The 57,243-nt window shown below is 49.5% G+C and carries 56 protein-coding genes, 1 tRNA gene and 1 pseudogene (1 of these 58 only partly in view); 30 read left to right on the top strand and 28 right to left on the bottom strand.

From position 1 onward, the window contains the following. Positions 1-501: the 3' portion of a chitinase ChiD gene (gene chiD / locus GBAG_RS07560; RefSeq protein ID WP_034494724.1), read on the top strand. It extends 771 nt beyond the left edge of the window; the window shows 501 of its 1,272 coding nt (coding positions 772-1,272); the start codon falls outside the window, past its left edge; its stop codon occupies positions 499-501. A gap of 49 nt (positions 502-550) precedes the next feature. Here chiD and GBAG_RS07555 read toward each other — a convergent pair whose 3' ends face one another. Next, positions 551-826 (bottom strand): YeaC family protein, encoded by a 276-nt coding sequence (locus tag GBAG_RS07555; RefSeq protein ID WP_034494924.1) that lies wholly within the window; start codon positions 824-826, stop codon positions 551-553. 42 nt (positions 827-868) lie between these two features. After that, positions 869-1,282: a peptide-methionine (R)-S-oxide reductase MsrB gene (gene msrB / locus GBAG_RS07550; protein WP_034494723.1), complete on the bottom strand. Its 414-nt coding sequence runs from the start codon at positions 1,280-1,282 to the stop codon at positions 869-871. Between the two features lie 346 nt (positions 1,283-1,628). Between msrB and gapA the strand changes: the two genes are divergently transcribed. Further along, on the top strand, positions 1,629-2,624 hold the full coding sequence (gapA, locus tag GBAG_RS07545; RefSeq protein ID WP_034494721.1) for a glyceraldehyde-3-phosphate dehydrogenase: 996 nt from the start codon (positions 1,629-1,631) through the stop codon (positions 2,622-2,624). A gap of 76 nt (positions 2,625-2,700) precedes the next feature. Further along, positions 2,701-3,588, top strand: coding sequence for a D-hexose-6-phosphate mutarotase (locus GBAG_RS07540; RefSeq protein WP_034494719.1), 888 nt, complete (start codon positions 2,701-2,703; stop codon positions 3,586-3,588). Here the strand turns inward: GBAG_RS07540 and GBAG_RS07535 are convergent. Further along, positions 3,585-4,436 (bottom strand): aldo/keto reductase, encoded by an 852-nt coding sequence (locus tag GBAG_RS07535; RefSeq protein ID WP_051873655.1) that lies wholly within the window; start codon positions 4,434-4,436, stop codon positions 3,585-3,587. The genes GBAG_RS07540 and GBAG_RS07535 overlap by 4 nt on opposite strands. A 78-nt stretch (positions 4,437-4,514) precedes the next feature. Then, positions 4,515-5,264 carry a MipA/OmpV family protein gene (locus GBAG_RS07530; RefSeq protein WP_034494717.1) on the bottom strand — a complete coding sequence of 250 codons (750 nt, stop codon included), beginning with the start codon at positions 5,262-5,264 and terminating at the stop codon, positions 4,515-4,517. Between the two features lie 426 nt (positions 5,265-5,690). On the opposite strand from GBAG_RS07530, the gene yeaG reads away from it, so the two are divergent. From yeaG to dgcJ, 3 genes and pseudogenes are all read left to right on the top strand, one after another. Beyond that, the gene (gene yeaG, locus GBAG_RS07525; RefSeq protein ID WP_034494715.1) at positions 5,691-7,625 is read left to right on the top strand and encodes a protein kinase YeaG; all 1,935 of its coding nucleotides are present in this window, start codon (positions 5,691-5,693) and stop codon (positions 7,623-7,625) included. 70 nt (positions 7,626-7,695) lie between these two features. After that, positions 7,696-8,980, top strand: a pseudogene (locus GBAG_RS07520) (YeaH/YhbH family protein). 138 nt (positions 8,981-9,118) lie between these two features. After that, positions 9,119-10,597, top strand: coding sequence for a diguanylate cyclase DgcJ (gene dgcJ, locus GBAG_RS07515; protein WP_034494714.1), 1,479 nt, complete (start codon positions 9,119-9,121; stop codon positions 10,595-10,597). 39 nt (positions 10,598-10,636) lie between these two features. Here dgcJ and GBAG_RS22045 read toward each other — a convergent pair whose 3' ends face one another. Continuing rightward, complete coding sequence (locus tag GBAG_RS22045) at positions 10,637-10,993, bottom strand: D-Ala-D-Ala carboxypeptidase family metallohydrolase (protein ID WP_034494712.1); 357 nt, start codon at positions 10,991-10,993, stop codon at positions 10,637-10,639. A 317-nt stretch (positions 10,994-11,310) separates the two neighbouring features. Between GBAG_RS22045 and GBAG_RS07505 the strand changes: the two genes are divergently transcribed. Beyond that, positions 11,311-11,757, top strand: coding sequence for a DUF441 domain-containing protein (locus GBAG_RS07505; protein ID WP_034494920.1), 447 nt, complete (start codon positions 11,311-11,313; stop codon positions 11,755-11,757). Here the strand turns inward: GBAG_RS07505 and GBAG_RS07500 are convergent. Further along, positions 11,754-12,539 (bottom strand): AraC family transcriptional regulator, encoded by a 786-nt coding sequence (locus GBAG_RS07500; protein ID WP_034494710.1) that lies wholly within the window; start codon positions 12,537-12,539, stop codon positions 11,754-11,756. The genes GBAG_RS07505 and GBAG_RS07500 overlap by 4 nt on opposite strands. A gap of 98 nt (positions 12,540-12,637) precedes the next feature. Between GBAG_RS07500 and GBAG_RS07495 the strand changes: the two genes are divergently transcribed. Next, entirely contained in the window at positions 12,638-13,843 is a 1,206-nt protein-coding gene (locus tag GBAG_RS07495) for a CynX/NimT family MFS transporter (RefSeq protein ID WP_034494708.1), read from the top strand. On the opposite strand, the gene GBAG_RS07490 is transcribed toward GBAG_RS07495, so the two are convergent. After that, positions 13,844-14,551, bottom strand: coding sequence for a CTP synthase C-terminal region-related (seleno)protein (locus GBAG_RS07490; RefSeq protein WP_034494706.1), 708 nt, complete (start codon positions 14,549-14,551; stop codon positions 13,844-13,846). It lies immediately after the preceding gene. A gap of 155 nt (positions 14,552-14,706) precedes the next feature. Here GBAG_RS07490 and GBAG_RS07485 point away from each other — a divergent pair, with 155 nt between their 5' ends. Continuing rightward, entirely contained in the window at positions 14,707-15,201 is a 495-nt protein-coding gene (locus GBAG_RS07485) for a 2-thiouracil desulfurase family protein (protein WP_034494704.1), read from the top strand. Positions 15,202-15,240: 39 nt separating this feature from the next. Here the strand turns inward: GBAG_RS07485 and GBAG_RS07480 are convergent, their stop codons facing one another. The 3 genes from GBAG_RS07480 to cspE form a co-directional block, all read right to left on the bottom strand. Further along, on the bottom strand, positions 15,241-15,546 hold the full coding sequence (locus tag GBAG_RS07480) for a hypothetical protein (protein ID WP_034494702.1): 306 nt from the start codon (positions 15,544-15,546) through the stop codon (positions 15,241-15,243). Between the two features lie 180 nt (positions 15,547-15,726). Continuing rightward, on the bottom strand, positions 15,727-15,885 hold the full coding sequence (locus GBAG_RS22040; RefSeq protein ID WP_006687217.1) for a YqaE/Pmp3 family membrane protein: 159 nt from the start codon (positions 15,883-15,885) through the stop codon (positions 15,727-15,729). A gap of 283 nt (positions 15,886-16,168) precedes the next feature. Then, positions 16,169-16,378 (bottom strand): transcription antiterminator/RNA stability regulator CspE, encoded by a 210-nt coding sequence (gene cspE, locus GBAG_RS07470; protein ID WP_034456078.1) that lies wholly within the window; start codon positions 16,376-16,378, stop codon positions 16,169-16,171. Positions 16,379-16,778: 400 nt separating this feature from the next. Here cspE and GBAG_RS07465 point away from each other — a divergent pair, with 400 nt between their 5' ends. Beyond that, a complete protein-coding gene (locus GBAG_RS07465; RefSeq protein WP_246864862.1) occupies positions 16,779-18,191 on the top strand; it encodes an MltF family protein in 1,413 nt (470 codons plus the stop codon). Between the two features lie 103 nt (positions 18,192-18,294). Continuing rightward, positions 18,295-18,537: a DinI-like family protein gene (locus GBAG_RS07460; protein ID WP_034494697.1), complete on the top strand. Its 243-nt coding sequence runs from the start codon at positions 18,295-18,297 to the stop codon at positions 18,535-18,537. 188 nt (positions 18,538-18,725) lie between these two features. Here GBAG_RS07460 and GBAG_RS07455 read toward each other — a convergent pair. The 3 genes from GBAG_RS07455 to icd all read right to left on the bottom strand — a co-directional run bounded on the left by GBAG_RS07455 (position 18,726) and on the right by icd (position 20,586). Continuing rightward, positions 18,726-18,801 (bottom strand) — tRNA-Thr (locus GBAG_RS07455). Between the two features lie 155 nt (positions 18,802-18,956). Continuing rightward, entirely contained in the window at positions 18,957-19,184 is a 228-nt protein-coding gene (locus tag GBAG_RS07450; protein ID WP_034494696.1) for a hypothetical protein, read from the bottom strand. Between the two features lie 151 nt (positions 19,185-19,335). After that, positions 19,336-20,586, bottom strand: a complete 1,251-nt coding sequence (gene icd / locus GBAG_RS07445) for an NADP-dependent isocitrate dehydrogenase (RefSeq protein WP_034456083.1) — start codon at positions 20,584-20,586, stop codon at positions 19,336-19,338. Positions 20,587-20,720: 134 nt separating this feature from the next. On the opposite strand from icd, the gene rluE reads away from it, so the two are divergent. Further along, positions 20,721-21,353, top strand: a complete 633-nt coding sequence (rluE, locus tag GBAG_RS07440; RefSeq protein WP_034494694.1) for a 23S rRNA pseudouridine(2457) synthase RluE — start codon at positions 20,721-20,723, stop codon at positions 21,351-21,353. Here the strand turns inward: rluE and GBAG_RS07435 are convergent. Further along, positions 21,348-21,845 (bottom strand): methylglyoxal synthase, encoded by a 498-nt coding sequence (locus GBAG_RS07435; protein WP_051873654.1) that lies wholly within the window; start codon positions 21,843-21,845, stop codon positions 21,348-21,350. The genes rluE and GBAG_RS07435 overlap by 6 nt on opposite strands. A gap of 115 nt (positions 21,846-21,960) precedes the next feature. On the opposite strand from GBAG_RS07435, the gene GBAG_RS07430 reads away from it, so the two are divergent. The 7 genes from GBAG_RS07430 (at position 21,961) to GBAG_RS07400 (ending at position 29,096) form a co-directional block, all read left to right on the top strand. Continuing rightward, positions 21,961-22,410, top strand: coding sequence for an NUDIX hydrolase (locus GBAG_RS07430; protein WP_034494692.1), 450 nt, complete (start codon positions 21,961-21,963; stop codon positions 22,408-22,410). Between the two features lie 66 nt (positions 22,411-22,476). Next, positions 22,477-23,589 (top strand): tRNA 2-thiouridine(34) synthase MnmA, encoded by a 1,113-nt coding sequence (gene mnmA, locus GBAG_RS07425; RefSeq protein ID WP_034494691.1) that lies wholly within the window; start codon positions 22,477-22,479, stop codon positions 23,587-23,589. Positions 23,590-23,625: 36 nt separating this feature from the next. Next, the gene (gene hflD / locus GBAG_RS07420) at positions 23,626-24,255 is read left to right on the top strand and encodes a high frequency lysogenization protein HflD (RefSeq protein WP_034494689.1); all 630 of its coding nucleotides are present in this window, start codon (positions 23,626-23,628) and stop codon (positions 24,253-24,255) included. A gap of 20 nt (positions 24,256-24,275) precedes the next feature. Next, the gene (gene purB / locus GBAG_RS07415; RefSeq protein WP_034494687.1) at positions 24,276-25,646 is read left to right on the top strand and encodes an adenylosuccinate lyase; all 1,371 of its coding nucleotides are present in this window, start codon (positions 24,276-24,278) and stop codon (positions 25,644-25,646) included. 123 nt (positions 25,647-25,769) lie between these two features. Continuing rightward, on the top strand, positions 25,770-26,441 hold the full coding sequence (gene phoP, locus GBAG_RS07410) for a two-component system response regulator PhoP (protein ID WP_034494686.1): 672 nt from the start codon (positions 25,770-25,772) through the stop codon (positions 26,439-26,441). A gap of 2 nt (positions 26,442-26,443) precedes the next feature. Then, a complete protein-coding gene (phoQ, locus tag GBAG_RS07405) occupies positions 26,444-27,904 on the top strand; it encodes a two-component system sensor histidine kinase PhoQ (protein ID WP_034494684.1) in 1,461 nt (486 codons plus the stop codon). 70 nt (positions 27,905-27,974) lie between these two features. Further along, positions 27,975-29,096 carry a ribosomal protein uL16 3-hydroxylase gene (locus tag GBAG_RS07400; RefSeq protein ID WP_034494682.1) on the top strand — a complete coding sequence of 374 codons (1,122 nt, stop codon included), beginning with the start codon at positions 27,975-27,977 and terminating at the stop codon, positions 29,094-29,096. A 36-nt stretch (positions 29,097-29,132) separates the two neighbouring features. Here the strand turns inward: GBAG_RS07400 and pepT are convergent, their stop codons facing one another. Continuing rightward, on the bottom strand, positions 29,133-30,359 hold the full coding sequence (gene pepT / locus GBAG_RS07395) for a peptidase T (protein WP_034494680.1): 1,227 nt from the start codon (positions 30,357-30,359) through the stop codon (positions 29,133-29,135). A 266-nt stretch (positions 30,360-30,625) separates the two neighbouring features. On the opposite strand from pepT, the gene potA reads away from it, so the two are divergent. The 4 genes from potA to potD are packed head-to-tail and all read left to right on the top strand — an operon-like array spanning position 30,626 to position 34,427. Next, positions 30,626-31,762: a spermidine/putrescine ABC transporter ATP-binding protein PotA gene (gene potA / locus GBAG_RS07390; protein WP_034494916.1), complete on the top strand. Its 1,137-nt coding sequence runs from the start codon at positions 30,626-30,628 to the stop codon at positions 31,760-31,762. Then, on the top strand, positions 31,746-32,603 hold the full coding sequence (gene potB, locus GBAG_RS07385) for a spermidine/putrescine ABC transporter permease PotB (RefSeq protein WP_034494679.1): 858 nt from the start codon (positions 31,746-31,748) through the stop codon (positions 32,601-32,603). The genes potA and potB overlap by 17 nt, the downstream gene beginning before the upstream one ends. Beyond that, the gene (gene potC / locus GBAG_RS07380; protein WP_034494678.1) at positions 32,600-33,379 is read left to right on the top strand and encodes a spermidine/putrescine ABC transporter permease PotC; all 780 of its coding nucleotides are present in this window, start codon (positions 32,600-32,602) and stop codon (positions 33,377-33,379) included. The genes potB and potC overlap by 4 nt, the downstream gene beginning before the upstream one ends. 1 nt (position 33,380) lies before the next feature. Next, positions 33,381-34,427: a spermidine/putrescine ABC transporter substrate-binding protein PotD gene (gene potD, locus GBAG_RS07375; RefSeq protein WP_034494677.1), complete on the top strand. Its 1,047-nt coding sequence runs from the start codon at positions 33,381-33,383 to the stop codon at positions 34,425-34,427. A gap of 102 nt (positions 34,428-34,529) precedes the next feature. On the opposite strand, the gene cobB is transcribed toward potD, so the two are convergent. Genes cobB through lolC form a run of 5 tightly spaced genes read right to left on the bottom strand, consistent with a single transcriptional unit; the run spans position 34,530 to position 39,440 of the window. Then, positions 34,530-35,354, bottom strand: a complete 825-nt coding sequence (gene cobB, locus GBAG_RS07370) for a Sir2 family NAD+-dependent deacetylase (RefSeq protein WP_034494676.1) — start codon at positions 35,352-35,354, stop codon at positions 34,530-34,532. A gap of 3 nt (positions 35,355-35,357) precedes the next feature. Then, complete coding sequence (nagK, locus tag GBAG_RS07365) at positions 35,358-36,269, bottom strand: N-acetylglucosamine kinase (RefSeq protein ID WP_034494675.1); 912 nt, start codon at positions 36,267-36,269, stop codon at positions 35,358-35,360. 30 nt (positions 36,270-36,299) lie between these two features. After that, the gene (gene lolE / locus GBAG_RS07360; protein ID WP_034494674.1) at positions 36,300-37,544 is read right to left on the bottom strand and encodes a lipoprotein-releasing ABC transporter permease subunit LolE; all 1,245 of its coding nucleotides are present in this window, start codon (positions 37,542-37,544) and stop codon (positions 36,300-36,302) included. Then, entirely contained in the window at positions 37,544-38,248 is a 705-nt protein-coding gene (gene lolD, locus GBAG_RS07355; RefSeq protein WP_034494672.1) for a lipoprotein-releasing ABC transporter ATP-binding protein LolD, read from the bottom strand. The genes lolE and lolD overlap by 1 nt, the downstream gene beginning before the upstream one ends. Further along, on the bottom strand, positions 38,241-39,440 hold the full coding sequence (lolC, locus tag GBAG_RS07350) for a lipoprotein-releasing ABC transporter permease subunit LolC (protein ID WP_034494670.1): 1,200 nt from the start codon (positions 39,438-39,440) through the stop codon (positions 38,241-38,243). The genes lolD and lolC overlap by 8 nt, the downstream gene beginning before the upstream one ends. 301 nt (positions 39,441-39,741) lie before the next feature. On the opposite strand from lolC, the gene GBAG_RS07345 reads away from it, so the two are divergent. The 3 genes from GBAG_RS07345 (at position 39,742) to ldtC (ending at position 45,549) form a co-directional block, all read left to right on the top strand. Next, entirely contained in the window at positions 39,742-40,815 is a 1,074-nt protein-coding gene (locus GBAG_RS07345; protein ID WP_034494669.1) for an acyltransferase family protein, read from the top strand. Positions 40,816-40,966: 151 nt separating this feature from the next. Continuing rightward, positions 40,967-44,413: a transcription-repair coupling factor gene (gene mfd, locus GBAG_RS07340; protein ID WP_034494667.1), complete on the top strand. Its 3,447-nt coding sequence runs from the start codon at positions 40,967-40,969 to the stop codon at positions 44,411-44,413. Between the two features lie 215 nt (positions 44,414-44,628). After that, positions 44,629-45,549, top strand: coding sequence for a L,D-transpeptidase LdtC (ldtC, locus tag GBAG_RS07335; RefSeq protein WP_246864865.1), 921 nt, complete (start codon positions 44,629-44,631; stop codon positions 45,547-45,549). 71 nt (positions 45,550-45,620) lie between these two features. Here ldtC and bhsA (GBAG_RS07330) read toward each other — a convergent pair whose 3' ends face one another. After that, entirely contained in the window at positions 45,621-45,878 is a 258-nt protein-coding gene (bhsA, locus tag GBAG_RS07330) for a multiple stress resistance protein BhsA (protein ID WP_034494661.1), read from the bottom strand. A gap of 250 nt (positions 45,879-46,128) precedes the next feature. Between bhsA (GBAG_RS07330) and GBAG_RS07325 the strand changes: the two genes are divergently transcribed. Beyond that, on the top strand, positions 46,129-46,761 hold the full coding sequence (locus tag GBAG_RS07325) for a TetR/AcrR family transcriptional regulator (RefSeq protein ID WP_034494659.1): 633 nt from the start codon (positions 46,129-46,131) through the stop codon (positions 46,759-46,761). Positions 46,762-46,883: 122 nt separating this feature from the next. On the opposite strand, the gene bhsA (GBAG_RS07320) is transcribed toward GBAG_RS07325, so the two are convergent. Next, positions 46,884-47,141: a multiple stress resistance protein BhsA gene (gene bhsA / locus GBAG_RS07320; RefSeq protein WP_034494657.1), complete on the bottom strand. Its 258-nt coding sequence runs from the start codon at positions 47,139-47,141 to the stop codon at positions 46,884-46,886. 247 nt (positions 47,142-47,388) lie between these two features. Between bhsA (GBAG_RS07320) and GBAG_RS07315 the strand changes: the two genes are divergently transcribed. Then, complete coding sequence (locus GBAG_RS07315) at positions 47,389-48,021, top strand: TetR/AcrR family transcriptional regulator (protein ID WP_034494655.1); 633 nt, start codon at positions 47,389-47,391, stop codon at positions 48,019-48,021. A gap of 29 nt (positions 48,022-48,050) precedes the next feature. On the opposite strand, the gene GBAG_RS07310 is transcribed toward GBAG_RS07315, so the two are convergent. Then, positions 48,051-48,944 (bottom strand): siderophore-interacting protein, encoded by an 894-nt coding sequence (locus tag GBAG_RS07310; protein WP_034494644.1) that lies wholly within the window; start codon positions 48,942-48,944, stop codon positions 48,051-48,053. A 194-nt stretch (positions 48,945-49,138) separates the two neighbouring features. Between GBAG_RS07310 and iutA the strand changes: the two genes are divergently transcribed. Both iutA and GBAG_RS07300 read left to right on the top strand, forming a co-directional pair. After that, positions 49,139-51,328: a ferric aerobactin receptor IutA gene (gene iutA, locus GBAG_RS07305; RefSeq protein ID WP_034494915.1), complete on the top strand. Its 2,190-nt coding sequence runs from the start codon at positions 49,139-49,141 to the stop codon at positions 51,326-51,328. A 140-nt stretch (positions 51,329-51,468) separates the two neighbouring features. Further along, the gene (locus GBAG_RS07300; RefSeq protein ID WP_034494642.1) at positions 51,469-52,497 is read left to right on the top strand and encodes a Gfo/Idh/MocA family oxidoreductase; all 1,029 of its coding nucleotides are present in this window, start codon (positions 51,469-51,471) and stop codon (positions 52,495-52,497) included. 41 nt (positions 52,498-52,538) lie between these two features. Here the strand turns inward: GBAG_RS07300 and GBAG_RS07295 are convergent, their stop codons facing one another. From GBAG_RS07295 to thiK, 5 genes are all read right to left on the bottom strand, one after another. Then, positions 52,539-53,075, bottom strand: coding sequence for a glycine zipper 2TM domain-containing protein (locus GBAG_RS07295; protein WP_034494640.1), 537 nt, complete (start codon positions 53,073-53,075; stop codon positions 52,539-52,541). 218 nt (positions 53,076-53,293) lie between these two features. Continuing rightward, positions 53,294-54,598 carry an NAD(P)/FAD-dependent oxidoreductase gene (locus GBAG_RS07290; RefSeq protein WP_034494638.1) on the bottom strand — a complete coding sequence of 435 codons (1,305 nt, stop codon included), beginning with the start codon at positions 54,596-54,598 and terminating at the stop codon, positions 53,294-53,296. Between the two features lie 225 nt (positions 54,599-54,823). Continuing rightward, on the bottom strand, positions 54,824-55,366 hold the full coding sequence (gene ycfP, locus GBAG_RS07285; RefSeq protein WP_034494636.1) for an alpha/beta hydrolase YcfP: 543 nt from the start codon (positions 55,364-55,366) through the stop codon (positions 54,824-54,826). 41 nt (positions 55,367-55,407) lie between these two features. Continuing rightward, complete coding sequence (nagZ, locus tag GBAG_RS07280) at positions 55,408-56,433, bottom strand: beta-N-acetylhexosaminidase (protein ID WP_034494635.1); 1,026 nt, start codon at positions 56,431-56,433, stop codon at positions 55,408-55,410. Between the two features lie 15 nt (positions 56,434-56,448). Then, positions 56,449-57,240, bottom strand: a complete 792-nt coding sequence (gene thiK / locus GBAG_RS07275) for a thiamine kinase (protein ID WP_051873664.1) — start codon at positions 57,238-57,240, stop codon at positions 56,449-56,451. Between the last annotated feature and the right edge of the window lie 3 nt (positions 57,241-57,243).

Genomic DNA, 57,243 nt, shown 5'->3' with positions numbered 1-57,243 from the left:
TTTGTCGTTGATAACTACATTAAAGCCGGTTTGAAACCTGCGCAGATGAACCTGGGAATTGGCTTCTACGGGCGAATCCCTAAACGTGCAACCGAACCAGGCATTGATTGGGATAAACCAGACGCCGCCAAAAACCCGGTGACACAGCCCTATTTCGGCGATGCCGAGAAAGCCTTGTTTATGTCTATGGGCGTTGACCTGACTAAAGACAGTTATATGAAATACAACGATATTGTCAGCAAACTGCTTAACGATCCCCAAAAGCGCTTTACGGAAAACTGGGATAACGATGCGCATGTTCCGTATCTGACCATTAAGTCTGCTGAAGGCAAAGATCTGTTCGCTATTTCGTATGAGAACCCACGTTCTGTGGCAATCAAGGCGGAGTACATCAAAGCGAAAGGATTAGGCGGTGCAATGTTCTGGGAGTACGGCGCGGATGACAACAATAAACTGGCGAAAGAGTTAGCCAAAGATTTAGGCATTAAAACCGAGCATTAATAAATCAGCGTGTATGGCGGGCAACGCAATGTTACCCGCCTTTTCAAATTCAGAGCTTCACTGTCACAATCGGTGCAGGCTCAATGCCAAACTCTGCTTTAAGTTGCTGCTTACTCTTCATCACGATATTGCCATCGGTGCCAATGGTCATATGTTGCGGGTCAGTGTTGTGGCGCGTCTGCCACATCATCACCAGTTGCAGGCTGTTCTCTTTTTGGTCAGGAGTCAGCGCCACACCGTCAGGCCATTTTCCCAGCTCAACAGCGGTCACCAGACGTTGATAAACTTCCGGTGTCATTGTGTCTAACATTTCGTCCAGGTTCATCATGCGGCAAGTTCCTGTGGAATAATTTGCTGAATCGATTTTTCAACCTTCAGTTTGTTCACCGTTTTTATCATCAGTGAAGTTTAACGAGGCTGAGTTTACGCAGTAGCGCTCACCGGTAGGCTGCGGACCGTCGGGGAATACATGCCCTAAATGCGCCTCACAGTTGCTGCAACGGATCTCAACACGTTCCATACCATGTGAAAAATCTTTGATATAGCGGATAGCGTCGTCGCTCACTGGCTCGTAGAAGCTAGGCCAGCCGCAGCCTGAGTCATATTTGGACTCTGACATAAAGAGCGGTGCATCACAGACCAGGCAATGATAGACACCATCACGTTTGTTATGCAGTAAACGCCCAGAAAACGGTGGCTCAGTGCCATGTTTCTGCGTGACATAGAACTGCATTTCAGACAGGTTTTTTTTAGATGAATCAGGAGGTAATTGATTAGCCATATGCGTACATCTCGTGCCGTGGGTACTGTAACTGATAACAGCATGATTCTAACAAAAAATTAACAACGCCGTGCTCTTTTTTGTTCTAAACTTAGCCCTGAATTTCTAACGCAGCGTCAATTGTGATCGCCGTCACATTCTTGTTGGAATTGATCTTTAAAATTCCTCGCATCGTCCCCATTTGGATAAAGAGCCAAAAGGGAAGCGCGAGGCGGTTCAGTCGTTCAAATGATGTCCATAGGATTGATTTGTCGCAATGATTGACACGATTCCGCTTGACGCTGAGTAAGGTTTTTGTAATTTTACAGGCAACCTTTTATTCACTAACAAATAGCTGGTGGAATATATGACTATCAAAGTAGGTATCAACGGTTTTGGCCGTATCGGCCGTATTGTTTTCCGTGCTGCTCAGGAACGTTCTGACATCGAGATCGTTGCAATCAACGACCTGTTAGACGCTGAATACATGGCTTACATGCTGAAGTACGACTCAACTCACGGTCGTTTCAACGGCACTGTAGAAGTCAAAGACGGCCACCTGGTTGTTAACGGCAAAACTATCCGTGTTACCGCAGAACGTGACCCGGCTAACCTGAAATGGAACGAAGTTAACGTTGACGTAGTTGCTGAAGCAACTGGTCTGTTCCTGACAGATGAGACCGCTCGTAAGCACATCACCGCTGGCGCGAAAAAGGTTGTTCTGACTGGTCCTTCTAAAGACAGCACTCCTATGTTCGTTCGTGGTGCTAACTTCGAAAAATATGCTGGCCAGGATATCGTTTCTAACGCATCTTGCACCACTAACTGCCTGGCTCCACTGGCTAAAGTTATCAACGACAACTTCGGTATCGTTGAAGGCCTGATGACCACTGTTCACGCAACTACCGCTACTCAGAAAACTGTTGATGGCCCGTCTCACAAAGACTGGCGCGGCGGCCGTGGCGCAGCTCAGAACATCATCCCTTCTTCTACCGGTGCTGCTAAAGCTGTAGGCGTTGTACTGCCAGAGCTGAACGGTAAAATCACTGGTATGGCGTTCCGCGTTCCAACTCCAAACGTGTCTGTTGTTGACCTGACCGTTCGTCTGGAAAAAGCTGCGACCTACGAAGAAATCAAGAAAGCAATGAAAGCGGCTTCTGAAGGCGCGATGAAAGGCGTTCTGGGTTACACCGAAGACGACGTTGTTTCTACTGACTTCAACGGCGAAATCTGTACTTCTGTGTTCGATGCTAAAGCGGGTATCGCACTGAACGACAACTTTGTGAAACTGGTTTCCTGGTACGACAACGAAACTGGCTACTCTCACAAAGTACTGGATCTGATTGCTCACATCTCCAAATAAGTTGAGATGAGTCATTAATCCTGAAGGGCGACTGTGGTCGCCCTTTTTTTTCGCCTTTGATCGATAGGTTGAACAAATGATTAATAAAATTTTTGCCCTTCCGGTTATTGAACAAATTACTCCGTCCGTGTCTCTTCGCAAGATTGACGAGCTGGAAGCTATCGTGGTCGACCATCCACAAGCTCGCGGTTCCTTTACTTTACAAGGCGCACACCTTTTGTCGTGGAAGCCTGCTGGTGAAGAAGAAGTACTGTGGTTGAGCGACAATACGCCTTTCCAGAACGGCAAAGCTATTCGCGGTGGCGTGCCAATCTGCTGGCCATGGTTTGGCCCAGGCGCACAAGCCGATCTGCCAGCACACGGTTTTGCGCGTAATCTGCCATGGGCATTGACTGCACATAATGAAGATGAAAGCGGTGTTTCACTGACTTTCGAACTGCAAAGCAGCGATGCCACTCGCAAATACTGGCCACATGACTTTACCCTGTATGCACGTTACAAGCTGGGTAAAACCTGTGAGATGGAACTGGAAGCACACGGCGAGTTTGAAGTGAACTCTGCACTGCACACTTACTTCAATGTTGGCGATATTGCTGATGTGAAAGTGAGCGGGCTGGGCAACAAATATATCGATAAAGTGCTGAATGCTTCTCTCGGCCAGTTAACCGACGGCGTGCAAACTTTCCCGGACCGTACCGACCGCGTCTATCTGGAGCCAGAAGAGTGCAGCGTAATTCACGATGCGAGCCTGAACCGCAGCATTGATGTGATTCATCATCACCATATCAACGTCGTTGGCTGGAACCCAGGCCCGGCTCTGTCTGTCTCTATGGCTGATATGCCAGACGAAGGCTATAAAACTTTCGTGTGCATCGAAACGGCATGCGCCAGTGCACCGCAAAAAGCAACGGCAGATAAGCCAGCGCGTTTAGCGGCAACACTGCGTGTAGCGAAAAAAGCTTAAACCATATCTAAAGGCGTTTTGCGGCCCGGTGCCGGAAACGCCTTTTCCATCAGCTCAATCTCTTCCTGACTCAACTCAATCTCCAGCGCTGCAGCATTTTCTTTTACATGCGCCACAGTTCCCGCTTTTGGAATCGCGATAACACTATCATGGTGAATGACCCAGGCTAAGAGCAGTTGCGCAACCGTCGCGCCTTTATGATTCGCGAGTTGGTTAAGTACCGGATGATTCATCAACCCGCTACGCAAACGCCCGGCCTGCGCTAATGGGCAATATGCCATAACCGGCATACGTTGCTGCTGGCTCCACGGCAATAAGTCATATTCAATGCCGCGCGAAGCAAGATGGTAAAGCACCTGATTGGTGGCGCACTCGTGCCCGCCTGCCACATTCCACAGTTCCTGCATATCGCTGTAGTCGAGGTTGGATACACCCCAACGGCGAATTTTGCCCTGAGCCACAAGGTGTTGCATCACACTGACGGTTTCTTCAAGCGGGATATCCCCACGCCAGTGCAATAAATAGAGATCGAGATAATCGGTTTTCAACCGTTTGAGGCTATTTTCGCAGGCAGTGATGGCGCTCTGCTCTCCTGCATTCCACGGGTATACTTTCGAGACCAGGAAAACCTCATCTCGCCTGCCGCTGATGGCCTCTCCAACCACTTTCTCGGCGCTGCCATTGGCATACATTTCAGCGGTGTCGATTAGCGTTAACCCGAGATCTATCCCCGCTCGCAGTGCATTCACCTCATCTGTATGGTGCGCTGCGTGCTCACCCATGTACCAGGTTCCCTGCCCGATTGCGGGTAAGAGTTGTGAATCAGAAAAGAGAATTTGTTTTGCCATGACATCCCTCCAAAACTGTTGCACCACAATAATGCAAACGGGGCGCAAGCGCCCCGCATCAATACATTAACTGCACTATCAGAAACTATACGTGATTCCGGTCATTAAAACGCCGGTCCACTCTTTATCAACCATTGGGCTGTTCGTGACTTCATCCGCCAGGCGAATGTAGCGGCCCATACCAAACACGTTCCAGTTATCTGTCAGTTTGTAGTTAACAGATAACTCAACATACGGCGCCCAACTATCATCTGGATCATAAGAATTTAAGCCGCTGCGCGCGGATTCATTCTTGCTGATACCATAATAGTATTCGTTCTGGTTTTCACTGCTCCACGTAATCCCGATACCCGGCGTTAAGGTCAATCGGTCAGTAGTGTAGCGATACAACCATGCGGTGTCCCACGTCACACCATTGCTGTTATCCAGCGTGTCACCCGCGAGTACCGTGCGCAAGAAACCATATTGCGTGTAATGGGCGTAAGACAGTCCCGCCATCAGTGTCGCGTAGCGGTTACTCAACTGGCGCATACTATGAAGATTGCTGTCTTTCGCGCGGAAAAAGAGCGGTGAATAGTATGCCGTGATAGACAGCTTGTCGGTCTGGTCATTCCACAGGTAATAACCCGCAGTCAGGCCACGCAGATAAAAATTATCCCCTTCATAACCCACCATCGGCACAGGATAAACACGGTCCTGATCGCCTTTGTACAAGTTCGGTGTGACCAGGGCTGCCGCCCCTAAAGACCATGGGCCGTCAGCGGCGTGAACAGCAGAAAAAGATGAGGCAATTAGCGCCCCCAATGTAAGAATTTTGAATTTGCTCACAATCCATTAAGTCCTTTAATCAAATAATCAGCGATGAGAGTGTAACCTTCCTTTCCATTCACCCCAAATTTTTTACGTTCCAGAAACCTCCGATTAACCATTCAACATCTCTCAAACAGGTTTCACTGATTTTTCAGTTTTATGAATCGCAGGTGAAACCCGCTGCTTCTCTTTACAACAAAAGGAGAAATAATTGGATGAGTTATTGATATGTCATTGAAATTGGCTTGCGGCCGTATGCAAGTTTTGCAAATGCCATCTACGCTTTATTTTAGGAAGATGAAATACGCTGAACGAGGCAATGAAAATGCCACTAATGAAGTTGGCATGAGGGTTGCTCGAGATTCAGGAGACGTCTTCCGGGGGCCTCCATTACTCATACGAACGGCTCTCTAACCTGTGCTAAAAACGAAAGGACGGCATGCCATGAATATATTCGATCACTATCGCCAGCGTTATGAAGCTGCCAAGGACGAAGAGTTCACACTGCAGGAGTTTCTTGCTGTCTGTAAGCAAGATCGCAGTGCCTATGCTAATGCGGCAGAAAGGCTATTGATGGCCATCGGTGACCCCGTAATGGTGGATACTGCCACAGAGCCACGGCTGTCCCGTCTCTTTTCGAACCGGGTGATTTCCCGTTATCCGGCTTTTGAAGAGTTCTATGGCATGGAAGAAGCCATTGAACAAATTGTTGCCTATCTCAAACATGCGGCCCAGGGCCTGGAAGAGAAGAAACAGATTCTCTATTTACTGGGGCCTGTCGGTGGCGGTAAATCCTCGCTCGCTGAACGCCTGAAAGCGTTGATGCAGCGCGTGCCTATTTACACGCTCAGTGCCAATGGTGAACGCAGCCCGGTGAATGACCACCCGCTGTGTCTTTTCAATCCGCAAGAAGATGCCTCTATTCTTGAAAAAGAGTACGGCGTCCCAACCCGCTATCTCGGCACGATTATGTCGCCGTGGGCGGCAAAACGTCTGCATGAATTTGGTGGCGACATCACCAAGTTCCGCGTGGTGAAAGTCTGGCCGTCGATTCTGGCGCAAATCGCGATTGCCAAAACTGAACCCGGTGATGAGAACAACCAGGATATCTCGGCGCTGGTCGGTAAAGTGGATATCCGCAAACTGGAAAACCATGCGCAAAACGATCCGGATGCTTACGGTTATTCCGGCGCACTGTGCCGTGCAAACCAGGGCATCATGGAATTCGTGGAGATGTTCAAAGCCCCAATTAAAGTGCTCCACCCGTTGCTGACCGCAACCCAGGAGGGGAACTATAACGGGACCGAAGGCATTTCCGCCCTGCCGTTTAACGGTATTATTCTGGCGCACTCGAACGAATCCGAATGGGTAACGTTCCGTAACAACAAAAACAATGAGGCGTTCCTTGACCGTGTTTACATCGTCAAAGTGCCTTATTGCCTGCGGATTTCCGAAGAGATCAAAATCTACGAAAAACTGCTCACCCACAGCGAATTGTTACACGCGCCATGTGCCCCAGGCACATTGGAAACGCTGTCGCGATTCTCGATTTTGTCGCGCCTGAAAGAGCCAGAAAACTCCAGCATTTACTCCAAAATGCGGGTCTACGACGGCGAAAGTCTGAAGGATACCGATCCGAAAGCGAAATCCTACCAGGAGTATCGTGATTACGCCGGTGTGGACGAAGGCATGAACGGGCTATCGACACGTTTTGCGTTCAAAATCCTCTCCCGCGTGTTCAACTTTGACCATGTGGAAGTGGCGGCAAACCCGGTGCATCTGTTCTATGTTCTGGAACAGCAAATCGAGCGCGAGCAGTTCCCGCAAGATGTGGCAGAGAAATACCTCGAGCATTTGAAAGGCTACCTGATCCCGAAATATGCTGAATTTATCGGGAAAGAGATTCAAACGGCGTATCTCGAATCTTACTCAGAGTACGGGCAAAACATTTTCGACCGTTATGTTACCTACGCTGACTTCTGGATTCAGGATCAGGAGTACCGCGATCCGGATACCGGTCAGTTGTTTGACCGCGAATCACTGAATGCGGAACTGGAAAAAATTGAAAAACCGGCTGGCATCAGCAATCCGAAAGATTTCCGTAATGAAATCGTCAACTTCGTATTGCGTGCCCGTGCCAACAATAATGGTCGTAACCCTAACTGGACCAGTTACGAGAAGCTGCGCACGGTTATCGAGAAGAAAATGTTCTCGAATACCGAAGAGTTGCTGCCCGTTATCTCGTTCAATGCCAAAACCTCGACCGACGAGCAGAAAAAACACGATGACTTTGTCGATCGTATGATGGAGAAAGGCTACACCCGTAAACAAGTTCGCCTGCTGTGCGAATGGTATCTGCGGGTACGCAAGTCTTCATAACGTCTGAGTCAAAGATGGGGCCACGCTCAGTGGCCCCCCTGCGCAGTTGGCAAAGAAGTTTGGGGGAACTATGGCCTATTTTATTGACAGGCGACTGAACGGCAAAAACAAAAGCGCGGTCAATCGCCAGCGCTTTTTGCGCCGTTATAAAGCACAGATTAAACAGTCGATTTCCGAGGCCATCAACAAGCGTTCGGTAACCGACGTGGACAGCGGCGAGTCCGTCTCTATCCCAAGTGAAGACATCAGCGAACCGATGTTTCATCAAGGGCGTGGCGGGCTGCGTCATCGTGTTCACCCAGGTAACGATCACTTTGTGCAGAATGACCGTATCGAGCGCCCACAGGGCGGCGGCGGTGGTTCAGGTGGCGGCCAGGGCCAGGCAAGTCAGGATGGTGAAGGCCAGGACGAATTCGTTTTCCAAATCTCAAAAGACGAATATCTCGACTTACTGTTTGAAGACCTGGCCTTGCCGAATCTGAAAAAGAATCAGCATCGCCAGATTACCGAGTTTAAATCACATCGCGCTGGCTACACCTCGAATGGCGTACCGGCCAATATCAGCGTAGTCCGTTCGCTACAAAACTCTCTGGCTCGTCGCACTGCGATGACCGCCGGAAAACGTCGCCAGTTGCATGAGCTGGAAGACAGTCTTGAAACCGTGAGCAACAGTGAACCCGCTCAGTTGCTTGAAGAAGAACGCTTGCGCAAAGAGATCGCCGAACTGCGCGAGAAAATTGCCCGCGTGCCGTTTATCGACACCTTCGATTTACGCTACAAAAATTACGAAAAACGCCCGGAGCCTTCGAGCCAGGCTGTCATGTTTTGTTTAATGGACGTTTCTGGCTCGATGGATCAGGCGACCAAAGATATGGCAAAACGCTTTTACATCTTGCTCTATCTTTTCCTGAGCCGAACCTACAAAAACGTGGAGGTGGTTTATATTCGCCACCACACCCAGGCCAAAGAAGTGGATGAACATGAGTTCTTTTACTCCCAGGAAACGGGTGGCACGATTGTCTCTAGTGCCCTGAAATTAATGGATGAAGTGGTAAAAGAACGTTATGACCCGGCGCTGTGGAATATCTACGCTGCGCAAGCGTCTGATGGTGATAACTGGGCAGATGATTCACCGCTGTGTCACGAACTACTGGCGAAAAAAAATACTGCCGATGGTGCGTTATTATAGCTACATCGAAATAACCCGCCGCGCCCACCAGACGCTGTGGCGCGAATATGAGGATTTGCAATCAACGTTTGATAACTTCGCAATGCAGCATATTCGCGACCAGGATGATATCTATCCTGTCTTCCGTGAGCTATTCCAGAAACAGTCTAGCCACTCTTACAATTAGCTCTGATAACTCTGCAAAAATTAGCCTGGTAAGTAATATTACCCGGCTAATTCTTTGCACCATATATCAAACATCCTTTCTTGCCTGTGATAAAATTCGCCATAAATCATCATGGACTCTTGCTCGAGTTTTATTATCATGACCTTAAAGCACAAGATGCTACGCGGTTTAATTTCTCTTGGTGTTATTGCCTTCACTTCAACATTTTTTATCTTCGAAATGATGAATAGCTACCGCTCAATGAATGCCTACATGCATTATATTATTGAGAAAGCCGAATCCACATTACTCTATGATAAATATCAAAATCAGAGCATAGCCAGTTTCTTAACGCGCAGTTTTAGCGCGCCAAAGCCGCCCGTAAGTGAGCAGAAAAACATCTGCACCAATGTTGAAAACCATGGTTCCTCCAACGGTATTTATCCCCCTCAACAACTCCATTCCCTGTTGATGGGAACCCTTATCACACTTGATTCGGACTGCTCTGGCTGGACACAGGATATCCCTCAACTCGCCGTGTTCGATAAAGCCATCGAATCAGTAGATATTCAAAATCGCAATGATAAAAAACCCACGTTTGATGTCGACCTATTTACATATTATGTTGATCTAAAATATAAATACATCTATACCACCTCGGATATTGATTTGGCTAATTTCAACCTGAGCAATCAGGACTTCCAGAAATATGATAAAATAAAGATGAATGCTACTGTTCTTAGCGGCTTTGAATCTATTAAAAAAACCACATCTGAGATTCAACATGATACCTTCAATAATAAAAACATCATGAGCATTATGTCTCCTGTTTATGTGGCTGGAGAATTAAAAGGGATTGTCGTAACTGAATACACCCTTAGCAATCTAAAAGATATTTTCTATCCTTATGACCGCCCACTGGTTTCCCGCAACCTGGATATCACTATTTTGGATACCCAAACCAACGATGAAATAATTGTCTTGCGCAGTAAAAAATCTATTTTCAATTATGTGAATTACTCGCATAACGTGGAATCAAGGTTGCAAATTCTGCTTTCCCTCGATGTGCTCTATTTTATTCTCTCGCTATGGAAAATCATTCTATTTTATGTATTTTCTACCGCAGTGTTATTGCATTTAGTTCGTATGCATTTCCGACACTATCATGACGTCAGCCGTGAAAACATCAGCGATACGATGACGGGTTTATACAACCGAAAAATACTTACAGGCGTACTCGAATCTCGTCTGCAACGTATCCTGGCAGTAAACTCTGCCGTCACTTTCATCGCGCTAGATTGTGACAAGCTAAAAATGCTCAATGACACCTGGGGGCATAAAGAAGGCGATAGAGCAATCATTACGCTGGCTAATGCAATTAAAGATGCCGTGCGGGTGAGTGATTATCCTGTTCGCTTAGGCGGGGATGAGTTCCTGATTATCTTGCTGGATTTTTCCCTCGCAGAGAGCCAAAAGCTCATTGAGCGTATAGAAGATCATATCAGAAAACATGATGATACTGGTCGTATCCACTTCTCCTGGGGTGCTGTAGCAATGAAACCCGGAGATACTCTTGATGATATGTATAAAGCCGCTGATGCTGCGCTATACATCAATAAAGCCGGAAAACATTGCTAGCAACATAGCTTGCGAATAGCTCGTTTGGCCTGAGGTTATTTATTCCTGCCAGCGAGCTGCGGATGCGCGGATATCAATATGCGTGTAATTCTCGCTACGCCCAATCCCATATTGTTGCCGATACTGGGTTTCCAGATAATCAGAAACTCTATTTGCTGGGATATTATTCACAGTAATATCTGCGGCAGTACCCAATAAATGTTGGCTCGCGTATATATCCCCGCATTCCTTACTATATTGCGTACAACAACAGCCTTTCTGTATGACAACTGACTGTTCAAAATGCTGCTGTACGGCGTCCAAAAGTTCGACTAATTCTTTGCTCACGTCAGCAAAGCCACAGCCACAGGGGCAAGAAAAGTCATGCCGGTTAAAATACGGGGAAATTGACTTCACGCTAATCTTTCATTCCTGATTAAAAAATAGGGTTAATGACCTGAGATAAATCTATAATTATTTAAGAGGAGGAGTTAAAACCCTCCAGATAATTTGAGAAAAGATACGAGGCAATACCCTTACTATTCAAATAGTTTTTACAGATCAAAAAAGCCTTATTGATCGTTAAAATCAATTTTATGTTTAATTATTATCATGCAACTGCACGAAAAATCTGGCTAACGTTTAAAAAAGCTGACGACCAGACATTCCTGCGCGTAAAGTGGGTGTTAACAATAAAAAAGCCTCAACTTTATTTTTCGCAAGGAATGAAAATGATCTTCGACTCAACCCTCTTAATACTTCTGGCACTGGCTGGACTAGGTTTTGTCAGCCATAACACCACCGTTGCGGTATCCATCCTGGTACTCATCATTGTGCGTGTCACGCCGCTGAGCCAGTTCTTTCCGTGGATTGAAAAACAAGGTTTAACGGTCGGGATAATCATTCTGACCATTGGCGTGATGGCTCCCATCGCCAGCGGAACATTACCCGCCAGTACCCTTCTTCACTCCTTTACCAACTGGAAATCAGTGGTTGCCATCGTCGTTGGGGTATTTGTTTCCTGGCTTGGCGGGCGCGGCGTGACATTAATGAGCAGCCAGCCAAGTTTGGTGGCCGGTTTGCTGGTGGGAACGGTTTTAGGTGTAGCCTTATTTCGCGGCGTTCCTGTCGGACCACTTATTGCCGCCGGACTTGTCTCGTTAATTGTCGGAAAAACCTAAGGCTCAAGCGATGCCAGATAGCGTCCCGGCGTATTGCCGAGTGCTTTTTTGAACATCGTTATAAAAGCGTTGGTTGAGTCATATCCCAGTTCGCTCGCAATTTGTTGGACTGATACTCCGCCAATCAGCAGCTGCAAGGCGATGATTAACTGCAACTGCTGACGCCAACGCCGGAAACTCAGCCCTGTTTCTTTTACCACCAGGCGGGCGAGATTGCGCTCGCTCATCGCCAGTTGCGAAGCCCATTGTTCGAGAGTTAAACGTTCCTGTGGATGTTGCACCAGTTGGTCGGCAATAAACCGAATTTTCGGGTGTCGTGACATAGGTAAATGCAGCTGTTCTACCGCCTGGCGCGGCAGTTCGTCGAATAATACCTGAACCAACCTTTGCGTCTCGGGCTGAGATAAATCCCCTTCGTTTTTCTCGGTGAGATGCACTATAAGCTCACGTACCAGCGGTGAAATTCTTAGCGTGCAGCATTGCGCAGGCATTTCTACCGCGCCCGGTTCGATAAACAGAAAGCACAACCGTGCATTAGCGGTGGCTCGGTTGCTGTGGGGCATTTCCCCAGGGATCCAGACGGCATGCTGAGTTGGCACCATCCACAATGCGGGTTCAACTTCACAGGTGATCCCGCCGTGCAGCGCAAGAATCAATTGGCCTTTGCGATGCTGGTGTAAAGGAATTTCGTTTTCGCTTTCCGATACCAGAATGCGAAATGCCTGAGCTGGCTGGCAATTACTGTCGGGATTGAACCCTTCCAGGGCTAAGCCACGTTCCATTAAGTTGTCCGGTTTTAGGGATAATCTGTCATTTTACGTTGATTTCATCCATACCCAAAGCGTGTATCTTGAGCGCATCGTTTTTTAGAGATCTTTTTATGAGTTCAATGACTGCTACCCGTTTGAAAAAACATGGCTTACTGCTGGCCGGTATTTTGATGATTGCCACTACGCTGCGCGTGACGTTTACCGGTGCGGCCCCCTTGTTGGATATGATTCGCGAGACATTCGGCCTGACGACGGCGCAAACGGGCATACTCACCACGTTGCCATTATTGGCTTTTGCGGTAGTTTCCCCATTAGCGGCTGGTATTGCACGCCGGTTTGGGATTGAACGCACCCTGTTTGCTGCCATGTTGATTATCTGCGCTGGAATTGCGCTGCGATCTGCGGGAAATACCGCATTATTGTATTTTGGTACGGCAATCATTGGCTGCGGGATTGCTATCGGGAATGTGCTATTGCCCGGCCTGATTAAGCGGGATTTTCCTGGCCACGTTGCACGTCTTACTGGTGCCTATTCACTTACGATGGGCGTTGCAGCGGCCATCGGTTCCATGTTTGTGGTACCTGTTGCTCAGCACGGATACGGCTGGCCTGGCGCGCTATTAGCCTTGATGATTTTCCCGGCTGCGGCATTGCTGGTCTGGTTGCCGCAGCTATCAAATCATACCTCATCAACATTAAGCACCAGCAAAGCACTGCACAACCGCGGCATCTGGACTTCTGCACTGGCATGGCAAGTGACATTATTCCTGGGTATTAACTCGCTTATTTATTACGTCGTGATTGGCTGGTTGCCTTCGATACTGATAAGTCACGGTTATAGTGAGGCGCAAGCGGGTTCGCTACATGGATTAATGCAACTGGCGACCGCCATTCCTGGCTTGTTAGTGGGTGTGATTTTAAGCCGACTCAAAGATCAACGAGGGATCGCTATTCTGATGGCATTGCTGTGCGCCATAAGCGCCGTCGGCTTGCTATTCATGCCGGATTTAGCCAGTGTTTGGGTGGTGATCTTTGGTTTTGGTTCCGGTGCGACCATGATTTTAGGACTCACGTTCATTGGCCTTCGGGCGAACAGTGCACACCAGGCGGCAGCGCTTTCGGGTATGGCACAATGTGTGGGTTATTTATTAGCCGCTTTCGGACCGCCGTTGATGGGCAAAGTTCATGATATTTCAGGCCAGTGGAGCCTTCCACTGATGGGATGCGCGCTGCTGGCCTGTATCATGGCTGTATTTGGGGGCTTTGCCGGGCGTGATGCAGAAATAAATCCAACACGTCCGCATCAGTCTTCGTGATTAACGCTGCGCCGCTTTGAGCAATGCTTCAACCAGCGGCGCAGGTCTGTTTTTCAATGCGTTACGCTCGTGCTGAAACAGTGTACCGACAAAAAATGGGTGGCCACTTAACTCGACGGCACGGATTTCACCTTGATTATCCCAGCCAGTCACCTGTAGTTGCGATTTGCGAATCTGGTCGGCAAAACTGTCAGCAATCCCATAGTTACAGTGATAGCCTTCTTCAATCTGCGTCCGGCCATAAGCCTCAGCAATGATTGAGCCGGGCTTTAATTTTATCGCGTCAGATTTCTCCACCAGCGAGCAACTCAGCGGCGCGATAACTAACCTTCCCTCACTATCAGTTTCAGCGTGTCCGGCATCGTGCCATCCGATAACATTCCGCGCGTATTCAATTACCGCATGCTGAAACCCACCACAGGTTCCCAGAAATGGGATCTGGTTTTCACGCGCAAAGCGGATGGCCAGAAAAGCACCGTCTTCATTTTGATACGGACTTGCCGGAACGCACCAAATCGCGTCGTATCCCACGAGATCTTCCTGGCTTGTCACGTCAGGTGTCGATAACCAGTCATAGTCAGCGGTGACACCAACATATTCAGCTGCATTATCTAAAGCCAGGGGAATCGCCTGATGCGCGATAACCGCAGGATTAAAGTCACCCACCAGCGCAATACGAAGAGTTTGTTTCAGAGGTAATGGAGGCATTTATTTGAATATCCTTATGTTTAACAGCTTCTGGCACATAAGGAATGATAGGATATGCCGATATTTTTTGCCTGGCAACGCCCATATTTAGCAGGGTAGTAAAACGTGGATACACTGGTGTAGCGTGTCTTTTTCTCCTCAATCACTGTGACGCAATGAAAACAAAAATACTGGTCAGTGCTTGTTTGATGGGCTTTAAAGTTCGTTATAACGGGCAGGATAAACCTCTGCTGGCCGATGTGCTGACGCGTTGGCAACAAGAGAATCGGTTGGTCATTCATTGCCCGGAACTGGCGGCGGGATTGAGCACGCCTCGTCTGCCCGCAGAACTTGTGGGTGGTGGTGGTCTGGCTGCACTTAATGGATCAGCAAACATTCTGGAAAGCGATGGTACGGATGTGAGCCAACATTATTTGTTAGCTGCATGTCTTGCGTTAAAAACCGCGCAAGAATCCGGATGTCGCCTGGCATTAATGACGGACGGCAGTCCTACCTGTGGCAGTTTGAAGATTTATGACGGGACATTTCAGGGAAGAACGCAGCCGGGAATGGGGGTTGCCACGGCGTTTTTGCGGCAGCACGGTATCGAAGTTTACGCAGATAGTGAGATTTCTGCGCTAATCGCTCGCGTCGCCGAGTTAGACGGGTAATCAATGACATTTCATTACCCGCTCTGCCCCACAAGCCAATCAATGCACCGCGAGCGTTTCATCAACTTCTGGCAATAAAGACTTATCTAACGGCAACAAATATTCAGCCCGGACAAAGGTATAACCTTCACGACCATCAAAGGCAACAACATTACCTGTCACCAGCCACAACGGATGATTAGCATCGTGTGGAAGTTGCGTCACAACGCCTGTAACCGGGTTTACAAAGCTTTCGCCCGGCTCGCAAAGACCAAAAAGTTCGACTGATTTACCGACATTCACACGCCCGGCGGCGGTACGGGAGCCGATAATCATTGCCAGCATGCCCGGTTTTAACTGAAACATAAAAAGACTCTGTAGTACCTTAAAAATTGACTATATCAGAACATTCTTAGATGAAAATGTAAACAGGCCACAAGTTTTACCTCGTAGCCTGTAGCGTCAAGAGCGTGTTCCAAAAAACACGCCGTGTATATTTTCTGCTTACACCGCGTGACTTAAAACCAGCCATACGGTTTTATTTGATTAATCGCGGGTTTGCACCCAGAAAGCATGAATTAATCCAGGGATGTAGCCTAGCAGTGTCAGTACAATGTTCAGAATAAATGCCCAGCCGAATCCCTTACCTAGCAACACACCCAATGGGGGTAAAATAATCGTAAAAACAATACGCCAAAAGCCCATAAAAAAACTCCAGTTATTAATGCTAACTATACTGAAAAAAGCATATTTCACTATAAGCATAGTCTACTGAGCGTAAACCTACAGACGGTGTATCGTGATTTAATGTAAATAGCGGGCATAACCACAGCACGATTATGTGTTTGATTTAAAGGTATAAAAGATGGGCGTTAGCGGATTTTAGATAACAAAAAACCCGCACAATGGCGGGTTTATTCACTTTGACTTAACGGCTCGGGTTATTCACCGTCTTCGCATGCGTAAGTCTCAGTATGCGTTAGCAGTCTTACAGAGCAACAACGTTAGTTGCTGATGGACCTTTAGCGCCGTTCTCAACAGAGAACTCAACTTTCTGGCCTTCGTCCAGAGTTTTGAAATCATTGCTCTGAATGGCAGAGAAGTGAACGAACACATCTTTGCTACCATTGTCAGGAGTGATGAAACCGAAACCTTTTTCTGGGTTAAACCATTTTACTAAACCAGTCATTTTAGACATAGATACTTCCTCATTATTTTACAGCCATTTAATATGGCGAACGTGGTCTGTATTGCAGAACGTTTCTTATTTAGGCACTTAGGAGGAGACTCACGAAGAAGGGTATCTGATGACTTGATAGCGCTTGAACTGAGGACTGCTTTACTAAAACTGCTTTCATAAGGTCTGTCTTCCAAACCGATGACGCATTTACTCATGCCTGCGCTTTGGAAGCAAGAATTATTTTCAAATAATAATTTTCTCATCAAGGATTGCCGCCCCGCCGCCCTTCTACACAACCCTCGAATACGAGTGTGTGTTTTTTAATCAAAGCATCTGTGTGCGAGCTATAGTTAAACGGTAGCCGGATGAATGTGTAGATGGTGTCGCGATGGCCCGTTTGTTGTTGGTACTTCTCTTGATGTCTACGTTTTTGCCGATGACGCATGCAGCCACCGACGAACAGCCGTTGAAATTCGATACCCAGGTTAACACCGTCCTGGGTGATTATGATGTGATGAAAGAGCGGCGCGTGATACGCGTCTTAATCCCTTACAGCAAAACTTTCTACTTTATTGACAACCGGGGTACGCAGCGCGGCATCATGGTTGAGTTGATGCACCAGTTTGACAAACAAATCAATAAAGGCCTTAAACCCTCAAAAAAAACACATCTCCTTTTTATTCCAACCGCACGTGATCAGCTCATCCCACAGCTAATTGCTGGCCGTGGCGATATCATTGCTGCCAATTTAACGATGACTCCAGAACGCGAAAAGTTAGTCGATTTCAGCGTTCCCTTAGCAAAAAATGTCCGTGAAGTAGTGATTGCCAGCGGCAAGGCTCCCGAACTCACAACAGCAGAATCGCTGTCTGGTAAATCTCTGTTTGTTAACCCTTCCACCAGCTATATTTCGAGTATTGATACGCTTAATAAAAGCCTGACCGAGAAACAACTTCCACCCGCGATAGTGATCAAAGCCCCCGGCAATTTTGAACCCGAAGATATTCTGGAAATGGTAAATGCGAACCTCGCCGACTACACCGTGGTGGACAGATACCTGGCAATCTTGTGGAAACAGATTTACCCCAACATTGTGGTTTACGAAAATATTACGCTGCGGGATGACGGTTCTATCGCGCTTGCTATGCGTAAAAACTCCCCTTTGCTTAAAGCCCAGCTCGATAAATTCACGGCTAGCCATAAAATCGGCACGTCATTCGGCAATCAGCAGGTTTATAAATATTTACGCAATACGAAGTGGGTAAAAGATGCGCGTTCGGAAGAAGAGATAAATAAATTTAATCAGGTCACTGAAATATTTCGCAAATATGGTGCGCAATATAATGTCGATTGGTTACTAATGGCAGCTCAAGGCTACCAGGAGTCACGACTCGATCAGTCTGTGCGAAGCAAAAGCGGCGCGATTGGCGTGATGCAGGTTCTTCCTACCACCGGTAAAGAGTTAAAGGTAGGCGATATCAGTTTAATCGACCCGAACATTAATGCAGGAGTGAAATACATCCGCTTCATGCGCGACCGTTATTTTGCTGATGAACCCATGAGTGACATGAACAAAATGCTATTCACTTTCGCATCTTATAACGCGGGACCGGCTAAAATTGCCCGGTTACGTAAAGAAGCGACCAAAAATGGCCTTGACCCCAATATCTGGTTTAACAATGTTGAAAGAATTGCGCAGCTGCGTATAGGTAACGAAACGGTGCAATACGTGAGCAACATCTTTAAGTATTACGTTGCTTATCAGCTCATCATGGAACAAATAAAAGCGCGGAAAGCAGAGTTACCTGTTGCGGCCAGTACCGCAGAATAGCTCTACCTGTGAAAGCTCCAGCATTCTTTTTCAATAACATCCCTTGCCTTGAATGTCGAGATTTATTACTGTATATAAACACAGCCTTAAAAGAGACGTATCAATGTTCGTGGAACTGGTTTACGACAAACGAAATGTAGCGGGTCTTCCCGGTGCAAATGAAAAAATCCTTGCCGAGCTTACCCGAAGAGTTCAGACCATTTTTCCAGATGCTGACGTCAGAGTGAAACCCATGCAAATGAATGCGGTTCACAGTGATTGCACGAAAAATGAGAAAGAGAAAATCAACCGTCTGGTTGAAGAGATGTTTGATGAAGCGGATTTCTGGCTGGTTTGCGAAGACTAACAACAGGTCGCACAACAATGAGAAAAACAACCGTAGTTTTAATTGTCGTCGCTATCCTTGTCTGGCTTGCAAGTCAGCAGGGTTGGATTTAACGCACGACTGAGGAAGCGCTATCGAAAGCTAGCCTTCCTTCAATTTGATTTCATACAGACGAAAAAAAACCACCTGAAAGGTGGTTTTCTTAAATATGGTGCCGACTACCGGAATCGAACTGGTGACCTACTGATTACAAGTCAGTTGCTCTACCTACTGAGCTAAGTCGGCGTGGAATGCATAGTACATAAACTCGATCTACGATGCAATTCCTTGCGAACTGTTCGCTTAAAAATTCAACTTATTGTTATAAAATCAACCAGTCACGAGCGAAAAATCTGTATTTTGTGTAAAAATTGCACTTCTCATAACCCGGTTACTGCGATTTAAAACACTTTTGATGAGAAATCGTTTTTGACTTCGCTTTCTATATAAGTGTTCAAACCCCATCCGGCACGCGCCAGTTCTTTCATTTTTTCCAGATGCTCTGGCCCTGGGTGGCGGATATCGTATAGATACACGTGATTATTCTTGAACCGGACTTTCATCGAATTTGCATCAATCTGGAAACTGACAACTTGTGAATCACCACTTTTGTTGGAGTAATTTTCCATTCCACATCCTCTTTGATTGAACCTGAATTCGGTCGATTCATCTATTAATCACGTCCAGAGTTTTGGTAAAGGGTAGTAGCTCACGATTTCAGAAAAACAATAAAAAAAGGGAGCCATTGGCTCCCCCTTTTATCATTAGCGAATTTGCTAATTACATATGTTCGATCATTGCGTCGCCAAACTCTGAACATTTCAGCAGCTTAGCGCCTTCCATCAGGCGTTCGAAATCGTAAGTTACAGTTTTGGCGTTAATCGCGCCTTCCATACCTTTAACAATTAAGTCAGCCGCTTCGAACCATTCCATATGACGCAGCATCATTTCTGCGGAAAGGATAATTGAACCTGGGTTCACTTTGTCCTGGCCAGCATATTTTGGTGCAGTGCCGTGGGTCGCTTCGAACAGTGCACATTCGTCACCGATGTTAGCGCCTGGTGCGATACCGATACCGCCAACCTGAGCGGCCAGGGCGTCGGAGATGTAGTCACCGTTCAGGTTCATACAAGCAATAACGTCATATTCAGCAGGACGCAGCAGGATCTGTTGCAGGAACGCATCCGCGATCACGTCTTTAACAACGATTTCTTTGCCAGTGTTAGGGTTCTTCAGTTTCACCCATGGGCCGCCGTCGATCAGCTCGCCGCCGAATTCTTCACGCGCCAGCTGGTAGCCCCAGTCTTTGAAAGCACCTTCGGTGAATTTCATGATGTTGCCTTTGTGAACCAGGGTCACAGAATCACGGTCGTTAGTGATTGCGTATTCGATGGCTGCACGAACCAGGCGTTTGGTGCCTTCTTCAGAGCACGGCTTGATGCCGATACCGCAATGTTCTGGGAAACGAATTTTCGTCACGCCCATTTCATCACGCAGGAATTTGATGACTTTTTCAGCTTCAGCGCTGTCAGCCTTCCACTCGATGCCCGCATAAATATCTTCTGAGTTTTCACGGAAGATAACCATGTTGGTCAGTTCTGGGTGTTTAACCGGGCTTGGCGTGCCCTGGTAGTAACGCACCGGACGCAGGCACACGTACAGGTCAAGCTGCTGACGCAGCGCAACGTTCAGGGAACGAATGCCGCCGCCAACTGGCGTGGTCAGTGGGCCTTTAATCGCCACACGGTAATCACGAATCAGGTCCAGAGTTTCTTCTGGCAGCCAGACGTCCTGGCCATAAAGTTGGGTAGATTTTTCGCCGGTATAGATTTCCATCCAGGAAATTTTCCGCTCGCCTTTGTAGGCCTTCTGCACGGCGGCATCAACCACTTTGATCATAGCTGGCGTCACGTCCACACCGATACCATCACCTTCAATGAAAGGAATGATTGGGTTGTGAGGAACATTCAGTTTGCCATCTTGCAGGGTGATCTTTTTACCTTCCGCCGGAACAACTACTTTGCTTTCCATTAACCTTCTCCTTCGAGCGATTCTTTTTGTTAATGATTTGTAATGTGCGTGTCAATACTACTTGAATATCAGGCCCGCGCCAATCACTGGTGATTTCCGTTATAATGCGTTAATACCTAACGTCTGAAAACACTATGAATAAAACTTCTTTTAGAAACCAGCAAGTTAAACGATTCAGCACGCAACGACCTGCCAAAAAACCACAGCATAGCGGACCGAAGCGGCTGGTTATCTTCAATAAACCCTACGATGTGCTACCGCAGTTCACCGACGAATCTGGCCGCAGCACGCTGAAAGATTACATACCGTTACAAGGAATTTACGCGGCGGGCCGTCTGGATCGCGACAGCGAAGGTCTGCTGGTGTTAACCAATGACGGCGCTTTACAGGCGCAACTCACCCAACCGGGCAAACGTACCGGGAAGGTCTATTTTGTGCAGGTTGAAGGTGCAGTAACAGCAGAAGCGCTGGAATCTCTGCGTAACGGCGTCACCCTAAACGATGGCCCTACTCTGCCCGCAGGAGCTGAACGGGTTGACGAGCCTGCATGGATTTGGGCGCGTAACCCGCCGATTCGTGAACGCAAGGCAATTCCTACCAGCTGGTTGAAAATCACCTTGTACGAAGGGCGTAACCGCCAGGTACGGCGTATGACGGCGCATGTGGGTTATCCAACTCTACGCCTGATTCGCTATGCAATGGGGACACTGGAACTGAGCGATTTGGCACCGGGCGAATGGCGCGAAATCCCGATAGAGACCTTATAAAAGGTTCTGAGTATTGACGCCGTGTTGTGTGACGTGTGAAACGCGACTGCTGAGGAACGCGTCACTATCAGGCACGGTGATTTCCAGCGCTTGCTCAAATAGAGAAGAGTTAATCAAGAAATTGGCGCTACAGGCGTTGCTTGCAATAGGGATGTTCCATGCCGTTGCCAGCCGCATCAGGGCTTTTACATCGGAGTGATGTGGCACCGCACTAAGCGGATCCCAGAAGAAAACCAGCACATCAATCTGACCTGAAGCAATCAAATACCCTAGCTGTTGATCGCCCCCTATCGAGCCACTCATCAAAGCCAGTACGGATAAACGGGTATGAACCTGCAAGAGATTTCCGGTAGTGCCGGTTGCGTAAATAATGTGGTTGCTGAGTGCTGCCTGGTTATCAACCGCCCAGTTCAGCAGGTCGGGTTTACAAGGATCGTGAGCCACTAAAGCGATACGTTTCTGTTGCGGCATAATACGCGTGGTAAGCTGCATGATGGTGCCCTCGAGGGATTTTTGAAATCCAACAGAGTATAGGCCACAGAAAAATATGTGATACAGATCACTTTATAATGATCGTACTAACGAATTTGAGACAGGAAAAATAACGATGTTTAAACCGCACGTTACTGTCGCCTGCGTGGTTCAGGCGCAGGGGAAATTTTTGGTTGTTGAAGAAACAATCAATGGCAAAGCCTTATGGAATCAGCCTGCCGGGCATCTGGAAGCCGACGAAACGCTGGTTGAAGCTGCTCAACGTGAATTGTATGAAGAAACGGGTATTTGCGCGCAGCCGCAAACATTCATCCGCTTGCACCAATGGATTGCGCCAGATAACACGCCGTTCCTGCGTTTCTTATTCTGTATCGATCTTGAAGAGCAACTCCCCACTACTCCGCATGATAGCGACATCGATCGCTGCTTATGGTTGGATGCGCAACAAATTGTTAACGCAGGTAATTTACGCTCGCCATTAGTGGCGGAAAGTATCCGCTACTATCAGCGTGCTGAACGTTATCCGCTCAGCATGATCGGTGCATTTAACTGGCCGTTGAGTTAGGGGTGCCAGGCCCGGTGATGCGTGATAGAATATGCCGCCTTTAAGTTCAATGTCGTGAGTTACTCCATGTCTGATAACAGCCAGAAAAAAGTGATCGTCGGGATGTCCGGCGGTGTCGATTCCTCCGTTTCCGCTTACCTGTTGCAACAACAAGGTTATAAGGTGGAAGGCCTGTTCATGAAGAACTGGGAAGAGGACGATGGCGAGGAGTATTGCACCGCAGCGGCTGATTTAGCTGATGCACAGGCCGTTTGCGATAAGCTCGGCATTGAACTACACACCGTAAACTTTGCCGCAGAATACTGGGATAACGTGTTTGAACACTTCCTGGAAGAGTACAAAGCCGGGCGCACGCCAAACCCGGATATTCTGTGCAACAAAGAAATCAAATTTAAAGCTTTCCTCGAATTTGCCGCCGAAGATTTAGGTGCTGATTACATCGCAACGGGTCACTACGTGCGTCGCGAAGACGTGGACGGTAAAAGCCGCCTGCTGCGTGGTTTAGACAATAATAAAGATCAAAGCTACTTCCTTTACACGCTCGGCCATGAGCAAATCGCGCAAAGCCTGTTCCCTGTTGGTGAACTCGAAAAACCAGAAGTGCGCCGCATCGCCGAAGAGTTAGATTTGATCACCGCGAAGAAAAAAGACTCCACCGGTATCTGCTTTATCGGCGAGCGCAAATTCCGCGAATTCCTGGGTCGCTACCTGCCTGCACAGCCGGGTATCATCGTTACTGTTGATGGCGAAACCATTGGTGAACACCAGGGGTTGATGTACCACACACTCGGCCAGCGTAAAGGCCTGGGCATCGGCGGCACCAAAGAAGGTAGCGAAGATCCTTGGTATGTGGTCGATAAAGACGTTGAGAATAATATTCTGGTGGTCGCGCAAGGCCATGACCATCCGCGTCTGATGTCAGTGGGTTTAATTGCCCAGCAGTTGCATTGGGTTGATCGTGAGACGCTGACCGAACCGCTGAAATGCACCGTGAAAACCCGTTATCGCCAGACAGACCTTCCTTGCACCATCACGCCGCTGGATGCAGATCGCATTGAAGTGCGTTTTGATGAGCCAGTTGCCGCCGTCACCCCGGGCCAGTCTGCTGTGTTCTACCTCGGTGAAGTGTGCCTCGGTGGTGGTGTTATTGAGCAGCGTGTGCCGCTCGTAACTGAATAAAATAAAGTTTAATCGCAAACAAGGACGAATAACCTGGTGGCTAAAAATTACTATGACATCACTATCGCACTAGCAGGGATCTGCCAGTCTGCTCGTCTGGTTCAGCAATTGGCGCATCAGGGGCATTGCGATAACGAGGCGCTGCATGTCTCGTTAAATAGCGTTATTGATCAAAATCCAGGTTCCACGCTGGACGTTTTCGGTGGCAATGAAGCCAACCTGAAATTGGGCCTGGAAACGTTGCTGGGTGTGTTGAACGCCAGTAATCGTCAGGGTCTGAACGCTGAATTAACGCGTTATACCTTAAGTCTGATGGTTCTTGAGCGTAAACTTTACGCCAATAAAGGTGCGATGGATAAACTCGGGTCGAGCATCGCCGGTTTGCAGCGTCAATTAGAACATTTTGACCTTGAGTCCGAAACGTTACTTAGCGCTATGGCCGGGATTTATGTTGATGTAATTAGCCCGCTAGGCCCACGTATTCAGGTCACTGGCTCCCCTGCCGTGCTGCAAAGCCCGCAGGTGCAAAGCAAAGTCCGTGCCTCGTTGTTAGCCGGTATCCGCGCCGCCGTATTATGGCACCAGGTTGGCGGTGGCCGCCTGCAGTTAATGTTTTCTCGTAGTCGCCTGTGTGCTCAGGCCAAACAAATTCTTGCTCAATGTTAACCTCTCTGGAGTTGTAACTTATGGAATTATCCTCACTGACCGCCGTTTCCCCAATTGATGGACGTTACGGCGACAAAGTCAGCGCTCTGCGCGCTATTTTCAGCGAATTTGGTCTGCTGAAATTCCGCGTACAAGTCGAAGTACGTTGGCTACAAAAACTGGCCACGCACACAGCGATCAAGGAAGTTCCGGCTTTTGACGCAAACGCAAACGATTACCTTGATAAAATTGTCGCCGAGTTCAGTGAAGAAGATGCTGCACGCATTAAAACCATTGAGCGCACCACCAATCACGACGTAAAAGCGGTTGAATACTTCCTGAAAGAAAAAGTGGCAGCGGTTCCTGCCCTGCATGCGGTGAATGAATTTATTCACTTCGCCTGTACTTCTGAAGATATTAACAACTTGTCTCATGCGTTGATGCTGCAAACCGCACGTAAAGACGTGGTGCTGCCGTACTGGCGTAAAGTCATCGACGCGGTGAAAGACCTGTCAGTTCAGTACCGTGATATTCCTCTGCTTTCCCGTACCCACGGCCAGCCTGCTACCCCATCAACGATGGGTAAAGAAATGGCAAACGTGGCTTACCGTATGGAGCGCCAGTTCCGTCAGCTAGAGAAAGTAGACATTCTGGGCAAAATCAACGGCGCGGTGGGTAACTATAACGCCCACATGGTCGCTTACCCGGAAGTTGACTGGCACCAGTTCAGCGAAGAGTTCGTGACTTCACTGGGCATTCAGTGGAACCCGTACACCACGCAAATTGAACCACACGATTACATCGCTGAGCTGTTTGACTGCATCGCTCGCTTCAACACTATTCTTATCGACTTCGATCGTGACGTGTGGGGTTACATCGCGCTGAACCACTTCAAGCAGAAAACTATCGCAGGCGAGATCGGTTCTTCTACCATGCCGCATAAAGTTAACCCAATCGACTTCGAAAACTCCGAAGGCAACCTGGGCCTGTCTAACGCGATGCTGCAACACCTCGCAAGCAAACTGCCTGTTTCCCGCTGGCAGCGCGACCTGACTGACTCCACCGTGCTTCGTAACCTGGGTGTGGGTATCGGCTATGCACTGATCGCCTACCAGTCCACACTGAAAGGCGTGAGCAAACTGGAAGTCAACCGTGACCGTCTGCTTGCGGAGCTGGACCTCAACTGGGAAGTTCTGGCTGAACCAATCCAGACCGTGATGCGCCGCTACGGCATCGAAAAACCTTACGAAAAGCTGAAAGAGCTGACTCGCGGTAAGCGTGTAGATGCTGAAGGCATGAAACAGTTTATCGACAGCCTTGAGCTGCCAGAAGATGAGAAAACTCGTCTGAAAGAGATGACGCCAGCCAACTATATTGGCCGCGCCATCACTATGGTTGACGAGTTGAAATAACACCTGAACGCCACCCGCTGCGGTGGCGTTTTCACATTCCCGCCTGGTTTACTCACGGTTTATGCCCCCTGGCTGATAATTAGCGTTAAACTATCAATGCCATCTATTTACTGGGAAAATCGAATGCGTGTACTCGTTGTGGAAGATAATGCTCTTTTACGCCACCATCTCCAGGTTCAGTTGCGTGAAGCCGGTCATCAGGTTGATGCAGCGGAAGATGCCAAAGAAGCCGACTATTTCCTGAATGAACACACTCCCGATATTGCCGTTGTGGATTTGGGCCTGCCTGACGAAGACGGCCTGAGTCTTATCCGTCGCTGGCGCAGCCATGATGTCACCTTGCCTATCCTGGTTTTGACTGCACGTGAAGGCTGGCAGGATAAAGTCGAAGTGCTGGGCGCGGGCGCTGATGATTACGTGACTAAACCGTTTCATCTTGAAGAAGTTGTCGCTCGTATGCAGGTATTGATGCGCCGCAACAGTGGCCTGGCGTCACAGGTTATTTCCCTGCCCCCTTTCCAGGTCGATTTATCGCGCCGCGAGCTGCTTATCAACGACAACCAGATTAAGCTCACCGCCTTTGAATACACCATCATGGAAACGCTGATTCGTAACAATGGCAAAGTGGTCAGCAAAGATTCATTAATGCTCCAGCTTTACCCTGATGCCGAACTGCGCGAAAGCCACACCATTGATGTATTAATGGGCCGTTTGCGTAAAAAAATTCTGGCTGAATATCCCCATGAAGCTATCACCACCGTGCGTGGTCAGGGCTACCGCCTCGATCTGCGTTAACCATGAAATTCTTCGGCCGTATTTTACCGTTATCACTTCGCGTTCGCTTTTTACTGGCGACCGCCGTGGTAGTCATGGTGCTGTCACTGGCCTACGGTTTCGTGGCATTAGTGGGCTACAGCATCAGTGTTGATAAAACCTCTTTCCGTTTACTGCGCGGTGAGAGCAATCTTTTTTATACATTTGCCAGCATTGAAAATGGCCATGTGGATGTTGTCCTGCCAGACAACCTGAATCTGAAAACGCCGACCATGGCACTTATCTATGACGATAAAGGTAACTTGCTTTGGACCCAGCACAATGTGCCGCTTATCGTGCAGCAAATTAAAAAAGAGTGGCTCACCAGTAACGGTTTTCACGAGCTTGAAGCAAACTTCGATACCACCCACGCCTTGCTGGCAAACGATGAAAAGCTACAGACTAAGCTAAAAAATTTTTATGACGATGACTACAGTGATGATGTCACTCACTCCGTCGCGGTCAATAAATACCCTGCCATGGGGAAAATGCCTGCTCTAACCATTGTGGTTGTGGACACAATTCCGCTCGAATTAAAACGCCAATACACGGTACTGAGCATGTTTGCCTGTGTATTCATCGCCAACTTATTGTTAGTCATACCATTGCTTTGGTTTGCTGCACGCTGGAGCCTGCGCCCCATTGAAGCCCTGGCCCGCGAGGTTCGTGAACTCGAAAAACATGACCGTGACGCGCTAAACCCGGAAACCACACGAGAGCTAACCAGCCTCGTACAAAACCTCAACCGACTGCTGCGCACCGAACGTGACCGTTACCAAAAATATCGCACCACCCTCACCGATCTCACACACAGCCTGAAAACACCACTCGCCGTATTGCAAAGCACGCTGCGATCGTTACGCACCAACAAGTTGGATATTGAGAACGCAGAACCGGTGATGCTTGAGCAAATTAGCCGCATTTCTCAGCAAATTGGCTACTATCTGCATCGCGCCAGCATGCGCGGTGACAACGCATTGATTAGTCGTGAACTTCATCCCGTCGCCCCGTTGCTCGACAGCCTTTGTTCCGCTCTAAATAAGGTTTATCAACGCAAAGGTGTGAATATCACTCTCGATATTTCCCCGGAAATTACCTTTGTCGGCGAGAAGAATGACTTTATGGAAGTGATGGGCAACGTGCTTGATAACGCCTGCAAATATTGTCTTGAGTTTGTTGAGATTTCAGGCCGCCAGCTGGACGACACGCTGCATTTATTCGTTGATGACGACGGGCCGGGGATCCCGGAGAGTAAACGCGCGTTAGTGTTTGACCGCGGACAACGCGCCGACACCCTGCGGCCAGGCCAGGGCGTGGGCTTATCGGTCGCTCGGGAAATCGTCGAACAGTACGATGGTCAAATCAAGGCCTCGGGCTGCGAACTGGGTGGCACGCGTATGGAAGTGATTTTTGCGCGCCAGCGTCCAGACCGAGAAGAAGATTGAAAATACTCCCGTAACCGGCAGCACCATCCGTTATAATCCTCGCAGGCTCCTTCACCTGCCGGATAATAATATGGACTATCAACTCGACCTAAACTGGCCCGATTTCATCGCGAACTACTGGCAGAAACGCCCGGTCGTTCTAAAACGCGGCTTCAAAAACTTCATCGACCCCATCTCCCCGGATGAACTCGCAGGCCTTGCCATGGAAAACGAGGTGGACAGCCGCCTGGTCAGCCATAACGAAGGCAGATGGCAAGTCAGCCACGGTCCATTCCAGAGCTATGATCACCTGGGCGAAAACAACTGGTCTTTGCTGGTTCAGGCCGTTAACCACTGGCATGAACAAAGCGCACGCCTAATGCGCCCCTTCCGCGCACTACCGGACTGGCGAATTGACGATCTGATGATCTCCTTCTCGGTACCAGGCGGCGGCGTTGGCCCGCATTACGACCAGTACGACGTGTTTATCATTCAGGGTGTTGGCCGCCGTCGCTGGCGTGTGGGTGAAAAAGTTGCGCTGAAACAACACTGCCCGCATCCTGATTTGCTGCAAGTTGAACCGTTCGACGCCATCATCGACGAAGAAATGGAGCCGGGTGATATTCTCTATATCCCGCCTGGTTTCCCGCATGAAGGCTACTCGCTAGAAAACTCGATGAACTACTCTGTCGGTTTCCGCGCCCCAAGTGGCCGCGAGCTGATCAGTGGTTTTGCCGATTATGTGCTGCAACGTGAACTGGGCAGCCAGCGTTATACCGACCCTGGTGTGCCTGTGCGCCAGCACCCGGCGGATGTTCTGCCGCAGGAAATGGATACATTACGCGAAATGATGCTGGATCTTATCAACCAGCCTGAGCACTTCAAAACCTGGTTCGGTGAGTTTGTTTCCCAATCACGCCACGAACTTGACGTCGCTCCGCCAGAACCGCCCTATCAGCCTGATGAGATTTACGACGCCCTGAAACAAGGTGATGCCATTACTCGTCTGGGTGGCTTACGCGTGCTGCGTATTGCCGATGAGATTTACGTTAACGGCGAGAAAATTGACAGCCCGCATCGCCCGGCTCTTGAAGCACTGGCGAGCAACATCACACTGAAAGCAGAAATGTTTGGTGATGCGCTGGAAGACCCATCTTTCCTGGCGATGCTGGCCGCACTGGTTAACAGCGGTTACTGGTATTTCGAGGATTAAAAGTCGTTGCGGGTGGCACATTTGCCACCCGCATTTTTAACTCTGCTCAGCCGTCAGCTCCGCAATCCTGACAATCACCGCTACCGCTTTTTCCATCCCTTCCAGCGTCACAAACTCGTGTTTGCCGTGGTAGTTATAGCCGCCGGTGAACAGGTTCGGGCAAGGCAAACCTTTAAATGACAGCTGCGCGCCATCGGTACCGCCGCGAATCGGTTTCATGATGGGCTCGATGTCGCAGTCGCGCATCGCCTGCTGCGCCACTTCCACAATGTATGGATGCTCGGCCACTTTCTCGCGCATGTTGTAATAGCTATCGTCGATAATCAGCTCGATATAGCAATCCGGGTGCAGGCCTTTGCCAACATTTTTGGCGATATCCATCATTTTGCGTTTACGTGCTTCAAACTGTTCGCGGTCAAAATCACGAATGATGTAGTGCATCTCCGCTTTATCGACCGAGCCTTTAATTCCGTGCAAATGATAAAAACCTTCGTAGCCTTCAGTGCATTCCGGGCTTTCGTTGGCCGGCACTTCGGCATGAATACGTGCAGCGAGTGACAGCGCATTAACCATCACCCCTTTTGCAGACCCCGGGTGAACATTGTTGCCGACAATTTTAATGGTCACAGACGCCGCATTGAAGTTCTCGCACTCCAGTTCGCCGACGCCGCCGCCATCAACAGTGTAGGCCCAGCGTGCATCAAATGCTTCAACATCAAAATGTTTTGCGCCTTTACCGACTTCTTCGTCAGGAGTGAAAGCAACGCGGATATCGCCGTGGGGGATGTTTTTCTCTTTGAGCACCGTCATCGCCGTCATAATTTCGGCGATACCGGCTTTATCATCCGCGCCGAGCAGCGTTTTACCATCGGTGGTAATCAGGGTTTGCCCAAGCAACTGATGCAAAACAGGGAACATCACCGGAGAGAGCACCTCATCGCCGATACCCAACGCAATATCACCACCGCGATAGTTTTCGACAATCTGCGGATTCACATTTTTACCTGTGAAATCAGGTGCGGTATCGACGTGGGAAATGAAACCAATGGCCGGGACTTTTTTATCGACGTTGGAAGGAAGTGTGCCCATCACGGTACCATGATCGCCAAGCGTCACATTCACCAAACCCATCTCTTCCATTTGCTCTCTCAGCAACCGCAACAACTTCCACTGCCCTTCTGTGCTCGGAACTTGTTTTACGCCCGGCTTGGACTGTGTATCCAAAGAGACATAATGTAAGAAACGCTCAAGTAATTTATCCATGTCGCTACCCTCAATTTTTGTGACTTCATTATCAGTAAGCCACAAATGCAAATATTGCGTTAGGTCACTTTTAGCCTGCCAGAGTTAAAAATAGTCGTGAAATGGGGAACTGTTGCCGATTGGTATTCAAATCCAGGCCACACTAAGGTATCAAGGATTGGCGATTTCAATGCTTTGCCGTAGAATGCCTGCCCTTACTTAACGTGCAAAACCGCAAGGTGGTTACTCACAAACCCCGCATCAGCCCGCAATTTGATGCGTTTTATATGGGACAGCGTAAAAAATTGAATAAACAGCAACGTTCGCTTTCACCGCTGGTAGAACTGGCGGGAGTAGGTAAGAGCTTTGATGGCAAAACCGTAATTTCTGATTTATCTCTCACCATCAATCATGGTGAATTCCTCACACTCCTGGGTCCTTCCGGCTGTGGGAAAACCACCGTACTGCGCTTAATCGCCGGACTGGAAAGTGTGGATTCTGGCAATATTATTCTTGATAGCCAGGATATTACGCAGCATCCCGCGGAGCATCGCCACGTCAATACCGTCTTCCAGAGCTATGCTCTGTTTCCTCATATGTCCGTTTTTGAAAACGTCGCGTTCGGTTTAAGAATGCAGAAAACACCTGCCGCACAGATCACGCCTCGCGTAACTGAAGCGTTAAAAATGGTGCAGTTAGAGGAATTTGCCCAACGGAAACCGCATCAGCTTTCTGGCGGCCAGCAGCAGCGTGTGGCAATTGCGCGGGCGGTGGTCAATAAACCGCGATTATTACTGCTTGATGAGTCGCTTTCTGCGCTTGACTACAAATTGCGCAAGCAGATGCAGAACGAACTTAAAGCCCTCCAGCGCAAACTCGGCATTACCTTTGTATTCGTCACTCACGACCAGGAAGAAGCGTTGACCATGTCCGACAGGATTGTGGTGATGCGAGATGGACGAATTGAGCAAGACGGCACGCCGCGCGAAATTTACGAAGAACCTAAAAACCTGTTTGTGGCGAGCTTTATCGGTGAAATCAATATCTTTGATGCGATCGTTATCGAACGTGTTGATGAACAGCGCGTGCTGGCGAGCGTCGAAGGCCGCGAGTGCCATATTTACGCGAGTATGCCGGTTACGACAGGTCAGCATCTGAAAGTGCTGCTGCGCCCGGAAGATTTACGCGTTGAAGAAATCAACGATACTCATGTGGCCGAGGGTTTAATCGGTTATGTGCGGGAGCGTAACTACAAAGGCATGACGCTGGAATCTAATGTCGAGCTGGAAAACGGCAAAATGGTGATGGTCAGCGAATTCTTTAATGAAGATGACCCTGATTTTGACCACACGCTCGACCAGAAAATGTCGATTAACTGGGTTGAAAGTTGGGAGGTTGTGCTGGCAGATGAAGAGCTCGCGTAAATTCCAGAACTTTGTGATCGCCACTATCGTCGGTTGGCTGGTAATGTTCGTGTTCCTGCCCAATCTGATGATCATCGGCACCAGTTTCCTGACGCGTGATGACGCTAATTTCGTCAGCATGGTTTTCACGCTGGATAACTACACCCGGCTTGCAGACCCTTTGTACGCGCAGGTTTTGCTGCACTCGCTAAATATGGCGGTGATTGCCACCCTCGCCTGCCTGGTACTGGGCTATCCGTTTGCGTGGTTCCTCGCGCGTTTACCCGAACGGGTGCGCCCGCTGCTGCTGTTTTTACTGATTGTCCCCTTCTGGACCAACTCGTTAATTCGCATTTATGGACTTAAAATCTTTCTCAGCACCAAAGGGTATATGAATGCGTTTTTGTTGTGGTTGGGGGTGATTGATACACCGATTCGTATTATGTATACCGAAAGCGCCGTCATTCTTGGCCTCGTGTATATCCTGCTGCCATTTATGGTAATGCCGCTGTACTCGAGCATTGAAAAGCTTGATAAGCCGCTGCTGGAGGCTGCGCGGGATTTAGGGGCCAGTAAACTTCAGACCTTTATCCGCATTATTATTCCGCTCACCATGCCAGGCATTATTGCTGGCTGCTTATTAGTGATGCTGCCTGCGATGGGGCTGTTTTACGTCTCCGACTTAATGGGCGGGGCGAAAAACTTGTTAATTGGCAACGTGATTAAGAGCCAGTTCCTGAACATCCGCGACTGGCCGTTTGGGGCGGCAACCAGCATTACACTTACGTTAGTGATGGGCCTGATGCTGCTGATTTACTGGCGTGCCGCCAGCTTATTGAATAAAAAGGTGGAATTAGAATGATAGGTCGCCTGCTTCGTGGCGGCTTTATGACCGCTATATACGCGTATCTGTATATTCCCATCATCATTTTGATCGTTAACTCGTTTAACAGTTCGCGTTTCGGCATTAACTGGCAGGGCTTTACCGGAAAGTGGTATAGCTTGCTGATGAATAACGACAGCCTGCTACAGGCCGCGCAACATTCGCTGACCATGGCGGTGTTTTCTGCCACCGCAGCAACGCTGATTGGTTCGCTGACCGCTGTGGCACTCTATCGCTACCGTTTTCGTGGCAAGCCATTCGTCAGCGGCATGCTGTTTGTGGTGATGATGTCGCCCGATATCGTGATGGCGATTTCACTGCTGGTGCTGTTTATGCTGCTCGGGGTGTCGCTCGGATTCTGGTCGTTGCTATTCTCACACATCACCTTCTGTCTGCCGTTTGTGGTCGTTACCGTCTATTCTCGGCTGAAAGGGTTTGATGTGCGCATGTTAGAAGCGGCGAAAGATCTGGGTGCCAGCGAATTAACTATTCTGCGCAAGATCCTGCTGCCACTTGCGATGCCAGCCGTCGCCGCTGGCTGGTTACTCAGTTTTACGCTCTCGATGGACGACGTGGTGGTTTCATCTTTTGTGACCGGCCCAAGTTATGAAATTTTACCGTTGAAGATTTACTCAATGGTGAAGGTGGGTGTTTCACCAGAGGTGAACGCACTTGCCACCATTTTGTTAGTACTCTCGCTGGTCCTGGTCATTGCCAGTCAGCTTATTCTTCGTGATAAAACCAGGGGACATTAAAATGACTAAATGGCCACGCCACCTGCTCGCTGCTGGCGTTCTGACGCTCGGTATGGGCGCTGCACATGCCGACGACAGCAAAACGCTCTACTTCTATAACTGGACCGAGTATGTGCCGCCAGGCCTGCTTGAACAGTTCACCAAAGAAACCGGCATCAAAGTGATTTATTCGACTTACGAATCGAATGAAACTATGTACGCCAAGCTCAAAACGTATAAAGACGGTGCGTATGATTTGGTTGTGCCATCAACTTACTTTGTGGCGAAAATGCGCAAAGAAGGCATGATCCAGAAGATCGATAAAAGCAAACTGAGCAATTTCAAAAACCTCGATCCTGAAATGCTTAATAAGCCCTTTGACCCGAATAACGACTACTCCATTCCCTACATCTGGGGTGCGACAGCCATTGGCGTAAACAGTGATGCTATCGACCCGAAAACTGTCACCAGTTGGGCTGATTTATGGAAGCCGGAGTACAAACAAAGCCTGTTGCTGACCGATGATGCGCGCGAAGTATTCCAGATCGCGCTGCGTAAGCTCGGTTATTCCGGTAACACTACTGATCCGAAAGAGATTGAAGCGGCTTATCACGAACTTCAAAAGCTGATGCCAAACGTCGCGGCATTCAACTCGGATAACCCAGCCAACCCGTATATGGAAGGCGAAGTGAATCTCGGTATGGTGTGGAATGGCTCGGCGTATGTTGCCCGCCAGGCTGGCACTCCGCTGGATATTGTCTGGCCGAAAGAAGGCGGGATTTTCTGGATGGATAACTTGTCTATTCCGGCAAATGCCAAAAACGTTGATGGCGCGCTGAAACTGATTAACTTCCTGTTGCGCCCGGAAATTGCAAAACAGGTCGCGGAAACTATCGGCTACCCGACGCCAAACCTTGAAGCACGCAAATTGCTGCCAAAAGAAGTCTCCGGCGATAAGACGCTTTATCCAGATGAAACGGTGCTGAAAAATGGTGAGTGGCAAAACGATGTTGGCGACGCCAGCACAATTTATGAGAATTACTATCAGAAGTTGAAGGCTGGACGCTGAGTTCTGCCTTGATCTATCCCTCACCCCATCCCTCTCCCAAAGGAGAGGGCGAACACAGGACAGTCCCCTCTCCTTCAAGGAGAGGGTTAGGGTGAGGATGGTTTAAGACAGACCTTTCAACAACCGTTCCACATACTCCGGCACCACTTCGCTGGCTAAACCGTAGAACTTTTCCTCGAACTCACTACCAACCTGGCTTGGTTCAAGATTTAGCTCAACGGTATGTGCGCCTTGTAAACGGGCTTCGTGCACGAACCCGGCAGCCGGGTAAACATGGCCTGAAGTACCGATGGCAATAAAGTAATCAGCTGTTGCCAGCGCCTGGTAAATCTCATCCATACCCAGCGGCATTTCGCCAAACCACACCACATGCGGGCGCAAGGGTGAGGAAAGCTGGCAACAATGGCAGCGATCTTGTGGGGTGACATCCCCTTTCCATTCAATCACTTGTCCACTCTGCGCACAGCGAACTTTTAGCAGCTCGCCATGCATATGGATAATATTTTTATTCCCGGCACGTTCATGCAGATTATCAATATTTTGCGTCACCAACAGGAAGTGGTCGCCCAACTCTTCTTCCAGGCGAGCCAGCGCCAGATGAGCGGCGTTAGGCTTAATTTCTGCCTGCTGGAGTTGTCGACGGCGCGCATTATAAAATGCCTGCACCAGTTCCGGGTCACGAGCAAAACCCTCTGGCGTCGCCACATCTTCAACGCGATGCTCTTCCCACAAGCCATCTGTTGCACGAAAAGTACGGATTCCTGACTCGGCGGAAATCCCCGCACCGGTCAGCACCACAACTCGAGGTTTTTCCATCGCTTCGGGTCCAGGACTGTCTCTGAAAAAAGCACGCTGACGCAAGCGCTGGCGGAGCAATCGTTTGGTTTTGCGAAACCGGCTTAGCCGATGTTGACGACGCGATAGCATAATTTACTCCGTGAGATGGAGGAAAGCCGCACCACGCATACCGCCAGCATCGCCATGCCGTGCAGGTTCAATGCGAGGGACTTTTGCCACAGGTAATAAATACTTAGGCAAACGCTCAGGCAGTTGCTGGTACATCTCAGTAAAGTTAGACAACCCACCACCAATGACCACCAGATGCGCGTCAATGGCAGTCAGCAAGCTGCCGAGGCAACAGGCCAATAGCTCAACAAAACGGTCAACGTGGGCAATCGCTTTATCATCACCCGCACGATAACGAGCAACGATTTCTTTGGAATCCAGTGGTTCAGAGTAGAAGTGTTGGTAAACCCATGCAAATCCACGGCCTGAAAGATAGTTTTCGATACAGCCATGCTGGCCGCAGCCACAGCGTGTCAGGGGGATGTCACGGCCCAGCACATTCAGCGCGTCTACAGGCAAACGTGTATGACCAAATTCGCCAGTAATGTAGTTACGCCCGGTAATCGATTTACCGTTAACGATAATTCCGCCACCGACGCCAGTGCCGAGAATCAGCCCCATCACCACAGGGTATTCGCGGAACTCATCATCCCAGGCTTCAGAGAGCGCGAAACAGTTAGCGTCGTTATCCATACGCACTTCACGCCCAAGCATCGCGCTCAGGTCGGCCTGCACCGGCTTGCCGCTGGCTGCGGGAACATTCGCCGCATACAACGTGCCATCGTCCGTGACCGGCATACCAGGAATACCAATGCCCACCGAGCCTTTAAGACCGAAACGGGTATCCGCTTCTTCAACCATGGAAGCGATGGTGGTTAAAAAGTTCTCATAACTGTCATGCGGGGTGGGAAGGCGTTTCTCCCATTGCAGACGACGTTCACTATCGTAAACCCCAAGAGCCATCTTGCTGCCGCCAATGTCAAATCCGTAATACATTGCTTTGCTGCTCCCCTAAATTTTTAGAGTTTATTGTCCGCTTAATACTCGCGCCGGATCGATATTACTGGCTCGGCGAGCCGGATACCAACTGGCGAGTAAACTCAGTAACAACGCTGTGATCAAGACATAAAATACGTCCAGCCAATGAAGTTCTGATGGCAGGAAATCAATAAAGTAGATGTCGCCGGACAGGAACTGGTGGCCGATGAGCTTTTCAATCACACGAATGATGTTGGTCAATTGCCATGAAGCCAGCACGCCGACAATCACGCCACTCACGCTGCCAAATAGCCCCGCCAGCAAACCGTACCAGACGAAAATTGCGCGAATCAAACCGTCTTTGGCCCCAAGCGTACGCAACACCGCAATGTCGCTGCTCTTGTCTTTCACCGCCATCACCAGCGTGGAGACGATGTTAAAACAGGCCACGCCAATCACCAGCACCATCGCCAGATACATGATGGCGCGAATCATTTGAATGTCGCGGTACATATAGCCGTAAGTGCCAATCCAGCTTTTGATATAAACGTATGCGTTAGTGACTTCACCCGCATCGCGCACCAGTTGGTTAGCATTAAAGACATCGTGAACTTTAATGGCGATACCCGTGACACTGTCGCCCATGTCTAAATAACTCTGGGCGTCCGCCATTGGCACCATTGCAAAGCTATGATCGAGCTGCCCGCTGAGGGCCAGAATACCTTCAACCTGGAGGCGAACACGCTTCGGCTGCAAGAGTTTAGTGCCGCCATCGCTGTTCGGGATCATGATGGATATCCAGTCGCCCTGCTTCACTTTCAGGGCGTCGGCAACGCCTTTACCGATAATGATTTGTTGCTGCCCGGCTTTAAAGTTCTGCCACGCATTGTTTTGCACATATTGCGGTAACGCGCTCAGGCGAACTTCCTGAGCAGGATCAACACCCTTCACCTGAATGGCACGCAGATTAGGTCCGCTTTCCACCAGCCCGGTAAAGTTGATGTACGGCGCTGCGGCGGCAATGCCCTTTACCTTCTCAACGCGTTGTAAAACACCGCTCCAGTCGTGGAAAGGCTGATTCACCGGCTCGATTTCACCGTGCGGAACCACCGCCAGAATACGGTTATTCAGCTCGCGCTCGAAGCCGTTCATCGCACTCAGGCCGACAATCAACACCGCAACACCCAGCGCGATGCCTAACGTTGAAATAACCGATATCAGTGACACCATGCCGCTACGGCGACGCCCGCGGCTAAAACGTAAACCAATCAGCAGTGACAGAGGCGACGCCATTAATCGGCTCCCATCAAAGTCAGCTCATGACTCAGGCGACCATCTTGCATTTCTAACTGGCGAGACATGCGCTTCGCCAGTTTCAGGTCGTGAGTGACCACTAAAAACGCGGTTCCCTGACGCACATTCAGCTCGCCCAATAACTCGAAGATGCTGTCAGCGTTACGCGCATCAAGATTACCGGTTGGCTCATCTGCCAGCACCAGGCGCGGGTTATTCACCAGCGCACGGGCAATCGCCACACGCTGACGCTCGCCGCCCGAAAGCTCAGACGGACGGTGATTACTACGGTGATCAAGCCCTACCGCTTTAAGCATTTCCAGCGCGCGTTGCCTGGTGTCATCAGTATTGTTTTTGCCGATTAACAGCGGCATGGCGACGTTTTCCATCGCGGTGAAATCAGGTAGCAAATGGTGGAACTGGTAGATAAAGCCGAGTTCGCGGTTACGCAGTTCGGCCTTAGCGGCAGACGACATAGAACTCATCGCCTTACCGTTGAAAATCACATCGCCAGAAGTGGGGGTATCCAACCCGCCCAGCAGATGCAGCAAAGTACTTTTGCCAGAGCCGGAGCTGCCGACAATCGCCATTAACTCACCGGTATTAATGCTGAAGCTGACATCATGCAGTACGTCCGTTTGCACTTTGCCTTCCTGATAGCGTTTGCACAGCTTGTCACACTGCAACAGGACAGAATTACTCATAACGTAAAGCCTCAGCGGGAAGTGTCGCGGCAGCACGCCACGACGGATAAAGCGTGGATAACAGTGCGACAGCCATAGCAATAATCGCAATCACAATAACTTGTACAGGGTCAATAGCGACAGGCAGCGCGGCGCCATCCAGCAACGCGCCAATAATCGGCATTAAATTGTTCAGTTGGCTGGCCAGCAAAGCGCCTAATAATGCGCCCAACAGAGCGCCAATCACACCTGCGCTCGCCCCTTGCACCATAAACACCGCCATGATTTGGCGACGTGTTAATCCCTGGGTCTGAAGAATGGCGACTTCGCCCTGCTTTTCCATAACCAGCAGGCCAAGAGAAGTGATGATATTAAAAGCAGCGACGGCCACAATCAGGCTCAACAGCAGGCCCATCATGTTTTTCTCCATGCGCACGGCCTGGAACAACTCGCCTTTACGTTCGCGCCAGTCCTTCCATTCGGTGCCTGGCGGCAAAGTTTGTTGGCTTAAAACGTCTACTTTCAGCGGTTCAGCCAGCCACAAACGCCAGCCGCTGATATTGCCTGCCGGATAGCGCATCAGACGCGAGGCATCTTGCTGGTTCACCAGCATCTGGTAGCCGTCGACTTCGCTGTTTGCTGCAAAAGTACCAATGACCGTAAACAGACGTTGGCTTGGCAAACGGCCCATCGGCGTGAACTGGCTGGCTGACGGCACCATCACACGGATGCTGTCACCACGTTTAATACCCAGTTGCCCGGCAAGTTGTTCACCGAGAATAATGTTGTATTTCCCGGCGACCAGGTCAGTTTGTTTCACGTTCACCAGGAACGGCGAAAGGGGATCTTTTTCTTCCGGCTTCACGCCCAACATCACGCCGACCGCGACACTGCGCGCGCTTTGCAGCACCACATCGCCCGTTGTCACGGGCGCAATACGCGTGACACCTTCGAGTTTGAGATCTTTAGCAGGCAGTGTTTCGGGGTTAATCGAGCCGCCAGGCGAAGTGATGATCGCTTGTGGCATTAGCCCAAGAATGTTGTTTTGCAGCTCACGTTCGAAGCCGTTCATCACTGAAAGCACCGTCACCAGCGCCATTACGCCAAGCGTAATGCCGATAGTCGACAGCCATGAGACGAAACGACCGAAACGGTCAGATGCTCGCCCACGCATGTAGCGCAGGCCTATAAATAACGCGACAGGTTGATACATGTATTCCGTCTTGTTGCAGTTGCGGATGCAAAGTTGGCGAGAAGTATATAAGCGATACCGTATCAAGTAAATGAAACGTAACGTTTTTTTGATATTTCAGAACATGCGAAATCCCTGTTAAATCAAACTCATAACATCTTGTTTTCGAAGTCAAAGCTGCAATAAAACGGAGATAAATTGTTCCTGCGGAATTTCCTAAATGCGCCAGATTCTTACAAAAACAGACAATTCAGGTAAAAAAATGCCGGGCAATCTTCCACCCTGAAGGCCAATACAGGGCAACAGAAGAAACTACTGGCGCATGAAAAACAAACAATTGTGGATAAATCATATCAAAGGGCTGTGCATTTGCCTGGTCGTAATTTACCACTCAGTGATCACCTTTTATCCCCACCTGGTTCAGTTCCAGACCGGATTCCCGGAATACGTCGCTAAAAGCTGGATTTACCTTAACTTGTATCTGGCCCCCTTCCGGATGCCGGTGTTCTTCTTTATCTCTGGCTTTTTGATAACCCGTTATATCGACGCCGTACAATGGCGCGACTGTGTTGATAAGCGCCTGTGGAATATTTTTTACGTTCTGCTGTTGTGGGGAGTTTTGCAGTGGCTGGGGATTTCGTTAATCAACCAGTGGCTGGCGCCGGATCTGGTACGCAACCCGACCTCTAACGCAGCCTATTCAGAAACCTTGATCCAGTTTGCCACCAGCATGGCGAAAGCCAGCACCAGCCTTTGGTATCTTTATGCGTTAGTGCTTTATTTCCTGGTGTTCAAAAGCCTGCGTCAATTCAGAGTCCCGGTCATATTGATGTTGTTGGCCGTGAACGTCGTGATTAGCTTTGCGCCGCTACCCTGGTGGGGCATGAACAGCGTGGTGCGCAATATGTGTTATTACGGGCTGGGAGCGTGGTTCGGTACGCAGTTAATGACGGCAATGAAAGAATTTAACCTTCGTCAGCATCCCCTGATTTGTGTCGCTGCCGCACTGGTTTCCGTGGCGTTATATCTGGTCAATGTCCCACTCGTGATTTCCCTGGTCTCGATTTTTGTCATCATGAAGCTGTTTTATGTGCTCGATAACTGGCGAGAAAGCCGCGCCGATGCGTTCCTCAATATCGTCGGTACCAATACGATTGCTATCTACACCACTCACCGCATCGTTATCGAAGCACTCAGTTTGTTCACTCTTGGGCAGATTAGCGCCGGACGAATTTCCGATAACCTTTTGCTCGCCATTCTGATGGTTTACCCGTTTGTCAGCCTGGCGATTTGCACGGTATTAGGGTTAGGTTTCAGGAAATTATCGCGTGCTGCGTTTGGTGACATGTTCTTTTCGCCGCCAGCCAAATTAGTGACCGCAACGCAGGCGCGTTAAGTCACACTCTGTGGACGATGAATCCCAGGTTGCGGTGCGATTGTGTTGCTAATACAAAACGATCGCGGATAATAATAAGCAACTTCTTGACGCGTCTGGTGGTCATTTGCCCACAAAGCACGGCGCAACCTGAGAGATTCTGACATCCGATATGCCTGAAAATTATCGCTACTCCTTACCTGTAAAAGCTGGCGATCAACGCCAGCTTGGTGAACTCACCGGCTCTGCGTGCGCGACTGAAGTTGCCGAAATCACAGAGCGCCATAATGGCCCGGTGGTGTTGATCGCCCCTGATATGCAGAATGCGCTGCGTCTGCATGACGAAATCAGCCAGTTTACGGAAAGCATGGTGATGAATCTTGCCGACTGGGAAACCCTGCCTTACGACAGTTTCTCGCCGCATCAGGAAATCATCTCTTCACGTTTATCAACACTATATCAGCTACCAACCATGCAGCGCGGCGTGTTAATCCTGCCGGTGAATACTCTGATGCAACGCGTGTGTCCGCACAGCTATTTACACGGCCACGCGTTAGTGATGAAGAAAGGCCAGCGTTTGTCGCGTGATAACCTGCGCAGCCAGCTGGAACAAGCCGGTTATCGCAGCGTTGATCAAGTCATGGAGCACGGTGAATTTGCCACCCGTGGCGCATTGTTGGATTTGTATCCGATGGGCAGCGACCAGCCTTATCGCATTGACTTTTTCGATGATGAAATCGACAGCCTGCGCGTATTTGACGTTGATACGCAGCGCACGCTCGAAGAAGTCGATGCCATTAACCTACTACCTGCGCACGAATTCCCGACCGATAAAACAGCCATCGAACTATTCCGCAGCCAGTGGCGCGACAAGTTTGATGTAAAGCGTGAGCCTGAGCATATTTACCAGCAGGTCAGTAAAGGCATGCTCCCGGCGGGGATTGAATACTGGCAGCCGCTGTTCTTCAGCGAACCATTACCGCCACTTTTTAGCTATTTCCCAAAAAATACGCTGCTGATTAATACCGGTGATATCGAAACCAACGCCGAGCGTTTCTGGCAGGATACATTTGCCCGTTTCGAAAATCGTGGCGTTGACCCAATGCGCCCGCTGCTCCCGCCAGAAAGCCTGTGGTTACGCGTTGACGAACTGTTCAGCGAACTCAAAAACTGGCCGCGCATTCAGCTCAAAACGGATTCGTTAGCCGACAAAGCGGCGTTTACCAACCTGGGTTATCACGCCCTGCCCGATCTATCCGTTCAGGCGCAACAAAAAGCGCCGCTCGATAACCTGCGAAAATTCCTTGAATCTTTCGATGGCCCCGTGGTGTTTTCCGTCGAAAGTGAAGGCCGCCGCGAAGCATTAGGCGAACTGTTAGCGCGAATTAAAGTTGCCCCGAAACGTATTTATCGGCTCGATGAAGCAGCCGATAAAGGCCGCTATTTAATGCTGGGTTCCAGCGAACACGGTTTTATCGACACGCTGCGCAACCGGGCGTTAATTTGTGAAAGTGACCTGCTGGGCGAGCGCGTCAGCCGCCGCCGTCAGGATAGCCGCCGCACCATTAACCCGGATACGTTGATTCGCAACCTGGCCGAGTTGCATACCGGGCAGCCTGTTGTGCACCTCGAGCATGGCGTCGGGCGTTATGCCGGCCTCACCACTCTTGAAGCGGGCGGCATTACAGCTGAATACCTGATGCTGACGTACGCAGGGGACGCCAAACTCTATGTCCCGGTTTCGTCGCTCCATTTAATTAGCCGTTATGCGGGCGGTGCCGAAGAAAATGCACCATTGCATAAGCTTGGCAGCGATGCCTGGTCGCGCGCGCGTCAAAAAGCGGCTGAGAAAGTACGCGATGTGGCGGCAGAACTGCTGGATATTTACGCCCAACGTGCAGCCAAACAAGGTTTCGCCTTCAAGCATGACCGTGAACAGTACCAAATGTTCTGCGATGCTTTCCCGTTTGAAACCACACCGGACCAGGCTCAGGCCATCAACGCGGTATTAAGCGACATGTGCCAGCCATTGGCCATGGATCGCCTGGTGTGTGGCGACGTCGGCTTTGGTAAAACCGAAGTTGCGATGCGTGCCGCATTCCTCGCGGTGGAAAACAACAAACAAGTTGCGGTACTCGTGCCAACGACGCTGCTGGCCCAACAGCACCTCGACAACTTCCGCGACCGTTTTGCTAACTGGCCGGTGCGTATCGAAATGCTGTCGCGTTTTCGTACCGCTAAAGAGCAAGCACAAATTCTGGAAGAGGCGCGTGAAGGGAAAGTCGACATTCTTATCGGCACCCACAAGCTGCTGCAAAATGATGTGAAGATGAAAGATCTCGGCCTGCTGATTGTCGATGAAGAGCACCGCTTCGGTGTGCGCCATAAAGAGCGTATCAAGGCGATGCGCGCCGATGTGGATATCCTGACGCTGACCGCCACCCCGATTCCGCGCACCTTGAATATGGCGATGAGCGGAATGCGCGATTTGTCGATTATCGCCACTCCGCCGGCCCGCCGCCTGGCAGTGAAAACCTTCGTGCGTGAATACGACAGCCTGGTGGTTCGCGAAGCCATCCTGCGCGAAGTGTTGCGTGGCGGCCAGGTTTACTATCTTTACAACGATGTCGAAAACATCCAGAAAGCGGCAGACAAACTTGCGGAGTTAGTTCCGGAAGCACGTATCACCATCGGCCACGGCCAAATGCGTGAGCGTGAGCTGGAACGGGTGATGAACGATTTCCACCACCAGCGTTTTAACGTGCTGGTGTGCACCACGATTATCGAAACCGGTATCGATATTCCGACAGCCAACACCATTATCATTGAACGTGCAGACCATTTCGGCCTCGCGCAGCTGCACCAGCTCCGTGGCCGCGTTGGGCGTTCCCATCACCAGGCTTATGCGTGGCTGCTAACGCCTCACCCGAAAGCCATGACTACCGATGCGCAGAAGCGCCTCGAAGCTATCGCTTCTCTCGAAGATTTAGGGGCGGGTTTTGCGCTGGCAACGCACGATCTGGAAATCCGAGGTGCTGGCGAATTGCTCGGTGAAGGCCAGAGCGGCTCAATGGAAACGATCGGTTTTTCTCTGTATATGGAAATGCTGGAAAACGCGGTCGATGCGCTCAAAGAAGGTCGCGAGCCATCGCTTGAAGATTTGACCAGCAGCCAGACCGAAGTCGAATTGCGCATGCCTGCCCTACTGCCAGATGATTTTATCCCGGATGTGAACACGCGCCTGTCATTCTACAAGCGGATTGCCAGCGCCAAAACGGCGCATGAGCTTGATGAATTGAAAGTCGAACTGATTGACCGCTTTGGATTGCTACCGGATCCGGCGCGTAATCTGTTGGATATCGCGGCATTGCGTCAGCAGGCTCAGAAACTGGGTGTGCGTAAAATAGAAGGCAATGAAAAAGGCGGAGTGATTGAGTTTGCCGAGAAGAACAATGTTAATCCGGTTTGGCTGATTGGCTTACTACAAAAGCAACCGCAGCATTACCGCCTGGACGGGCCAACGCGTCTTAAATTTATTGAAGATCTGGCTGACCGTAAAGCGCGAATGGAATGGGTGCGTAACTTTATGCATCAGTTAGCCCAGAACGCAGCGGCTTAAGTCGTATCTTAATTTGCTTAACGTGCCTTAGTTACCCCTAAGGCACTTTTGTAACATTTACACATTCTTTTCAAACCACGAAGGTTTCCCTACATCTTCCCCCGCCATAATTCACGATTAACTTTTTAATAACATTAACCTTAATAATAATGAGGTTTTGCTTAATGCAGTCGTCGCGATTTCTCTCTTTACCTGTACGTTGGTTGGCATCGCTGATGCTGGTCAGCGCAAGCCTTGCCGCTTTCCCGGCAAGCGCTAATTCCTACCCTCTGCCTCCTGAAGGCAGTCGCCTTATCGGTCAGAACTTTTTCCATGTAGTCGAGGATAACGGCGGCTCGCTTGAAGCCATCGCCAAAAAATACAATGTCGGCTTCCTTGCCCTGCTTCAGGCAAATCCAGGTGTTGATCCGTATGTGCCACGTGCGGGTAGCGTGCTGACTATTCCGCGCCAGATGCTATTGCCAGATGCGCCGCGTCAGGGGCTGGTAATGAATCTTGCCGAACTGCGTGTTTATTACTATCCCGCAGGGAAAAATAGCGTAACCGTTTACCCGATTGGCATTGGCCAACTCGGTGGCGACACCGTGACACCAACTATGGTCACAAGCGTTTCAGATAAACGCGCCAACCCGACCTGGACGCCAACGGCCAATATTCGCGCGCGCTATCTGGCGAACGGAATCAAACTTCCGGCGGTCGTCCCAGCCGGGCCGGAAAACCCAATGGGCCACCATGCCATTCGCCTCGCAGCCTATGGCGGCGTTTATCTGCTGCACGGAACAAATGCGGACTTTGGGATTGGAATGCGCGTGAGTTCTGGCTGTATTCGACTGCGTGATGACGATATTAAAGCGTTGTACAAAGAGATGCCTGTTGGTACGCCAGTGCGCATCATCAACACCGCGATTAAAACCTCAGTGGAGCCCGATGGCAGGCGTTTAGTTGAAGTCCATCAGCCTCTGTCTAAACACATTGATGACGATCCGAAAGTGCTTCCGATTGTGTTAACGGAGCAGATGAAACAGTTCCAGTCTGCACCGGAAACAGATGCTAGCGTCATGGAGCAAGCCATGCAGCACCGCTCCGGGATGCCGATTGAAGTGAACGCGTACGGTATTGCCAGCACCGAGATTTAATTGTTTTGAGATGCAAAAAGGCCCTGTTTTTTAACAGGGCCTTTTTTTATGAAACTGATTTACCGTGAATCTTATTTATAAATTACCGCAGTACCGTGCAATGTATTCGGGCCAGTGACTGAAGTAATACGGAATGAACTCGCACCCATTTCTTCAGCTTTCTGAGCCAGTTGGTCTTCAAGAGAACCCAGGTTAGTCCCGGCGGTTGCAGTGATAGTGCCTACTTTCTGTTGGCCTGCTGGCGTTGCCTGAACTTCAACAGCCGCGAAGCTTGCGAAAGAGATTGAGCTAAGAACAACAGCAGCGATAAGAGTTTTGACGTTTTTCATGATTTTTGACCTTAAGCAGATGATTTGTAAGCCCGTTAATTTATTTACTTAACGTTCGATAAGTAAATAATAAACGTGATCTACATCACACGTCAAATTATTTTTATAACGACCGTTAATTATTTTATTAATGACTTACTTTTCATACAGATAGCCATGATTTATTTTTGGACAAACTAGCAGTAGAACCCATGAGATATTATTTTTATAATGATCGCTCATAAAATAGAAAAGGTTAAAACGGCTAATTATGTCTACCGACACCTGCGATACCAAAAAAAGCCGTGGCCGACCAAAAGTGTTCGACAAAGAATCCGCACTCGATAAGGCCATGGTTTTGTTCTGGCAACACGGCTACGAAGCCACTTCAATGGCACATCTGGTTGAGGCAACAGGGGCAAAAGCCCCAACGTTATATGCCGAATTCACCAATAAAGAGGGTTTGTTCAAGGCCGTCTTAGACCGCTATCTTGCTCGTGTGACGAAACTGCGAGAGACCTGCCTGCGTTGTGACAATCGAACGCTTGAAGAGGCGCTTGAGGATTATCTTTATCTGGTGGCGAAACTGTTTACCGATAAAGAAACCCCAACGGGCTGCTTTATGATTTGTACTTCATCCGTTCTGGCAGTCTCTTCGCACGATATCTCTGAAATGATCAAGGCTCGTCAGTCTCTGCTCGAAGCTACGCTGCTTAAATTCCTCGAGCAGCACCAACAGAAAGGTGAAATCCCGGCCACAACCTGCGTTCGAAATTTGGCTAAATACCTGTGTTGCATTGTTCAGGGCATGTCAGTCAGCGCGCGGGAAGATGCAAGCCACGAGGAATTAAAGCAGATCGTCAACACGACAATGCGGCTGTTACCTGAGCTGAAGAAAATCTAACCTTCGGCGGCATTAGCCGCCCTTTTTATTTAGCGATTGGATGCGTTTCTGCAATAGAAAAAGGCCCTGTTATTCAACAGGGCCTTTCTTATGGAGACAGTTTTTACTTAGAGGGCGCAGGCTTATTTATAAATTACCGCAGTACCGTGCAATGTATTTGGGCCAGTGACTGAAGTAATGCGGAATGAACTTGCGCCCATTGCTTCAGCTTTCTGCGCCAGTTGGTCTTCCAGAGAACCCAGGTTAGTCCCGGCGGATGCGCTGATCGTTCCTACTTTCTGCTCGCCAACTGGGGCAGCCTGAACTTCAACAGCTGCAAAGCTTGCAAATGAAATTGAGCTAAGAACAACAGCAGCAATAAGATTTTTTACGTTTTTCATGATAGTTACCTTGGATAAACATTTATAAGGCCGTTAAATTTATTTACTTAACGTTCGATAACTAAATCATAAACGTGATTTGCATCACACGTCAAATTAATTTTATAATGACCGTTAATTATTTTATAAAAGCTTATATTTTCATAAGCATAGGAAATAATTATTTTTCCACTCTTCCCTATAGCTACCGCGTGATATTATTTTTATAATGATCGTTCAATAAACAGACAAAGGTTAAACGGCGCATATGTCATCTGATACGACTTGCATTAAAAAAAGCCGTGGCCGACCGAAGGTGTTTGACAGGGAAGCAGCACTCGACAAGGCCATGGCTTTGTTCTGGCAACACGGTTATGAAGCCACTTCATTGGCGCATCTGGTCGAAGCGACGGGCGCAAAAGCTCCGACGCTGTACGCAGAGTTCACCAACAAAGAAGGGTTATTCAAGGCCGTTCTGGACCGCTATATCGAACGTTTCTCGCAAATGCGTGAGAATTGCCTGTTCTGCGAAGAACGCACGCTCGAGCAAGCACTGGAAGATTATTTTTCGCTGATTGCGAAGCTCTTTACTGAGAAAGACACGCCAACAGGTTGCTTTATCATCTGTACTTCCTCCGTGCTGGCCGCATCTTCGGAAGATATCGCGGCAGTGATAAAAACGCGTCAGTCGATGCAGGAAGAAACGCTGGTGCGTTTTCTGGCCAAGCGCCAGGAACAAGGCGAAATGCCTGCGACCAGTTGTATCCGTAAATTGGCTAAGTACCTGTGCTGTATTATTCAGGGGATGTCAGTGAGCGCGCGCGAAAACGCCAGCTATGAAGAGCTGATGCAAATCGTGAATACGACGATGCGGCTGATGCCAGAACTTAAAAAAATCTAATCCAGGGCGGCGTTTGCCGCCCTGCTCTTTTAACGCACTCGCCCTTTACTCCAGTACGCCATAAAGTTGATTGCATCATGGTTCACGCCACATTCACCAATCAAATGGCGGCGCAGGAGTTTCACCACCGTGGATTCTGCCGCGACCCAGCCATAAAAATCATTGCTGACCGTGGTCGCTTTATCCCACAGCAGTTCGCCTTCCGCTTCTTCATTAAGTGCCTCCGTCACGCCTGCTGTTGCAGGAACTTGCGCATTTTCTCTGACGGATTTGAGCAGGCACTCGCCATGCGTCGCATTAACGGTTTTGCGCGCTAACCAGTGAATTTGCGCGAAGCTGAACTCGCTCAAATCGACACAATCACCTTCTTCCGGCACTTCAAAAAACGCCTGAATGTGTGGAGGTTTTTCCTGAGTCGCCAGCAGTTCCAGAATACCTCGCGCCGCGGGCAATGCCGTTTCGTCGGCAATGATTAGCCCATGGCGTAAACCGCTCGGCGGAGTCCATTCGTATCCACCGCTGTCTTGAGTATATTCGGCATTAGGCGCAACGATTTGAATTTGGTCGCCAGGTCGCGAGTTAATTGCCCATGCTGAGGCCGGCCCTTCCGTACCGTGGCTGACAAATTCAACGGTGACTTCCTGGCGCTCGCGATCAACCTTGCGCAAGGTATAAGTGCGCACCACGGGTCGCTTTTCTCTGGGCAATTGTTGCAGCAATTGATACCACTCACCTTGATTAGGCAGAGCCGGAATGGAGCCATCTTCAGAGGGAAATAACATTTTGATTCGCTGATCGGGCGAGTCACATTTCATATGTGCAACATCCTGACCGCCAAATACCAGACTCATTAGCGAAGGTGAAACTTGCGATTTATGCACTAACTGGACATTAAACAAGCGATACCCCTGCACTCCTGCCATTTCGACTCCTTTGCCGCATCAGGCCTACATCCAGAAAAAGTAAACCACATAAATCATGTGATTATTCATAAGATTAATTTAAGAAATACTATCAATTGAGATTGATAATGAGAACTGTTATCGGCAAAATTCAGTCCGGTCTTATTTCAAAATATTTTCAAATGTTAATCTTTTCCATCTAAGGAATGATGATGATGCATAAAAATGCACGCTGGGTGCTTAATCCGCTGCTTCTGGCGATGATGGCTCCAGCTTTTGCGCAGCAAACTTCAGAAGAAGATATTCTGGTTTCTGCGAACCGTATGCACCGTACCGTGGCAGAAATGGCGCAGACGACCTGGGTTATCGAAGGCACTGAACTCGAACAACAAATCCAGGGTGGCAAGGAGCTGAAAGATGCACTTGCACAGTTAATTCCAGGGCTTGATGTCAGCAGTCAAAGCCGCACCAACTACGGCATGAACATGCGCGGCCGCTCTATCGTGGTGTTGGTAGATGGTGTTCGTCTGAATTCTTCCCGTACCGATAGCCGCCAGCTTGATTCCATTGATCCGTTCAACATCGAGCATATTGAAGTCATTTCCGGCTCGACCTCTTTGTACGGCGGCGGTAGTACCGGCGGTTTGATTAACATTGTCACCAAAAAAGGCCAGCCTGAAACCCAGATGGAATTCGAATCGGGCATTAAATCAGGCTTTAACAGCAGCAAAGATCACGATGAGCGTATCGCAGGGGCTATTTCTGGCGGCAACGACCATGCGTCCGGACGAATGTCGGTGGCCTATCAGAAGTTCGGTGGCTGGTTCGATGGCAATGGCGACCAGACTCTGCTTGATAACACGCAAACCGGCTTGCAGTATTCTGACCGTCTGGATGTGATGGGAACCGGCACGCTCAATATTGATGAAACTCAGCAATTACAGTTAGTAACGCAATATTACAAGAGCCAGGGCGATGACGATTACGGGCTAAATCTGGGCGAGAATTTCTCGGCTGTTACCGGAAATGGTAATGCTTACGTCAGCGACCAACTCAATTCAGACCGTATTCCTGGCACCGAGCGTCATCTGATTAGCCTGCAATATTCCAACAGCGATTTCCTCGGCCAGGAGCTGGTTGGGCAGGTTTATTATCGCGATGAATCCCTGACGTTCTATCCGTTCCCGACCCTGACGCGTGGCGCAGTCACCAGTTTCTCGGCCTCGCAGCAAGATACCGATCAGTACGGTGCAAAACTCGCACTGACCAGCCAGCCCGTTGATGGCTGGCAAATTACCTACGGTGTGGATGCCGACCACGAAAGCTTTACCTCAAACCAAAAATTCTTTGATTTAGCGAAAGCGAATGCCTCAGGTGGGTTGAATAACCAAAGCATTTACACCACCGGGCGCTACCCTGGCTACAGCATTACCAACTTCGCGCCATTCATGCAAACCAGCTATGACATCACCGACATGTTTACGCTAAGCGGCGGCGTCCGTTACCAGTGGACTGAAAACAAAGTTGATGATTTTGTTGGCTTTACTCAGCAACAAGGCATTGCAAATGGTATCGCTCAATCAGCGGATTCTATCCCTGGTGGCACCACTGATTACGACAATGCTTTGTTCAATGCTGGCGTGTTAATGCACATCACCGAGCGCCAGCAAGCGTGGTTTAACTTCTCGCAAGGCGTTGAATTACCTGATCCAGGCAAATATTACGGTAACGGGACTTACCGCCTGGTCAATGGCCATTATCAACTGGTGAACAGTGTGAACGTTGCACAGTCAAAACTTCAGGGGATCAAGGTCGATTCGTATGAGTTAGGCTGGCGCTACTCGGGCGATAGCCTGCGCACGCAGGTTGCGGCTTACTACTCACTCTCTGACAAGTCTATCTCCATCAACCGTGCAGATATGACCATCAATGTTGAAGATGACAAACGCCGTATTTACGGCGTTGAAGGTGCCGTGGATTACTTTATTCCAGACTCAGACTGGAGCACCGGTGTTAACTTCAACGTGCTGAAATCCGAAACCAAAGTGGATGGAAAATGGCAGAAATGGGACGTGATTTATGCCAGCCCGTCGAAAGCCACGGCATATGTGGGCTGGGCGCCAGAACCATGGAGCCTGCGTGTCCAGAGCCAGCAGACCTTTGATTTAACCGATGCCAGCGACAATAAAATCAATGGTTACAACACCATCGACTTTATCGGTAGTTACGCTCTGCCACTAGGTAAGCTGAGCTTCAGCATCGAAAACTTGCTGGATAAAGACTACACCACCGTGTGGGGTCAGCGCGCGCCTCTACTCTACAGCCCAACTTATGGCAGCCCATCGCTGTACGAATACAAAGGTCGTGGGCGCACTTACGGCGTGAATTACTACCTGCAATTCTAAAGTTCCTCACAGCAGGCTGGCGAAAAACCAGCCTGCTTTTTACTCTCATACACAAAATCCCTCTCGACCAAAATCCAGTAGTCATTTAAAACATAGGGACTCTAATGATAGGTACGGCTTATATTTGGTAGGATTAGCTTATGTTGGCAGGTTTAATCGGTTTAGGTTCAGTCATCGAAACAGCATATCTCCCTGCACTACGCCGTCTCTCTCTTCCCTTGCTCGAATGTTACGGTTTTGACGCTAACCCCGCGCGTCAGATTGACGGGATTAACCGTTGTGATTCTCTGGATGAACTGCTAGCAATGCCGCTTGATGTGGTGCTAATCACGACTTCTTCTCTGCATCATCTTCCTGTTCTGGAGCGCGTCTTGCAAAGTGACGTGCCTGCTATTGTGGTAGAAAAACCCGTCGCAGCCACGCTTGCGCAACTTGAGACACTTAAAACTCTGCTCGCGAAGCCGCAAAATGCCGCCCGTGTTCTGGCTTTGGATCACTGGATGGTTCGTACTCAAGCCTGCAATCACATTCACAACATCAATGAAATAAAGTGCATCGAAGGTTTTTTACTGGAGCCAAGTGGTTTTAACGCCGCGGGTGAGCCTGCTGCCCTCAACTTTGCCACGGGTGAAGCAGACACTCGCCAGTTGCGTCACCCTGACGGCGTAATTGTTGATATCGGCACTCATACTCTTGCCATGATGCGTGAAACTGTTCATCAGTTAGGTGGCAATGACCAGCTCACCGTTGAACTCATTTACGCACGCGATCGCCTCGGGAACGCGATTGCAGCGGGTGATTTCACTACAGCTGAAGGTGAAGCGCTGTTAACCGGGACTCTCAGTGGTATTCCTTATACGCTCCATCTCAACAAATATGCCGGGCCTGCTGGCGGGCAAAAAGGGATGCGGATTCATCTTCATGACGGGCAAATGATCAATATCGATCGTGAGGGAGTGAATGAGGTAGTGGAGCGGATCTCTGAACAGGGCAGCGAACGCAGTACCCTCGCCGGGCCGCTTTACGATCGTTGTTTACATGATGTGGTTTTTGGCGAACAAAGGCTGTTTTTGCGCACGCCTGACGAAATACCCGCCTACACTCAGCGCCGCATAGCAGAAGTTACTGCGCTGCTGGAATTGCAACAGCAGTTACGCGGTAGTCATTAAGCAAAAGCCCATCTCACAAGATGGGCCTTGATTTATAACCATTAGATTTTATTCAAAACTAGCTGGCCATTATTATCCAGTGGGATCTGCGTGCCAGGGTCTTTATCCATACGGATTTTGCCCTGCTGGTCGCCAATGCGGTACGTCACGTCGTAGCCCAGCATTTTTTCTGACTTGTCGTAAACGGTTTTACATTTCTGCTGCGTGGTGGTGTAGGTGTCGCGATCTTGCATCGCACCTTGAACCTGATTACCCGCATAACCCCCGCCCAGAGCACCGGCTACCGTCGCCACATCTTTACCACGCCCGCCACCAAACTGATGGCCAATCACGCCACCTGCAACGGCACCTAACGCTGAACCGAGAATACGGTTTTCATCCTGAACCGGACGACGATGAGTCACCGCGACATTACGGCATTCCTGACGTGGTGTTTTTACCGTTTCCTTGATAGGTGTCGCTGACACCACCTGTGCGTACTGAGGGCCACGGTCAAAAACATTCATGCTGGCAACCGCCGCCACACCCAGTGCTGCGGCCACACCGATACCTATACCCGCTAACATTGATTTATTCACAGGACATCCTCCTGACTGTGCAATTGCTTACAATTTTGCAACCAGAGGGCGTATAAGACAAATCAGACAACGGATGAAAAGTGCTGATTCATAGGCTGAAACTATGTGTTTGAGAGAAATCCTAAGCATGAAATGTTCATTTATGGATTTTTATGCTGAAACGTCAAATAAAAAACCCGGCACGCTGGCCGGGTTTGAGAGTCAATGCTGAACTGAGATTAGTGCAGTTTTAAACGCGGACGAATCACGCGGTTGATACTGCCTACCAGCATCATCAGGCCGGTTTTGAAATAACCGTGAAGCGCGACCTGGTGCATACGGTACAGGGAGATATAAACGAAACGCGCCATACGCCCTTCTACCATCATCGAACCGCGCATCAGGTTGCCCATCAGGCTACCGACGGTAGAGAACTTAGACAGCGAAACCAGAGAACCGTGATCTTTGTAAACATAAGATTTCAGCGGTTTATCTTTCATTTGCGCAAGAATATTGGTCAGCACCAAAGAAGCCATCTGGTGTGCAGCCTGTGCACGAGGTGGCACAAAGCCGCCTTCAGGACGTGCGCAAGAAGCACAGTCACCAATGGCATAAATATCAGGGTCACGCGTGGTTTGCAGCGTAGGCTCGGTCACTAACTGGTTAATACGGTTAGTTTCGAGGCCACCGATATCTTTCATAAAGTCTGGCGCTTTGATACCTGCCGCCCAAACCATCAGATCCGCTGCGATATATTCGCCGTCTTTAGTATTCAGGCCGCCCGCATCAGCAGAAGTCACCATAGTTTGCGTCAGAACACGCACGCCCAGTTTGGTCAGCTCGCTGTGCGCTGCCGCTGAAATACGCGGAGGCAATGCAGGCAGAATACGCTCGCCCGCTTCAACCAGCGTCACGTTCAGCGCTTCGTTAGTCAGCCCTTTATAACCGTAGCTGTGCAGCTGTTTGACTGCGTTATGCAGTTCAGCGGACAACTCAACACCTGTCGCCCCGCCACCCACGATAGCAATATTCACTTTGCCGCTGGCGCCCAGGTTCGCGGAATACTTGAGGAACAGATTCAGCATCTCAGAGTGGAAACGACGCGCCTGATGCGGGTTATCGAGGAAGATGCAATTATCTTTCACGCCCGGCGTGTTGAAGTCGTTGGAAGTACTACCCAGCGCCATCACCAGGGTGTCGTAAGGGATCTTACGCTCGGGAACCAACAGCTCGCCTTTGTCGTCACGCAGTTCTGACAACGTCAGCGTTTTGCTTTCGCGGTTAATATCAACCACTGAGCCAAGCTGGAACTGGAAGTGATGATTACGCGCATGAGCCAGGTAGCTCAGAGCATCCACACCTTCATCCAGTGAACCGGTAGCCACTTCGTGCAGCAGTGGTTTCCATAAATGGCTGTGGTTACGGTCGATAAGCGTAATCTTCGCTTTCTTACCACGACCCAGTTTTTTACCTAACTGAGTGGCCAGTTCAAGTCCGCCAGCACCACCACCGACAATGACAATCTTTCTTAATGGCGTAGTCAAAGTGACCCCCTTAAAATATTAACCAATTGTTAATTAAAGGTTATGTAAATAGCATTTAATTAACAACAAGTTACCTAAACAAACTCACTAATGTGACCAAAGAATAACATGGATGGTGTATTGGTCATACCAAAATTGATATGCATCAAATTTTTATGCCGAAAAGATAAACAAAAAGGGCCAGCACATGGCTGACCCTTTCACTTTTACGCCTTTAAGCCCCGACTAGCCGAGGGTTTTGAAAGCTTTTATGCGTTGCAAATGTGGCGAGATATTTTTGAATTTATGGGTCTGTTCCTGATCCCATACAATTTCATAGTAATGATGCAGCAATTCTGCGGCACGGGCATTATCCAGCGCCTCGTCATTGCGTGACAAAATCGCCAGGCAACGATCGCGGTTTTTCTCACGGAAATTTTGCACACACTTGGTCGAAATATCGGTGTATTCCTCAGGACGATCGATTTTCCCTTCCATGTTCTCTTGCGGGAACAAATTTGGGTTGAAGATCACCTGGCGAATATCACACAGGAAACCGATACGTTCTGCCCAAAAACCGCCCAGCCCAACGCCGCAAATCAGCGGGCGCTCATCGGCACTGAGTTGCAGCATCTTGTCGACTTCTTTGAGCAGATGCTGCATGTCGTGTTTCGGATGTCGCGTGCTGTAACTGATAAGCCGCACGTCCGGGTCGATAAACTGGAGTTGCAGCACCTTTTCATGGTTACCGGGACTGTTGGAGTCAAAACCGTGTAAATAGATAATCATTGCATCCTCACCACACGAATTCAGGCCATTCGGCCCGAGAGTTAAAGACCCGCCTTGTGGGCTTGCCACTGCTCATGCAGCGCCTCAAGTTGCTGGTTTGCTTCCTTCCAGCGCGCTGATGACCTCAGCTCCTGACGGGTAAATGAACCTTTATGATACAAACCTGTAACACGCTCTGCTTTGACCGGCGACAGGTTATCTAACACGCTAACCGCGCCATTACGATTATTGCAGACGAGGATCATATCGCAACCTGCATCCAGTGACGCCTGCCCACGTTCAGCGTAACTGCCCATAATCGCCGCACCTTCCATCGACAAATCGTCAGAGAAGATAACGCCATTAAAGCCAAGTTCGCCACGCAACACGGTTTTCAGCCAGTGCGGGGAACCGCTGGCCGGACGCGGGTCAACATCGGTGTAGATAACATGCGCAGGCATGATGGCATCGAGTTTGTTATCGGTAATCAGTGTACGGAAAATCTGCATATCGTGTTCACGAATCAACGCTTCATCACGCGGGTCGCGAGGGGTTTCTTTGTGCGAATCGGCGGTGACTGCACCGTGACCGGGGAAATGCTTACCGGTCGTTTTCATGCCAGCCGCATGCATACCGTCGATAAAACGGGTTGCCATCGCCAACGCTTTTCGCGGATCTTCATGGTACGAACGCTCGCCAATGGCAGCGCTAATATGGCCAATGTCCAAAACGGGTGCGAAACTGATGTCGATATCCATGGCAATCATTTCACTCGCCATCAACCAACCTGCTTCCTCAGCCAGTTTACCGCCGTTCTCCAGACCGTTTATGGCAGCAAAAGATTGCGCGGCAGGAAGAAGCGTAAAGCCTTCGCGGAAACGCTGAACGCGCCCGCCTTCCTGGTCAACGGCCACCACCAGACGATTGCGCGAGGCTTCGCGGATTTGGCGCACCAGTTCACGCAATTGCTCGGGATCGTGATAGTTGCGGGTAAACAGAATCAACCCACCGACCAGCGGGTGTTTCAGAATTTCGCGCTCTTCGGCATCCAGCTCAAAGCCTGCCACATCTAACATTACCGGACCCACATCTACCTCTCTTAATTAGTTCTTTTCCCGCAGTTGGCTCCAGGCCTCATCTGCAAGAGTTATAAATGTTCTGTCTTGTGTTTGCCGCCAGCGGCATTCGTACCACGATGCCATCAGCATCATTACCCATGGCCGCCATCGCGCTGCCTGCCGGGTTAATGTTTCCAGCGGAATATGGCTCCATTGTGCATAGGCGCGTATCAGTGAATCATCACAGATATTATTGGCCGCCATTGTTGCCGCAAGTTCCAGCGCAACATCGCCATCACCCGCATATTCCCAGTCAATGAGTTTAAGCCCCTGCGGTTGGAGCACAAGGTTCCCGGCATGAACATCCATATGCAGTGGTGCCAGGCGCAGCGGCTTAGGTTCGCCTTGACGCTTCATTTTTTTAAGCAACCGCAACCAGCTCACACGTTTGCGCTCAGGGGCAGCCATTAACCAGTAGTGTTCAAGCAACGGCAACAGACTGATTCGCCAGCCAAAACAGTTTTGTTGATGTAAATCATACAGCAAGGCACTGAGCGATTGCAGTGAGGGAAGTTGGGATTTTACCTCGCCAGTTTGCCATTCGACGATTAACCAACCGTCAGCCAGACAAACGGGCCGCGGCGCGATGCGCTGAGGCATTCGGTTCAGCGCGCGAAAGTGTCGTGATAGCGAAACGCCCGGCTGCGGAGACGCAAGCTGGTGACGAGCAACGTACTCGCGCCCTCCCGCGTTGAAATGCACGCTGCCACCACTCAATCCTTCGAGTGCAGAAAAGCAACCGGCGGCCTGAGCCGCCGGAAGATACTGAGCAATCACACT

Source organism: Buttiauxella agrestis ATCC 33320, assembly GCF_000735355.1.
Classification (GTDB): Bacteria; Pseudomonadota; Gammaproteobacteria; order Enterobacterales; family Enterobacteriaceae; genus Buttiauxella; species Buttiauxella agrestis.
The sequence above is the reverse complement of the archived record's forward strand: the minus strand, read 5'-3'. Positions and strand labels throughout refer to the sequence as shown.

What these genes read in the sequence shown, in the direction of transcription:
- GBAG_RS07555 (WP_034494924.1), bottom strand. Translation starts at nt 826, where the DNA reads ATGAACCTGGACGAAATGTTAGACACAATGACACCGGAAGTTTATCAA.
- msrB (WP_034494723.1), bottom strand. Translation starts at nt 1,282, where the DNA reads ATGGCTAATCAATTACCTCCTGATTCATCTAAAAAAAACCTGTCTGAA.
- gapA (WP_034494721.1), top strand. Translation starts at nt 1,629, where the DNA reads ATGACTATCAAAGTAGGTATCAACGGTTTTGGCCGTATCGGCCGTATT.
- GBAG_RS07540 (WP_034494719.1), top strand. Translation starts at nt 2,701, where the DNA reads ATGATTAATAAAATTTTTGCCCTTCCGGTTATTGAACAAATTACTCCG.
- GBAG_RS07535 (WP_051873655.1), bottom strand. Translation starts at nt 4,436, where the DNA reads ATGGCAAAACAAATTCTCTTTTCTGATTCACAACTCTTACCCGCAATC.
- yeaG (WP_034494715.1), top strand. Translation starts at nt 5,691, where the DNA reads ATGAATATATTCGATCACTATCGCCAGCGTTATGAAGCTGCCAAGGAC.
- dgcJ (WP_034494714.1), top strand. Translation starts at nt 9,119, where the DNA reads ATGACCTTAAAGCACAAGATGCTACGCGGTTTAATTTCTCTTGGTGTT.
- GBAG_RS07500 (WP_034494710.1), bottom strand. Translation starts at nt 12,539, where the DNA reads ATGGAACGTGGCTTAGCCCTGGAAGGGTTCAATCCCGACAGTAATTGC.
- GBAG_RS07495 (WP_034494708.1), top strand. Translation starts at nt 12,638, where the DNA reads ATGAGTTCAATGACTGCTACCCGTTTGAAAAAACATGGCTTACTGCTG.
- GBAG_RS07490 (WP_034494706.1), bottom strand. Translation starts at nt 14,551, where the DNA reads ATGCCTCCATTACCTCTGAAACAAACTCTTCGTATTGCGCTGGTGGGT.
- GBAG_RS07485 (WP_034494704.1), top strand. Translation starts at nt 14,707, where the DNA reads ATGAAAACAAAAATACTGGTCAGTGCTTGTTTGATGGGCTTTAAAGTT.
- GBAG_RS07480 (WP_034494702.1), bottom strand. Translation starts at nt 15,546, where the DNA reads ATGTTTCAGTTAAAACCGGGCATGCTGGCAATGATTATCGGCTCCCGT.
- GBAG_RS22040 (WP_006687217.1), bottom strand. Translation starts at nt 15,885, where the DNA reads ATGGGCTTTTGGCGTATTGTTTTTACGATTATTTTACCCCCATTGGGT.
- cspE (WP_034456078.1), bottom strand. Translation starts at nt 16,378, where the DNA reads ATGTCTAAAATGACTGGTTTAGTAAAATGGTTTAACCCAGAAAAAGGT.
- GBAG_RS07465 (WP_246864862.1), top strand. Translation starts at nt 16,779, where the DNA reads ATGTCTACGTTTTTGCCGATGACGCATGCAGCCACCGACGAACAGCCG.
- GBAG_RS07460 (WP_034494697.1), top strand. Translation starts at nt 18,295, where the DNA reads ATGTTCGTGGAACTGGTTTACGACAAACGAAATGTAGCGGGTCTTCCC.
- GBAG_RS07450 (WP_034494696.1), bottom strand. Translation starts at nt 19,184, where the DNA reads ATGGAAAATTACTCCAACAAAAGTGGTGATTCACAAGTTGTCAGTTTC.
- icd (WP_034456083.1), bottom strand. Translation starts at nt 20,586, where the DNA reads ATGGAAAGCAAAGTAGTTGTTCCGGCGGAAGGTAAAAAGATCACCCTG.
- rluE (WP_034494694.1), top strand. Translation starts at nt 20,721, where the DNA reads ATGAATAAAACTTCTTTTAGAAACCAGCAAGTTAAACGATTCAGCACG.
- GBAG_RS07435 (WP_051873654.1), bottom strand. Translation starts at nt 21,845, where the DNA reads ATGCAGCTTACCACGCGTATTATGCCGCAACAGAAACGTATCGCTTTA.
- GBAG_RS07430 (WP_034494692.1), top strand. Translation starts at nt 21,961, where the DNA reads ATGTTTAAACCGCACGTTACTGTCGCCTGCGTGGTTCAGGCGCAGGGG.
- mnmA (WP_034494691.1), top strand. Translation starts at nt 22,477, where the DNA reads ATGTCTGATAACAGCCAGAAAAAAGTGATCGTCGGGATGTCCGGCGGT.
- purB (WP_034494687.1), top strand. Translation starts at nt 24,276, where the DNA reads ATGGAATTATCCTCACTGACCGCCGTTTCCCCAATTGATGGACGTTAC.
- phoP (WP_034494686.1), top strand. Translation starts at nt 25,770, where the DNA reads ATGCGTGTACTCGTTGTGGAAGATAATGCTCTTTTACGCCACCATCTC.
- phoQ (WP_034494684.1), top strand. Translation starts at nt 26,444, where the DNA reads ATGAAATTCTTCGGCCGTATTTTACCGTTATCACTTCGCGTTCGCTTT.
- GBAG_RS07400 (WP_034494682.1), top strand. Translation starts at nt 27,975, where the DNA reads ATGGACTATCAACTCGACCTAAACTGGCCCGATTTCATCGCGAACTAC.
- pepT (WP_034494680.1), bottom strand. Translation starts at nt 30,359, where the DNA reads ATGGATAAATTACTTGAGCGTTTCTTACATTATGTCTCTTTGGATACA.
- potA (WP_034494916.1), top strand. Translation starts at nt 30,626, where the DNA reads ATGGGACAGCGTAAAAAATTGAATAAACAGCAACGTTCGCTTTCACCG.
- potB (WP_034494679.1), top strand. Translation starts at nt 31,746, where the DNA reads ATGAAGAGCTCGCGTAAATTCCAGAACTTTGTGATCGCCACTATCGTC.
- potC (WP_034494678.1), top strand. Translation starts at nt 32,600, where the DNA reads ATGATAGGTCGCCTGCTTCGTGGCGGCTTTATGACCGCTATATACGCG.
- potD (WP_034494677.1), top strand. Translation starts at nt 33,381, where the DNA reads ATGACTAAATGGCCACGCCACCTGCTCGCTGCTGGCGTTCTGACGCTC.
- cobB (WP_034494676.1), bottom strand. Translation starts at nt 35,354, where the DNA reads ATGCTATCGCGTCGTCAACATCGGCTAAGCCGGTTTCGCAAAACCAAA.
- nagK (WP_034494675.1), bottom strand. Translation starts at nt 36,269, where the DNA reads ATGTATTACGGATTTGACATTGGCGGCAGCAAGATGGCTCTTGGGGTT.
- lolE (WP_034494674.1), bottom strand. Translation starts at nt 37,544, where the DNA reads ATGGCGTCGCCTCTGTCACTGCTGATTGGTTTACGTTTTAGCCGCGGG.
- lolD (WP_034494672.1), bottom strand. Translation starts at nt 38,248, where the DNA reads ATGAGTAATTCTGTCCTGTTGCAGTGTGACAAGCTGTGCAAACGCTAT.
- lolC (WP_034494670.1), bottom strand. Translation starts at nt 39,440, where the DNA reads ATGTATCAACCTGTCGCGTTATTTATAGGCCTGCGCTACATGCGTGGG.
- GBAG_RS07345 (WP_034494669.1), top strand. Translation starts at nt 39,742, where the DNA reads ATGAAAAACAAACAATTGTGGATAAATCATATCAAAGGGCTGTGCATT.
- mfd (WP_034494667.1), top strand. Translation starts at nt 40,967, where the DNA reads ATGCCTGAAAATTATCGCTACTCCTTACCTGTAAAAGCTGGCGATCAA.
- ldtC (WP_246864865.1), top strand. Translation starts at nt 44,629, where the DNA reads ATGCTGGTCAGCGCAAGCCTTGCCGCTTTCCCGGCAAGCGCTAATTCC.
- bhsA (WP_034494661.1), bottom strand. Translation starts at nt 45,878, where the DNA reads ATGAAAAACGTCAAAACTCTTATCGCTGCTGTTGTTCTTAGCTCAATC.
- GBAG_RS07325 (WP_034494659.1), top strand. Translation starts at nt 46,129, where the DNA reads ATGTCTACCGACACCTGCGATACCAAAAAAAGCCGTGGCCGACCAAAA.
- bhsA (WP_034494657.1), bottom strand. Translation starts at nt 47,141, where the DNA reads ATGAAAAACGTAAAAAATCTTATTGCTGCTGTTGTTCTTAGCTCAATT.
- GBAG_RS07315 (WP_034494655.1), top strand. Translation starts at nt 47,389, where the DNA reads ATGTCATCTGATACGACTTGCATTAAAAAAAGCCGTGGCCGACCGAAG.
- GBAG_RS07310 (WP_034494644.1), bottom strand. Translation starts at nt 48,944, where the DNA reads ATGGCAGGAGTGCAGGGGTATCGCTTGTTTAATGTCCAGTTAGTGCAT.
- iutA (WP_034494915.1), top strand. Translation starts at nt 49,139, where the DNA reads ATGCATAAAAATGCACGCTGGGTGCTTAATCCGCTGCTTCTGGCGATG.
- GBAG_RS07300 (WP_034494642.1), top strand. Translation starts at nt 51,469, where the DNA reads ATGTTGGCAGGTTTAATCGGTTTAGGTTCAGTCATCGAAACAGCATAT.
- ycfP (WP_034494636.1), bottom strand. Translation starts at nt 55,366, where the DNA reads ATGATTATCTATTTACACGGTTTTGACTCCAACAGTCCCGGTAACCAT.